Raw genomic sequence first — 55,959 nt, 5'->3', positions numbered from 1 at the left:
ACCACATCTTTATGGACGGGTTCGCCCTGGCCCTGCGGCGTGAAGTCGTAAGACATGGTACTGGCCCTCAGGGTGCCTTTTTCCCCGTAAAGCGTAAATGCCCAGGGGTATTTGGGATCGGCCGGCGTGCCCCAGGAGCGGTGTTGCCAGGTGCAGTTGAGGCCGTCGTACTCGAAAATGGCGGATTGCGTGTCGGCGATATTCGATTTGCCTTCTTTCTGCACGTAAATGCCGCCGGTGGAACTGATGCGTTTGGGCCATCCGAGCTGCAGCATCCAGCGGACGGTATCGAACATATGGATGCACATATCGCCCATGATGCCGTTGCCGTATTCCATGAAGGTGCGCCACCAGCGGATGTGCGGCAGGCCGTCGAACGGCCGGAGGGGCGCGGGGCCGGTCCACATCTCATAATCGAAATGATCGGGAACGGCCTGTACGGGCGGGTTGCCGTTGGCGCGCATATGATAGTAGCAGCACATTTCGACGTGATGCACCTTGCCTAAAAGCCCTGCGTCCACGATATTCTTTTTCGCGTCGATGAGATGCGGTGTGCTTTTGCGCTGGGTGCCCACCTGCACCACTTTGCCGTATTTCCGCGCGGCGGCCACCATGGCTTCGCCTTCCAAAACGTCTACACTGATCGGCTTCTGGACATACACATTGGCGCCCGATTTGAGGGCGGCGATGGTTTGCAGCGCATGCCAATGGTCGGGCGTGCCTACGAGCACGATATCGAGCTGGTTTTCTGACAACAGTTTCCGGAAGTCGCGGTAAAGCTTTGGTGTTTTGCCGGATTGTTGGCGTTGCGATACCAGCACGGCGGCTTCCTTCAACTGGTTTTCATCCGCATCGCACAGGGCGATCACTTCAACCGGCGCCACCTGTATCAGCCGGAAAAGATCGCTTTTGCCGTACCAGCCGGTGCCGATGAGCCCAACACGGTATGGTTTGGATGGGTTGATGACATCGAGGCCGTATGCGCCGAGGGTGGAAAGCGCCAGCGCGGCGGTAGCCCCTTTCAGAAAATGACGGCGGTTGATATGGAATTGGGTCATGACGTGGAATTTGGATTGATGTCCTTAAAAATAAAGAATTGGCGGCAGGGTTGCAAGGGGGAAAAAATAAGCGGTCGCCGGAACCGGCGACCGCTGTTCATTGTGTTAAAAGGGGATGTATATGCAAATCATCAATCCGCTTTCATGTCTACCGCGTCTTTCGCCGGCTCGTTCCTTTCCGTTCCCACATATCCCTTGTTCTGGTTGATCACGCCGTGCACGTTCGCCTGGATAGACTTGGCAGGCACGGGCCAGAAAATGTGGTAGGGGCTGATCGTGAATTTATCACCGTGATTGGTCACGATCCCCAGGCGGTAGAAGTCGTTTTTGGCGATCACGCGGTCGTAAAAGAAGTTGTCGTCGGACAGGCGGTCCATCGTGTAGGTTTTGCCGTTAGGCGCGGCTTTGCCCGTTCTGGCGAAGATGATCGACATGCGGGTCAGCTCCGTTTTCCGCGGTTCTTCGAAAAACAGTTCGCGGGCCCGTTCGTCGAGGATGGTGCCGATATCCAGCGTTCCCGTGAACGGTGCGCAACCGGCGCGGGTGCGCACCTGGTCGAGATCGGCGATCGCGAGGCCGGACTGGCCTTTCCAGTAATAAGCCTCCGCACGCAGCAGGTACGTTTCGGCGAGCCGGAAAATATACCAGTCGGAATGGCCGCCCTGCATGGGGGAGTTTTCCGTATCGGGCACAAAAATCTTGTAATGCGGCCAGCCGAACCAGCAGCGGATCGTGTCCGTACACAAAATGCCTCCGGCGGCGTTACGGAGCTGGAGGGGCTTGAGGTAATTGGGGTCGTTGCTGTTCTTGAGGCCCATATCGTTATACACGAGATCTTCCATGTTCATCCAGTTGCCTTTGGCGTGGCGGAGATCGTTGGGATCGTTCCAGATCTCGTAGAGGCTGTAAGGCGTGGGGCGGCAACGTCCGATCCCGCGGCCGTACAAACTGCTTTGCACGAATTCGGGGTTCACGTTGTCGTTCGTGCCTTTTTTACCCGAAGGCGTGGAGATGTTGGAGCCCCAGAAAGGTACGGCCTGCCGCATGATGCGCATCCCGCCGTCGAACCCGCCGTCGCCGAACCGGTCTATCACATAAAAAATGCCTTCCCGGTTTTCGCCGAGCGCTTTATTTTCCGGGCGGTGCAGGTCCCAGATCACGTTTTTCTTCGTGGCGCCGAAGGGTTGCCGCATGAGGGAATACGAGCCTCCGTCGATCACGGCGCTCGCCGAAGCGATGGCATCGTCGAACTTGCCCAAGGCCAGGTTCACCTTGGTGAGCAGGTGGAGGATCGCGCCTTTGGTCACTTCTCCGCGGGAGACGTTATCGGAAACCCAGTCTTTGGCGGAATCCAGGTCTTTTTTGATGTATTCCAGGATCACGTCCCGCTTCGTCGTATAAAAATCGGTGCGCGCTTCCAGTACCTCCACCATCGGGGCCGGTACATCGCCGAACTGCATGCAGAGCCGGTAATAGCGGAGCGCGCGGTGGAAATAGGCGGAGCCCAGGATGGCGTTGCGTTCCGCCGCGTTGGCGTACTTCGCGTTGTCGATCCGGGAAATGATGGTATTGGCGTATTTGATGCCTTTGTAGCCTTCGCTCCAGTAATGGTAAATGCGGGCGCGGTCCGCACTGTTCTCATTGGCGCCATCGGGCGTGATGAGCAGGTTGAGGTCTTGCGGGGGACCGGATTTGTCCGTTACGCCTTCCACCGTCACTTCGGAAAACAGCATTTCGGTGAGGATAGGCGGATTGTCGCCGTAATACTCGATCCTTGCGTTCCTGGCGCAGGCTACGAGGCCTGCGCGCATGGCGGCGGCGTCAACGAAAGTTTCGTCGGGCTCGTAGAAGGAAAGCGGTTTGGGAACGAGCCAGTCTTTCCCGCAGCCGGTTGCTATGGTGAGCGCCCCCGCGATCAGGACGGCAGCGCCGGTATATGTGAAGTTCTTACGCATGATGGTTCTTTTTTTTCAACTCGTTAAAAAGTAGCATTGATCCCCAGCGACCAGTTCCTGGCCGGCGGCGTGTTGCCATATTCGGCGTCCCAGAACATCCAGTCGGGCTGGTAAATGGCGGCATTGCTCACGTTGCCGTATACTTTCAGCGAACCGATGCCGATCATTTTGCTGATTTCCTTCGGAACGGAATAGGCCAGTGCCACGGTGCTCAGGCGGATGAACGAAGCTTTCCGCCAATTGGTGAAACTGAGGCTGCCGTTGTTGGAGAACAGGCGCGCGTGATCGTCGATCTGGTTTTCCGGCGTCCAGTAGGGGATGATGTAGGAGTTCTGCCGGTCGATGAAGCCGGTGTTGTTCTTGGCCTGGTTGTATTCCTTGTAGTGCCCCCAATGGCTGTACAGCATGAAAGACAGTGAGATGCCTTTATACGAAAAATCGTTGCGGAGCGTCCACTGGTAGCGGGGGGAGCGGTAGCCGAGGAACTGGCGGTCGTCGTCGGAAAATTTGCCGTCGCCGTTGGTGTCTTCCAGCTTGAAATCGCCGGGCTTCACGCCGAATTTCTTCGCTTCGTCGGCTTCGGAAGTCTTCCATACACCGAGCACTTTCATGTCCCAGATCTCCTCAATATCCCGGCCGATGAACCATTTGTTGACCCGGTCGTCCGCTTCCTTCATCACGATCTTTCCGTCGGGCCCTTTCACCGGGGCCGGACCGTACAGGCTCACGATCTTGTTGCGGTTGGTGAAGAAGTTCAGGTTCGTGCCCCATTCGAAGTCAGGCGTTTTCACGTTCACGCTGCTCAGGTTCAGTTCTACGCCCTGGTTCTGCACTTCCCCGAGGTTGGAGATCACGTTGAAGTATCCCGTTACGTCGGAGATCGTGCGGTTGACGATGAGGTCGGTGGTGATTTTCTTATACACTTCGATGGTACCGGTGAGGCGGTTGTCGAGCACGCCGAAATCGAGGCCCAGGTTGTACGAACTGCTTTTTTCCCATTTCAGCATGGGGTTCTGCAGGCGGTTGCCGTAGAGTTGCGATACGAGCACGATGTTGCCGTTGGGCATGATGTACTGGTATTTTCCGGTGGAAAGGTCTCCCAGCGCCACGTACCGCCCGATATCGCGGTTGCCGTTCACGCCCCAGGAAGCACGCAGCTTACCGAAATCGAGCCAGGGCAGGTTCACGAATTTCTCCTTGCTGAATACCCATCCCAGGCCGACGGAGGGGAAGTTGGCCCTGGGGTTCGCCTGTCCGAAGGCGGAATAGCCGTCGCGGCGGATAGAGGCCGTCAGCATGTATTTCTGTTTCCAGGCATAGTTGAGGCGCCCCATGAGCGCGTCTCCCGTGGCCAGGGAGTCGAAGCTGCTGATCACGGGTTTGATGCCCGCGCCGATGTTGTGCCAGGAAAGGTTATCGTTCGGGTCGAAGCCTTCGTTTTCCATCTGGTTGCGCCAGCTCTGGTATTTTTCAGCGTTGTACAGGAACGTTACGTCGAAGTCATGATCGCCGTAAGTCTTGTTCCAGCGGAGGATGTTGTCGATCTGCCAGTTGAAGAAATCCTGCTGCCGGCGAACGGCGTACCCGCGCCGCGCCGCATACCGGAAATCCTTGGCCAGGTTGGCGTTGAAGTATTTTCCCCATTCGAAGTTCGGCGTGAAGTTCACCTGGTAGGAGAACCCGTAGCCCAGCTCGCCTTTGGCGTAGAGGCTGCCGAACAGCGTGTGGAACTTCTGCAGCCGGTCGGTATATGCATAATTGAGGAAGGGATTGGTGTTGTTGCCGATGTCGTCGTTCGGACTGTCGCGCAGCGTCACCCCGTCGTCTTTGTATTTTTCTCCCCATGGACTGGCGTTGATCATCTGTCCCCAATCCACCGTCACCTGGCTTTCATCCCTGTCGGCGAATTGCAGGTTAACACCGATGATGGCCCATTTGGCGGCTTTGGTCTCGATATTGATGCGGGTGCGGAAAGTCTTGAATTTATCGCCGAGGATCACGCCTTCGTTGTTCGTATATCCGGCGGAAATGTAATACGAAGTATTGTCCGTTCTGCCGCCTACGCTGATCGTATGATCGTTGCGGAGGCCTTTCTGGAACATCTGGTCGTACCAGTTGGTTTGCTTGCCGGCTTTGTAGTTTTTCACTTCGAGCGAGAGGATCTTCAGCCGGTTCAGCCAGATGTCGACGGGGTCGCCCTGCGAGTTGTCGTAGGCTTTCCACTGGTCGATGGTGATATCCGGGGGGAGCTGGCGGGGATCGTCGAACTGGTAAGGCTTTGCGTTGGCGTTCATGCTTTTGAGCACGTCTGTGCGCCAGTGCACGAAACCCGGCCCGTCGTACAGCGGCTGGTCCATGGCGAGGGTGGCGAGGCCGATGTTGCTGTTGAGGGTTACCTGCGGCTTGCCGGTCGAGCCTTTCTTGGTGGTGATCAAGACTACGCCTGCGGCGGATTTGGCACCGAAAACGGCCGCGGCGCTCGCGTCTTTGAGGACGTCTATCGTTTGAATATCGTTCGGGTTGATGTCAGACAATGCGCCGGGGTAGATGACACCGTCGAGCACCAGGAGGGGTGCGCTGTTGGCGTTGAGCGACGAGCGTCCGCGGATCTGGAGGTCGCCGCCGCCTTTGGCGGAGTTGGAAGACGTTACGGAAAGACCGGGCACATTGGCCCGGAGCGCGTCCTGGACGGTGGCTGGATTTTCGTTCTCCAGTTTGCTTACCTGTACCTGTGCCACGGCGCCGGTGAGGTCCGATTTTTTACGGGTGCCGTATCCCACTACTACGAGCTGGTCGAGCTGTGTGGCATTGTCTTGCAGGACAATGTTCCACGAGTTGGTGGAAGCGACCGGCACTTTGAGCGGCTGATAGCCGATGAAGGTGAAAATGAGCACGGCGTTGTCGGGCACGGCAGTCAGGGTGAATTTGCCCTGCGCGTCTGTGGTAGTGCCTTTGGTGGTGCCTTCGATGGAGATGGTAACGCCGGGGAGTGCGGCGCCGGATTTGTCGCGGACTACGCCGCTGATGTCTTTGACGACCCGGAGGGAAGTTTTGGAAACGTTTGCATACATGCCGCTGGCGGCGGGGATTCCGGCTGATAGCGCGAGTAGCAGGGCGCAGCAGGCCGGGGAGGTCCAATAAGGCCTCCTTCCGATACGCATTGTCATGGTGAATCAGATTAAGGATTTAGAAATGGTAATATCGACGTGTTAGTGTTAAATGTGCTGTGTGAAATGGTCAAACAGGCTTGTTTGGCCAATGTCAGTTTTAAACGTGAAAAAATAAATTACCGCAAACGTGATGTATTTTGATCCGAACGGACCAATAACAGTTTTCAATACGTGATCAAATAGCAATCGTCTGTGTGTCGTGTTTTACAATATGGTTCGAATGGCGGGTAACGGAAATGCTTGTTTTAACGTGAAAAAATAATATTACCGCAAACGTGATTTTTCAATGTTCTTTTACCAAATTAGTATTTGCAATCGATTTAACTTTACATAAGGGGTGAAAAAAGTCTACTACAACGTTTGAAATCGTTTATTGAAATATGAAAAGGGGAGTAACGATCAAAGATATTGCGCGGAAATTGAATATGTCTGTGTCAACGGTATCCAAAGCATTGAACAACGATGCCACGATCAGTTCGTTGACGAGCGAGCGGGTGAAGGCGCTGGCGCGGGAGTTGAACTACATTCCCAATGAGGCGGCGCGGCATTTCAAGCTGAACCGCACGTCTACGCTGGGCCTCATCGTCCCCGACATTCTCGACCAATATTATGCTTTCGCGGCCAACGGTGTGGAAGCGGCGGCGGAAGAAAAGGGGTACCATGTGATGCTGGCGCAGTCGCGGGAAGATGAGCAGAAGGAAGAAAGGATCATCGACCTGATGATACGCAACCGGGTAGACGGTGTGGTGGCGGCGATTTCGAAGACGCGTACGGATATGGCGCCTTATCAGAAGTTATTATCCATCGGGATCCCGGTGGTGTGCATCGGGCGGGAGCCGGCCACGCCGGAATTCGACTTCGTGTCGAGCGATAACATGGAAGGCGGCCGCCTGGCTACGGATTTCCTCATTCGCCAGGGCCACCGGCATATCGCGCATTTGCGGGGGCCGGAAGGGATGCGGACGGGGAATGCGCGGTACGAGGGGTATAAGCTGGCCTTGCAGCAGCATGGCATCCCCTTGCGGGAAGAATTGGTGGAAGTGGTGGATTTTTCGCGGGAGCATACCGAAGCGGCGCTGGCGCGGATGCTGGCGTTGGAAGTGCCGCCCACGGCTGTGTTCGCATTCAAGAATTACATGGCGCTGGACGGGATCGCATTTTTGAAGAAATACCATCCGCAACTGGTGGAGGCGATGCCGTTTACGGGGTTCGGTAACCTGCCGATCCTCGATTACCTGGACCATAAGCCGGCGGCGTCTATCGAAGAAAGCTCCCACGAAATGGGGCTGGAGGCCGCCAGGCAGCTGTTTTCCCGGATACGTGAAGGGGAAGGCGGGGAGCAATCGGCCCGGAGTATCCAATTACCCTGCAAGCTGGTGGTGCATGTTTGAGCAGGTTGGTTCTCGGAAGGAAACACAGGCGTTGGATGTGGCGGCGGATATTCCGGTGGATTTTTTAAGAAGCCGTCGCATGCAGCCCATGGCCGCGACGACACCCACAGATTTGCTCTGGCAATAATTTTGGCGGCTGCCGAAGCGGTCGTGCATTCAGAAAACCCGTCATCATTTACTAAAGATCCAACATGCTGTACGAATTACAGGCGCGTGCCGAAATGGAAACCTGGAAGCTCCGCATGCGGAAGGCGCCCGGCATGGTGCAGCGGCTGTCGCGCACCTTGCAGGCGCGGGTGAACCGGATCATCCCCGAAAAGGTGCATCGCGCCATCACGGCCACGATCCGGGAGATGGTGCGCGGAGTGCTGTTCGGGTCGAAGTATACGGTGCCGGGTAAGCAGGAATATGCGTCTTTTGCGGAAATGGAAGCCGCCGTGAGAAAGCGGACCGACTTTTACAAACATACGGCCGCGGCGGAAGGCGGGGTCACCGGCGCCGGGGGGATCCTGCTGGGATTGGCGGATTTCCCGATCCTGTTGTCCATGAAACTGAAATTGCTGTTCGATATCGCTACCATATACGGTTTCGATGTGAAGGATTACCGCGAGCGGTTGTACATCCTGTTGATTTTTCAGTTGGCTTTCAGCAGCCAGGAACATCGGCGGAAGGTGTTTGCACAGATGGAAGACTGGGCCCACCGGTCGGAAACGCTGCCGGAAAAGGAGGAATCCTTCGACTGGAGGACTTTTCAGCAAGAATACCGCGATTATCTCGACATCGCCAAGATGGCGCAGCTGATGCCGGTGATCGGTGCGGCGGTGGGCGTTGTCGTGAATTACCGGTTGGTGACGAAACTGGGCGAAACGGCGATCAACGCATACCGGATGCGGTTGCTGCGGTAATCACATCAGTTTACACCAGGCGAAAATTCCCAGGATAATCCACATATATGTAATGTACTACGGCTTCAGATCTATGGAAGCCTTTCCTGTTGCCGGATCGAAAGGTACGGAGCTATGCACGTGCCGGATCAGCCATTTTCCGGTATCCTTTACATAACACACCGTTTCCCGCCACCACATATCCAGCTTATCGCCCTGTAACGTTTCCGCTACAACATGGTTCTTTGTCGCACACCAGGCCAGGGCGCTTTCCTGTTCAAGGTGGATCAGCTGTATCTCGAAATCGATCACCCGGGCCAGGTTCCCCAGCCATTCCCGGAGCCTTAACCGCAGCGCGTCGGTTCCCTGGTACTGGAAATCCTTCACGACGTCGAACATCACCACCTGCGGATGGTAAAATGCTACCGCAGTTTCAACATCACTTTCTTTCACGGCTGTTTCACGCGCTTTAATTGATTGTCCGATATCCATGATTTTGATTTTTGATACACAGGTATGTATCAAAAACCTTTCCGGAGCCGGGTGAAATACGGCAGTTAAATAATCAACATCCCCCGAAATCCGCGCGCCGCATAATACGACTCTGCGCCATTATGGTACATGAACACCTTGTTGTACCGGCGGTCGCAGAAGATGGCGCCGCCCAGCTCACGGATATCGTCCGGGGTTTTGACCCAGCTCGAGGTTTTCAGGTCGAACTCCCCAAGTTCCTGCAATTCGCGGTATTGCGCTTCGGTGAGTATGGTGATGCCGATTTCGTTCGCCATGTCGATAGCGCTCGTTTTGGGCTTGTGCTCTTTCCTGGATTGGAGGGCTTCGTAATCGTAACAGGTACTCCGCCGGCCTTTGGGGCTTTCGGCAGCACAGTCGCAGAAAGTGATTTCGCCGGTTTTTTTATCGAAACCGATCACATCCGGCTCGCCGCCGGTTTCTTCCATCTCGTTCAGCGACCATAACTTCGCCGGGTGCGATTCGATCCTTTCCTGGACCGTATTCCAGTCGATCCCCTTGTGGCGCCGCATGTTTTTCTCGAAGCGGGCCTTCAGTGTTTTGAGCAGCGCGTCCCGCTGGTCTGCGGTCAACTTCTTTTTGCTGTTGGGTGTGGTGGGCATATCATCAGGATTTTATCAGTAGTTGATGGTATGTAAAACTGCATCAAATGTAATCAACCCCGCACGAAATTTCACGCGCAAGGATACATGAATTAACCCTCCTGCTTTTGGGGCTGGCCCGGGCGCCGCTGCAATTGGTTTGCTCCGGCGAACAACAATGAATAGGCCGCTCCGTTTCGAGTTCGCGGGCAACGATGGCCTTGCCGCCGATCGTTTCTTTCTGCGAACATCCAATCCGATCGCTGCCGCCCAGCCATATCCACAGCCGGAAAACTCGATTCTCGCGGCAGATGTTTCAGGTAAGCCCGCTTGCAGGAAAGACCGATTTCCATGATCGTTTTTGCAGTTTGAATGTCCGGCGAATGTACGTGTTGCATCCAAACAAAAATTATTCCCACCGGAAAATTGGCTTGCCATTTTTCAAATGGATATATAAACCACTGGCGGTACAAAATGGCAAGCCATGAACAGCGGTACTCTTGAAATATTCCCCCTTTTCCCCGAAATTCGCGGCTGATATGAAAGTCTGTATAGCGGAAAAACCGAGCGTTGCGCGCGACATTGCCGAAGTGTTGGGCGCCAAAACCCGGAAAGATGGATATTATGAAGGGAACGGGTTTCAGGTCACCTGGACCTTCGGGCACTTCTGTACCCTCAAGGAACCGCACGACTATTCCCCCCACTGGAAATACTGGTCGCTGTCCGACCTGCCCATCATCCCCGCCCAGTTCGGTATCAAACTGATCGAAAACAACGGGGTGGAAAAACAGTTCCGCGTCATCGAAACCCTCGTCCAGCAATGCGAAGAGGTCATCAACTGCGGTGACGCCGGCCAGGAAGGCGAGCTCATCCAGCGATGGGTGCTCCTCAAAGCCCGGTGCGCCGCGCCCGTGAAACGCCTGTGGATATCCTCGCTTACCGAAGAAGCCATCCGCAACGGGTTCCAGTCCCTCAAAGACGCCTCCCAATACGATAACCTCTACGCCGCCGGCAGTGCCCGTGCTATCGGCGACTGGCTCCTCGGCATGAACGCCACCCGCCTCTTCACCAAGAAGTTCGCGCAGGGAAAGGCCGTGCTCTCCATCGGCCGCGTCCAGACGCCCACGCTCGCCATGATCGTGGCCCGCCAGAAGGAAATCAACGCTTTCGTTTCGGCCGAATACTGGGAACTGAAAACCATCTATAAAAAAGTCGAATTCACGGCCGCCATCGACCGCATCGTGGTCGTGGAGCGCGCCGAAAAAGGGCTCGCCTATCTCAAGGAACATCCCTTCGAGATCACTTCCTTCGAGAAAAAAGAAGGAAAGGAAGGCAATCCCCGCCTGTTCGACCTCACCGCCCTCCAGGTGGAAGCCAATAAGAAATACGGCTACTCGGCAGACGATACCCTGCGGTACATCCAGAGCCTCTACGAAAAGAAACTGGTCACCTATCCGCGTGTAGACACCACGTACCTTTCTGAAGACCTACACCCCAAGATCGCCGGCATCCTGAAAGACCTGACGCCCTACGCAGCGCTCGTTGCACCGCTGCTGGAAAAGCCCATCCCGAAACTCAAATCCGTGTTCGATGATAAAAAGGTGACGGACCACCACGCCATCATCCCCACCGGCATGTACCCCGAAAACCTGCATCTCGACGAAAAACGCATCTACGACCTCGTAGCCCGCCGGTTCATCGCCGCGTTCTACCCGGAATGTAAAATATCCAACACCACCGTGCTCGGCAAAGTAGGCCAGGTCGAATTCAAAGCCACCGGTAAACAGATCCTGGAGCCCGGCTGGAAGGAAGTATACGCCAACGACGCGCCCACGCCCAAGGAAGGCGACGAGCCCGCCGAAGAAGGCGAAAAGATTCTGCCCGTTTTCGAAGTAGGGGAAAGCGGTCCGCACGAGCCCCGCATCCACAAAGGCAAAACCACACCGCCCAAGCCCTACACGGAAGCCACGCTGCTCCGCGCCATGGAAACGGCCGGCAAGCAGGTGGAAGACGAGGAAATGCGCGAAGCGTTGAAAGACAACGGCATCGGCCGCCCTTCTACCCGCGCCAATATCATCGAAACCCTCTTTCGCCGTAAATACATCGAGAAGAGGAAAAAGAACATCTTCGCCACGCAAACCGGCATCGACCTCATCGACACCATCGAGAACGAACTGCTCAAAAGCCCCGAGCTCACCGGCACCTGGGAACGCAAGCTGCGCCTCATGGAAAAAGGGGAATATGCCATGGACACCTTCCGGCAGGAGCTGACCGACATGGTGATCGCCCTCATCCGCGACGTGAAGAACAACACCGGCAAATCCATCACCATCGCGCCGGAACGGCCGCCCGAGCCCGAGAAAAAGGAAAAAGAAACGAAGCCCAAAGCGCCGAAGAAACCCGCCGATCCCACCGCCGCCACCTGCCCGAAATGCAAGGCCCACCCCGTCAAAAAAGGGAATACCGCGTACGGTTGCGCCAACTTCGCCGCCTGCGGGTTCAAAATCCCCTTCGAACTGTTCGGCAAAAAACTGACGGACAAACAGCTGGAAGACCTCCTCACCAAGGGAAAAACGGGGAAAATCAAAGGCCTCGCCACGCCGGAAGGCGAAAAAGAAGGCCGCCTGGCGCTTGACGAACATTTTAATGTTGTCGTCCAGACTTCCTGAAAATTTTTGCAACCATCTGCGAATCCGCTTGTTATAGTGTAGTATGTCGGCCTGGGGCCGGCTTAAACCGCTCTTTATGGCAAAACACTACCCTGTTTGTTTGTTACTTTTAGCCATGCTCCTATGTGAAAGCGCCCGGGCGCAGCAAGACGTGCAGTTCAGCCAGTATGTCTTTAATATGCTGAACGTAAACACGGCTTACGCCGGGTATCGCGGGGGCACCAGTTTCAACGCCATTTACCGGCGGCAATGGGAAGGCATTCCCGGATCGCCTAAAACGGCGGGCGCGTCTATCGACTGGCTCACGCCGGCGGCGGAAGACCGCATGGCCCTCAGCGCCAATTTCCTGCATGAAGAGCTCGGTCCGCAAAAGACCCTCAGCGTTGGTGCAGGTTACACCTACCGCATCCCGCTCGACGCTTCCGGCGCAAGGCGCCTCTGCTTCGGCATCGGCGGCGGGTTCACGCAGTACCGGCTCGACGGTACGCTGCTGACCTACGTAGACGAGCACGATAACAGCATCCCCGTGACGAACGCCTCGCACATCGAGCCGGACGCCAATTTCGGGGTGTATTACTATACGCCCAAATGGTACGCCACGGCCTCCATCCGCAACCTGCTGCAAACCACGGGGGTGAAGGGTTTCAACTGGAACGACGAATATTTCCGCACGCTGGAGCGCAATCCGCACCTGTACCTGGGCGCAGGAACCGTCATCAGCCTGGCGGAAAACTTCAAGCTGAAGCCTTCCTTCCTCTGGAAAGACGATTTCAAGGGCCCCAGCAACGTAGACCTTTCCTGCTTCCTGAATATCCACGAACTGGTATGGATCGGCGGATCGTACCGCACCGGCATCCGCATCTGGGAAGCGTCGGGCAAAAACATGGACCTTACGAACCGCGACGCAGCATCCGCCATGGTGGAGTTCATGGCCGCAAAATGGCTGCGGGTCGGGTACGCATACGATTTTACCACCAGCGGGCTGCGGAACTACCAATCCGGCTCGCACGAGATCTCCATCAGTCTTTTCATGCCGAAAAGAGGCATCCGGGAAGTCAGTCCAAGATATTTCTAATGGGTTAGCTGGTTACCATGCAACGTGATCCCGGTCTGTTCAGAACAAAGATGTTTGGACAGGCCGGTTTTCGTTTGCCTTCTTTTTGCCGTTGGCAGGCTGGGGGAGGATGGCCGGTTGCTGGGGGATGGAAAGATGGACCGGTGGCAGCGGCGCTTCCGTCGGGTTAATGTAGAACACCGGCGTTTCGGCGTACCGCCCGGCCACAACGATCTCCGTACCGTTGGCGTGCCGGCTGAAGAGGGAATGTACCAGGTCGGGATCGTTATTGTCTTGCGAGAGGTGAGACAGCAGTACGTGGCTCAGGTGTTTGGTGCGATGGCGCAGGAAAACTTCCAGGGCTTCGTTGTTCGACAGGTGGCCGTGCCCCCCTCTGATCCGGTTTTTCAGGAAAACCGGGTAGCGCCCCTTGTCGAGCATTTCGGTGTCGTAATTGGTTTCGAGGAACGCGGCGTGGCACATGGAAAAATGGCGCGCCAGCTCACCGCAGGGCCGCCCGATGTCCGTGAAAACGCCCACCCGCGCCTGGCCGCAGCTGATGAGGAAACTGTGCGGGTCGGCCGCGTCGTGGTATTTGACGAACGGCTGGATGTGCAGGTCGCCGATCCGGATGGCCTCTCCCGCACGGAAAGCCCGCCCTTCCAGCTGCATGCCGCTATGCCGGAGCGTGGCTTCGGTGATGAACACGGGGAGATCGTATTTTTTGCTTAGCACGGGTATCCCGCGGATGTGGTCCACATGCTCGTGAGACACGACGATCGCCTTTACCTTTCCCATATCGAGGCCCAAACGCGCCATCCGTCGCTCGGTTTCCCGGCACGAAATGCCCGCATCCACCAGCACGGCCTCGCGGTCGTTCCCGATGTAATAACAGTTCCCGTTGCTGCCCGAATTGAGCGATGTGAAATAAAGCGACATGCTTTGCAAAGAAAACGAATTCAGCGCAATTCCGACGGATTTGAATTAATAGCGGGTGAGCAATGCGATATCGCCCAACTGGCGGAGCGCCGGTTGATCGGTAAAGAACACACGGCCTTTCTTATCGACCACCTCCCAGGCGATGTCGTTCACGATATCGTCGTGGATACCGGGCACCCTGGCGTCTTTCGCGTAATCGAACCCCTGCGGGGTAATATCGATCGGCTGGCTGAAATTGCTTTTCACGAGGAGCAGCTCCCCGCGGCCTTCCCGGGCTGCGAGGTAGATTTCCTGCATGTCCGTCAACACCTTCCCGCTCGAAACACCGGCCATCAGCTCGTCGATCGCCGCAGCACGCCGCGCTTTCTGCAGGTCTTTCACCACCGGCCAGGCTTTGTCCGACAAATAATGAATATCCGCCCGGCCCGCGTCTATCGTGAAATGACCGGAGTAGATCCTGGGCTGGTCGGCCACTTCCAGCAGGTAGTCGAAATTCTCGCGTGTAGCCGCCACGATGATTTCCAGCGGATGCACGGCATGAACGGCGACCATCGATTTATCGACTTTATTCAAAAATTCCTTTATCTGATTATCGACCTTTTTGGGATCGCTTCTAGCCTGGCGGTCAGTAATGTAATGCGGATTGTCGCGGTAAGGGAACCCGTTGCCCGAAACTTCGTCGTAAATACGGTCGTTCAGCGACTCGTACAACTGCACGCCGGATTGGCTGAGGTGTAGGATGTAATAATCTTCGGAACGGTTGTAGGCCTTGATAATATCCCGCAGGGCGAATTCCTTGTCGACGTACACTTTATTTTCCGCCGGCGGCCACATGGTGCGCACGTATTCGGCGGTGCCGGCGGATGCGAAAACATACAGCCCGAAATCGTTGAGGCGGTTATCGATCCGGTTTTCGAGGGAATGGAGATTTTTCAGGAGGGCATCTACGCTGCGGCGGTCATAATCCTTCAGGAGCCGGTCTTCCGCTTCATTGACAAGGTTTTTGAGCAGGATGGCGTCCTGCAGGTTGTCCGGATGGGTGCGGTGGGTCGCCAGCGCGATCGTGACGCAGGGGCCTTCCTGGCTTTGGGCCAGCTGGTGCATTTGATCTTTCAGCATGGGGATTCTGGGTTGTTCTGATGGAGAACAACCTATCCATGCCTTTTGTTCGTGGCGGGAAGGATCAGCGGGTTTGCCCGTCGCCGGTCACGATCCATTTTTCCGTCACCAGTTTTTCCAGTGCAAAGGGGCCGCGGGCGTGGAGTTTCTGTGTAGAGATGCCGATTTCCGCACCCAATCCGAAAACGCCGCCGTCGGTAAACCGGGTGGAAGCGTTGACGTACACCGCCGCTGCATCTACTTCCTGCTGGAAACGCTCGCCCAGCGCGGTATTCTGGGTGACGATGGCTTCGGAATGGCGGCTGGAGTACCGGCGGATATGCGCCAGAGCTTCCCCGGCGTTGCCCACGATCTTGACGGAGCATTTGAAATCGAGGAATTCCCGCCCGAAATCCGCCTCCGCGGCGTGTTGCAGGTGAGGATAGCCCGCTTGCTGCAGGATGGGAAAGGCCGATTCGTCCGCGAAAATCTCCACCTGGTACGCCGCCAGCCGGGGCGCGAGGATGGGGAGGAAACTGCCGGCGATGGAACGGTCGACGATCACCGTGTCCAGCGCGTTGCATACCGACGGACGGCTCACTTTCGCATTGGTGACGATATTGGCGGCTTTTTCGAGGTCGGCCGAAGCTTCCACGTAAGTATGGCAAACGCCGGCGCCCGTTTCGATCACGGGCACGCGGGAATGCTGCCGCACGAAATCGATGAGGGATTGGGAGCCGCGGGGGATGATGATATCCACGAACTGGGTAGCGGTAAGCAGTTCGTTCACCAGGGCACGGTCGGTAGGCAGGAGCACCACGGCATCGGGGTCCACGCTGTTTTCTTCCAGCGCCTGGCGGATGAGGGAAACGAGAACGGTATTGGTATGGAACGCGTCCGTTCCGCCGCGGAGCACGGCGGCGTTGCCGGAGCGGATGCAAAGGGCGGCCACGTCTACCGTCACGTTGGGCCGCGATTCGTAAATGACGCCCACCACGCCCAGGGGCGCCGTCACCTTGCGCACGAGCAGCCCGTTATCCAGCTTTTTTTCGGACAACAGCTGGCCGGAAGGGTCGGGGAGCAGGGCGATATCATCCAGGCTGGCGGCGAGGTCGCGGATGCGCGCTTCGTTGAGCAGCAGCCGGTCTTTCCGCGGATCGCCGTCGGGCATCTGGTCGAGGTCCTTTTTGTTGTCGTCCATGATGACGGCGGCATTGGACAGCAGCAGCGCGCCGATGCGGCGGAGGATGGCCTGTTTGGCCGCGTCTCCCGAGGATTTGACGGACCTGGAGGCGTTTTGTGCTTTTTCGAGCAGGGGTATGATGGTGGTCATAACGTTCGGTTTAAAGGATGACGATTTCGTCGGCATGGGCCACTTCGAGGTTTTTGGCGCGGCTGTCGCCGGCCAGGTCGTCGGAGCTCACTTTGGCGCGGGCCACGGCAAACACTTCGCCGGATTCTCCCGCAATTTCGATCACTTCGCCGCATTCGAACTTCTCCAGTACTTCTCTGACGCCCACGGCGAGAAGGGAGTGCCGTTTTTCCAGGGCTTTCTGTGCGCCGGCGTCTACCTGTATCCTGCCGGTCACCAGGCTGCCGCTGGCCAGCCATTTGCGGCGGGCGGGCATGCTGCAGGGCTGCGGCGGGCAGAGCGTCCCCGTTTTGCCTTCCGTGGCCAGGGAAACCCCTTCCGGCGTGCCGATCCCGAAGATCACCACCTGGATGCCCATCCGGGTGGCCAGCCGTGCGAACGTGAGCTTAGACACCATGCCGCCCAGGCCCAGGCTCGATTTGCTGGTATCTGCCAGCGAAAAGGCGGCTTCGTCGATTTCGGGGATGAGGGGAACGATCTTCCCCTGGCGGTCGAGCACACCGCCCACGCTGGTGGAGAACAGCAGCATGGAGGCGCCGAAACCCACGGCGATGAGGGTCGCCAGCTCGTCGTTGTCGGAAAACTTCAGCTCCAGGTCGCTCACCACGTCGTTTTCATTGGCGATGGGGATGATGCCGCTGGCCCAGAGCTCTTCGTACGTTTTATGCAATTGGAGGAACTGGTTGCGGTTCGAAAAGTGGCTGCGCTCGCAGAGGCTTTGCGCCACGGGGATGCCGTATTGGGAAAAATAATGCGTATACCGGTTGAGCAGCAAGGGGTTGCCAATGGCTGCGGCCGCTTTGCGCTCGCTGATGGAGCCGGAATAATCTTTCAGGAAACGCTTTCCCGCCGCCACGGCGCCGGAAGAAACGAGCACCACGTTGTAGCGGTCGTGCACCGCCGCCACCTGTTTGGCGATCTCGGAGATGACGGACTCGTTCAGTTCCCCGTTGCCGTGCGTAATGGAAGCGGTACCGAATTTTATGACAAGTATCGGTTTGTTCGTATTTTTCATTCGGGTATAAAAATATTCAAACGCGCCCGTTTCTGCAAGCCGCCTGCCTGTCCGGAAACGCCCGCGGCCGGACGGGCCCTGTCCGAAAGCGGACATTCTTACCGGTAGCCGTTCTCCGAAACCCGCGCCAGTGCTGCATACCGATTTATGGCAACCTGTTTGCAGCCTTCCCGCAAATCCTTTCCCGTATGTGGATGAATTATATCAAAATAGCCTGGCGCAACCTCAGCCGCAACCGGATGTTCTCCATCATCAACATCCTCGGCCTTGCAATCGGCATCGCCGCATCACTGCTGATCCTGCAATACGTTTCCAACGAGCTGAGCTACGATAGTTTCCATGAGAAGAAAGACCGCATCTACCGCGTGCAGCAGCAACGGATGGACGAGGGGAACAACCTCTCCACCAACTGGGCCGCCGGCACGTTCGGGATCGGTACGCACCTGAAAAATGAATTCACGGAAGTGGAGGATGTGGTAAAGCTGATCAAGGCGCAGCCGCTGCTGATGAACGTGGCGGGGAAAAGCGGGGAAGGATTGCGGATCGAACAGGCTTTCTGGGCCACGCCTTCGTTTTTGAAGGTTTTTTCCGTACCGCTGTTGAAAGGGGACGCCGCCACTGTGCTTTCGGAGCCCAACACCCTGCTGCTTTCCGAAACCGTGGCAAAAAAATTGTTCGGGGAGGAGGACCCCGTGGGCAAAAACGTCCTGCGCAACCAGGGAAAGGTGTTCCGCGTGGTGGGCGTGTATGCCGATCTTCCTGAAAACAGCCACATCCACCCCCAAACCCTTACGTCCTATTCCACATTCTTCAAAGACGCCGAAAGCCCCGGGCTGGAAACCACCTGGACCTGGGACGGCTGCCTGACCTACGTGCTGCTGCGCCCCGGCTCCGACCCGGCGGCGATGGAAGCCCGGTTCCCCGGAATGGTGCAGCGCCTGGCCAAAATGAAAGACGGCACGCCCGTGCACGTGGCCTATTCGCTGCAGGCGCTGTCAGACATCCACCTGTATTCCCACGGAAGGATGGAAGCGGAGCCTAACGGAGACGGGAACACGGTGTATTTATTGCTGGGCATCGCGCTGTTCATCATCGTCATCGCCTGGATCAATTATATCAACCTCGCTACCGCCCGCGCGCTCAACCGTGCCGTGGAAGTAGGCGTGCGCAAGGCCGTGGGCTCGCAGCGCAGTCAGCTGGTCTGGCAGTTCCTGCTGGAATCCGCGCTGCTCAACGCGCTGGCCGTGGGCCTGGCCGTGTTGCTCATGAGCGCGGTGATGCCGCTTTTCAATGATATTTCCGGGCAATCGCTCACCATGTCGCTGTTCGGCAGCCGTGTCTTCTGGACGGCGCTGACAGGGCTTTACCTGGCGGGATCGCTGCTGTCGGGGATGTATCCGGCGTTCGTACTGTCCCGCTTCAAACCGGTGGCGGTACTGAAGGGGAAAATGATCTCCTCGCGGCAGGGCGCGGGTTTGCGCAAGGCGCTGGTAGTGTTCCAGTTTGCCGCCTCGCTGTTCCTGCTGGTGGGCACGCTCATCGTTTTTAAACAGATCCGGTTCATGCGGTCGCAGGAGCTGGGCTTCCAGATGGAGCAGACCCTCGTCGTGAAAGCGCCCATGGCAGTGGATGACGCCATCTACGGGCAGAAACTGGCGACGCTGCGGAACAATCTGCGCAACGAAAGCCTCATCCGCGAGCTCACCGCTTCTTCCTACATTCCCGGCCAGCCGGTCGATTTCAACGCAGCAGGGATCCGCTTGCGGGGAGAGGATTTCAAGATGGGGAAAGAATACCGCGTGGTGACGACCGACGGGTTTTTCGTGCAGGCTTTCGGCTTGAAATTGCTCGCCGGGCGCGGCTTTTCCGACCAGTTCGGCGGGGAGGGGCAATCGGTGATGTGCAACCGGACGGGCCTTCGCAAACTGGGATTCGCCAAACCGGAGGATGCGATCGGCAAGCAGATCAATTTCTGGGAGCAATTCTATACGATCGTGGGCGTGGTGGACGATTTCCACCAGGAATCGCTCCGCGAGTCCATCGAACCGCTCATTTTCCGGTACGAGCCGGGCGTGAAGGGGGCGATCTCGATGCGGATCACGGCGGATAACGCGCAGCAGGCCATTACGAAAGTGCAGCAGCAATACGCGGCCCTTTTCCCCGGCAATCCGTTCGATTATTTCTTCCTCGACCAGTATTTCGACAATCAATACAAGGCCGATCAGCGTTTCGGGCAGGTGTTCGGCGTGTTTACGGGATTGGCCATTTTCGTGGCGTGCCTGGGGCTTTTCGGGCTAGCGTCTTTCACGGTGATGCAGCGTACCAAGGAGATCGGGGTGCGGAAGGTGCTGGGCGCCTCCGTTCCGCAAATCCTTGGGTTGCTGTACCGGGAATACGCGACGTTGGTCCTGTGGGCCTTCGGGATGGGGGCGCCGCTGGCATGGTGGTTTTCCGCGCGCTGGCTGGAAGGGTATGCTTTCCGGACGGGCGTGGGCTGGATGCCGTTCGTGCTGCCGTTGCTCATCGTGCTGGCCGTGGCTTTCCTGACCGTGGGGTTCCAGAGCTTCCGCGCCGCAACGGCCAACCCGGTGAAAAGCCTCCGGTCGGAATAGTTAATACCCGTACCGGACAGCCATCGGCCGTTCCGGCGTGTTGAATATTCCCTGCGGCCAACGGCGATTTCGGGCTTCCGGAATACCTAATGCCGGTAACAGCCATTGGATTCGGCAAAAAAGGTTCCACCCGCGCAGCCAAATACCTCATTACCACCGCTTTTTCAAGCCGGGCTTCGTGGCGGTCATCTGGGATTCCCGTTGGCGGGGATATGGTTATAATGTGGGAGCAGGACAGCAACTGTCCAGGAAAATCTCGATCAGCCTGCGGTCGAACCGCGGCAATAACAGCCGGTCGATACCGACGATCCCGTCTTTCATCATCCTCACCAGTCTGAATTCATACATCATTCGCGTAAACCGCGAAAAATCCATTGTATTCCTCAGCTTCTCCAGCACAGCTCTTCCTTCGGCAACGGTAAGGTAGTCGATGAAACAAAGCGGACCGCTTGGCGCGATGTAAAGAATGCGTGATTGCATGACGTTCGGTTTTTCAGTTCTGATGGTTTAACGGGTTTTCTGTATGATGGCGAATATTGAAGATAGCACTTTTGTGTGATAAACGGCTGTTCTTTAACATATCTTTAGTTGTTGGGTAGATACCCATCATTTCTGCTAATTTCTTTAGTTAATATTGCTAAAAATATTAGCAAGACATGTATGCAGTTAACCAGCGGAACGGCCTTTCCTTTTACGCCGTCCGAGCCACCGGAGAGATAAGCGTGCCCTATATCTGGACCCCGCTGAAAGCAGGATTCCCTTCGCCCGCGCAAGACTACATGGAAGAGGAGATCGACCTCGTCAACCTGCTGGGCATGAACAAACCGTCCGTTTTCATCGTGCGGGTAGACGGCCATTCCATGACCGACGCGCACGTGCCCGACAGGAGCTACCTGGTGGTGGACCGCGCCCTCAAACCTATGCCTAACGACATTGTAGTGGCCATCCTCAACGGCGAATTCACCGTCAAGACCCTCGTCAAATCCTCCACCGGCTGGATGCTCTATCCCGAAAACGCCATGTACGACCCCATCGTGGTCCGCGACACCGACGCCTTCCAGGTTTGGGGCGTGGTGGCGCAGGTAGTGATCGACCGGAAAGAAATGCGGCTGCGTAAAAGATAATGCCATGATAGAGCTGGAAGAAATAGCATTGGGTGGCCTGTTCTACCGTAACGGCAAGGTCATGCAGATCCGCGGCGAACACTTCGCCGCCATGCCGCAGCTGTTATCCGAGCTGTCGCCCATCCCCATCGATCCGCAGCGCCTCTGGAAGCTGGGGTTCTCCCGGTACGTAAATACCGGCGTCAGTTATAAAGACTGGCAGGGCGTGCGCGTGTACCTCAAGCCCGCCACCCTCCACCGCTGGCTCGTCCAGTTCGAAGGTGTGCCCAAAGCGGGTTTCCTGCATCACATCCACCAGGTGCAGCGCCTCTGGTTCGATCTGTTCCAGGAACACCTCTACCAGCCGCCCAAAGCCGGCACGGGCAAGCGCCACGTGGTGCCAGGCGATACCTACGACCGCAAACTGGTGAAAGACCATGCCGTCTCCCACTACAAAAAATACGAGGTGACCGTCACGCCGCCGGCCGATCAGCCGTACTATTTTACCTGGGACTGCCGCCTGCTGTTCCGTACCGGCCGGTATGCGGTATGGCGGGCCGATGAAAAAAATCCCCTGTTCCAGCTCTGCGGGCGCGCCTGGGGCCTCACGCTGATCTTCGGCGCGGCGGGGGAAGACGACCGCATACAGGCGGGCAAATGGTTAAAAGCCTATTTGCAGGAAAAATAAAAGACAACGGCCGGGGAAAATACGGTGCCGCGCCCGGGAAGCGCCGGACCCCGGCCCATTTCAACATGCAGAATGTGTAATGATTAATATGGAAGCAATCCGCCGGCCCCTGTTCACAGGGGCCTGGTTTTTTATGCGCCTTTCCGCTTCCCGCTTACGACCAGTACGATCCCCGCAATGGCTACGATGCCGCCCAGGTAAGTAGGCCAGCCGATCCAGCGGTTCTCTTTTTTCGATACTTCGATGGGGCCTGCGTCGATGATCTTTTTATCGGTCTGAACGTTGAAACCGCGGATGAGGACCATGGCAATACCCGCAATGATGAGAATGATACCCAGTGTTTTCATATCAGGATGTTTCCCATAGCCGGGCAAACGATATGCCACGCGGCTACAGCTGTTTCCCGGCCATGAGTAGGAAGTGGTCGGAACTGATGGTCTGGTAGGTTTTGGGCGTGATACCTTCTACTTTTTTGAACATGCGGATAAAGTAGTTGACATCCGCAAAACCACAGCGCTCGCTTACTTCGCTCACGCTCGTGTCGGGCTGGGAGAGGAGCCGCTTGGCGAGTGCGATGCGCTCGCGGTTGACGTATTCCAGCGGCGTGATGCCGAACTGTTCGCGGAACCAGCGGAAGAAAAGGTTGCGGCTCAGGTAGGCTTTTTTGCTGAGGGTGTCTACCGAAATGCGTTCGGTGAGGTGCTCGCGGATGTAATTGAGGACGAAGTGCTGGCGGCTCTGGTTGTTGCTCACGGCAGATTCCGTCATCACCTGCGTAAGGTGCTGGCTTTGCATGAGGCGGATCAGCAGCTCTTTCAGGTTGAGATCGGCATAGATGTTCTTACTGTTGTCTGCACTGCAGCATATGCGGATCAGTTTGTTGATGAGCGCGCTGATCTCATCGTCATTCTCGAAATGGTACTGATTGAACTGCAACCGCCAGGAACGCCGCTCGTCGGGCGACTGGTAGTAACTGTTGAGATAATCGATCGTACCGCGGACGTACTGCGCATCGATGGCCAGTGCGATGCATTGTGTGGGATTGTCGAACGATGCTTCGGGGAAATCGATCGCCATTTTTTCGTTCGCGGGGTAAATGACGGTCTCGCCGGGGAGATAATCGAAGCTGGGCTGGTTGGGAAGATGCATGACCTTCTTGCCGCGGACCATACTGGTGATGATGAATTCGTTGAACTGCATGGGCACCGCATAAGCGGTCTCGAAACATTCGAATACGTTCAGCTCACAGTTGTTCAGGTTGAAAACACGCCGGTTCTCTACCAGCGTTTTCAACATTCTGGTGGGCATTAACTCAATATGCTCTAACAGGTGTTTGCGGGCCATAGCGATACATAACTTCTTCAAAATAAGGAATAAATCCCGAATGTGGCATGAAGTCAGGTACGATCGTGCTATTAATCAGTACGAACGTTTCCCGGATTATATTTTTTTTCAATCAATTTAGCAGCATGATGTTCGAAAACATACAGCATACCCTATGAAGGACATCAGCACGGATTTTTTGAAAAACATGCCCATTATGACTGACTCCAGGATCGTAGCCGCCAAACCGGCTATGCAATTAATCCGGCAACTCGTATCGCAACATGGTCCACTCGAATTCCGGATCAGCGGCAGTTGTGCAGAAGGTTTCGTTCCCCGTTGCGTGCAAGGCAGTGAACGGGGGCCGAAGGAAGCGCATTTGCCGCTGGGCCTGGTGGAGGGCTGCCCCGCGTACATTCAACCCGCGACCTGCGTGGTGGAAGATAACGCGCATTTCGTGCTGCACGTGGAATGGGGGAAAACCAACCCCGGTTCCCTGGAAGCACCGGGCAACGTCCGCTTCCTGCTGTCCCGCAAAGCGGCGCGCCGCGAAAGGTCTGTCGATCCCCACATGTTCAGTTACCTGTTCGGTTATAGCGGCAACTGGGGCTGATTTTCGTACCTTCGCGCGAAAATCTCCAAACCAGCATGAGGGAAGACGCGCAATACAGAAAAAATATCACACCCGGCCTCGAGGTCGGCATTGTCCTGAAGAAAGACCAGCGCAGCGGAAAAGTGACCTATGGTATCGTTCAAGACCTGCTCACTTCCGCTGCGTACCACTCCAGAGGTATCAAGGTGCGGCTGGAAGACGGACAGGTAGGCCGGGTCGTGGAAATCGTATACTGACCGTTGTTTGTCCGCAACGGAATCCATGCTTCTGGCATACACCGGATCCGGCCCGTCACTTACCTGGCGGGTTTTCCGTTTTAAACATCCTTTCCCGAATCACTGTTAATTTATTATGACCCACATCACATCAACATCGCTCCTGAGAAGCCTCGCGGCCGTCTCCGCCTTCGCGTTCCTGCAGGCGTGCATCAAGGCCGAGCCGCCCAACCCGGAGGCAGACATCGAAACCTTCACCCTTCCGGATTCCCTGCTGACGGGCGACGTGTTCATCGACCAGTCGAGCCGCAAAATCCTCCTGTACCTGGAGCCCGAAGCCTTCGAAAGCGGCATTGCGCCCAAAATCACCCTTTCGGCCGGCGCCCGTGTTTCCCCCGCCAGCGGCGATTCCATTCATTTCGACAAGGAAGTCGTGTACACGGTAACCTCCGCCAGCGGCCAAAACCAAAAGCGGTACACGGTGGAAGTGGTTTCCATCGGAGAATGGAACTGGTCGTTCGAGAAATGGCTCGTTCATGATAAAGACAAATACCAGTACCCGGTAGAGGCGGACGACAAACAGGTTTGGTCTTCCGGCAATCCGGGCGTGGCCCTGAGCGGCGTTCCCAAGCAGCCCGACGGTTACCCGCTGCGGGCTACCAGCGATGCGAAAGACGGTACGCAGGCTGCGGAGCTCGTTACGCTGAAAGGCACCGTGCTTTCCGGAATGGTGGGCATCAAGTTGTTTGCGGGGTCCCTGTTCCTGGGGAATTTCGACATCAACAACGCCTTCCTCGAGCCGCTGAAAGCCACGCAATTCGGACAGCCATTCACGGGAAAGGCTACACGCTTCACCGGATATTACAAATACACGCCCGGCGCCACTTACCAGGATAAGGCGGGCAACGCAGTGCCCGGCGTTACGGATTCCTGCGCGATCTATGCCGTGCTCTACACGGGCCGCACCCGGCTGGATGCCACCAACATTCACACGTCAGACCGCATCGTGGCCGTAGCCCAACTGCCCGACGGCTCCGGCCGCGGCAACTGGACGCATTTCGATATTCCATTCAGTTATATCCCCGGCCGCAAAACGGAAAGGGATATGATGATGGCCATCGTGGCTTCGTCGAGCAAAGACGGGGACCAGTACCGCGGCGCCATCGGAAGCCGGCTTGTGATCGACAGTCTTGCCATCATCCAGTAAATCAGCAACATGAACATTCGCAATATATTTCTCCTTTCAATACTAGCCTTCGGCACGCGCGCGCAGGCGCAGATTCACCTGGAACACCGCATACAGGCGGGTTTCAACATCGGAGGCACGGCGCCGGTGGGTTTTCCCAATACCATCCGCAAAGTGGAATCCTACCGCCCGGAATTCAGTCCATCGCTGGGCTACGAGCTTTCGTGGCGCCCTTCCGCTACCCGCAAATGGGGCGCAGCGGTGGGCGTGAAGCTCGATTATAAAGGCATGACGGTCAAAGATGAAGTCATGTATTTCCATACGATGATCACGATGGACGACGGTACCGGCAAAAGCGAGTTCGAAGGCGCGTTCACGGGTAAAAACAAGACCACGGTGCGCAATGCGTACGTGTCGTTCCCCGTCAGCGCTACCTTTACCCCTAACGATAAATGGCGGTTTAACCTGGGCACTTACATGGCCTGGCTGTTCAGCGCCAATTTCCACGGCAACGTTAGCGACGGTTATATCCGGAATGGCGGACCGCTGGGCGAAAAAGTGGCAGTTAATACCGCAGAATTCGACTTCGGGACAGATATGCGCCGTTTTGACATTGGCGTACAAGGCGGGGCGGAACGCCGCATCGGAAAAAAATTACGGGTGATGGGAAACCTGAATTGGGGATTGAGACCGGTTTTTCCGTCGGATTTCAGGGGGATGGATTTCCCGATGTACAATATTTATTTCACGCTCGGTGTGGCATACCGCATCTAGGCACAAGGATTGCAGGATGAATTTTATGAACACATTTCACATCCGCTACAGGAGCCACGACATCCCGGTCTCGCTGGAAGAAGAAAATCTCTTCCTCGTTTCGCTGCCGTGGAAAAGTCTCTACCTTGTGAGGAAAGAAGACAATGAAGGTGCTACGCACTGGTTTGAAGAAGGTGCAGACAATGAAACGCAGGAAACGAAGGAAATTGGTACAGCCATAGAAATGACCGGCAGGACTACCGGCAGTTAACGATATTTCGTTGTTTGCTGACGTCCGGAACAGCGCATACACTCACATGTATGCGCTGTTTTTTTTTGCCATGGTCGAAAATAAATTTTTGCGTAACCGAATGGTTACCTATATTTGTAACCGATTGGTTACATAAAGAGCTTAAAATGATGAGAAGAGACGTATTTCAGGCGATATCCGACCCTACGCGCAGGGAGATCATCCAGTTGCTGGCGGGCGCTCCGCGGCATTTGAACGCAGTGGCGGAACATTTCCCCATCAGCCGGCCGGCGGTGTCCAAACACATCCGCATCCTCACCGAATGCGGGCTCATCGTCATAAAGCAGCAGGGCAGGGAACGGTATTGCCACGCAGACCTGCGGCCGTTGCGCGAAGTGCGCGACTGGACTTCCCAATACGAGGTTTTCTGGAACGAAAAACTGGACGCCCTGGGCGATTTCCTGGCGGGCGAGCCGGGTTGATAAACAGCACCTTTCTAAAATCTAAAAACATAAGCATATGAAAACGGAATCTCTCATTAAAACGGAGCCACTGATCGTGGAGCGCACATATCCGGCAACACCGCAAAAAGTCTGGGAAGCGATCACAGACCCGGACAAGATGCGGGTCTGGTATTTCGACACCAAGGGCTTCAAGGTGGAAAAAGGCACGGAGTTTTCCTTCGATTGCTTCTGCGATGAAACCCTGTTCCGGCACCTTTGTGTGGTCACCGAAGTGGTACCGCAGCGAAAGATCGCCTACACCTGGCGCTACGATGGCTTTCCGGGCAATTCGGAAGTGACCTGGGAGCTGTTCCCCGAAAACGGCGGAACGCGGCTGAAACTGACGCATACGGGGCTGGAAAGCTTTCCGCAGGACCATCCGTCGTTCGTGCGCAGCATCTTCATGGGCGGCTGGGGCGATTTCCTCGATCGCGCGTTGCCGGAATTCCTCCTGCAGGCAGCGTAAAACGCATCATCCGGAAAAAAGAATAGCCGGCCCATGGGCCGGCTTTCTCATTTGGGCCGGACACTTGGCCGGCTATCAACATGGTACCTTATTGCAGGGTTTCTTCCACACTTCCGCAAGTCAGCATGGCATCGCCGAAATACGGGTTGCGGATTTCCTTCGAACGGCTGAGCCAGCGGGCGCCGGCGTTGTCGAGCGCCATGGGGCAGAATTCCACGTGCAGTTCTCCGCTGCTCATGCCGGTAGATTTTACCAGTCCGATAAAAGTATTGTTTAACACTGAATAGGCACCGCGCTGGGCTTCGATATCGGTGGCTGCGCCGATTTTCTGCGCGGCTTCCGCGAGCTTGCCGGAAGGGTCTGCCGCGGGGGCGCCGGTTTCGATGGCGGCTGCGGATACCTTCGCGGCGGCGGCATCGCCTTTCACCAGGGCGTCAGTGAGTTTTTCGTAATGTTCGAATACGGCATTCAGCGCGTCGTTCTTCAGCGCCACGGTAGTAGCGGCCGGCGCGGCGGTCTGCGCGGCTTTTTCAGCGGTGTTTTCCTTTTCCTGCTGGGGATTGTTGTTGCCGCCACAGGCCGCGAGGAAAGTCACTGCGGCAGGAATGAGCCATTGTTTCATGTTGTTCAGGTGTTTTTATGTGATGAATATGATGAATTTTTTCTAAACGGGCTGTTTGCCTCTTTTGAGCACGAATTCGCTGTACAGTAAATACGCGCCCGTTACTACCACTTTTTCGCCATCCTGCAGGCCTTCCGTGATCTCGATGGAACGGTTGGTTTCCAGGCCGGTCTTCACTTTGCGCGGTGTGAAGGTGTTCTTCGGCTTTTCGATCCAGATGTGCGCAGAAGCGCCGTCGCGGATCACGGCGTCGATGGGCAGTTGCATCGTTTCGCTGCGCGACGCTACCGGCAGCAGTACCGTGGCGGCCATTCCCGGTTGCCAGCGCGCGTCCGGGTTGGCAATGGAGCCGCGGAGCTGGAGGGTTTGCCGGCCGGTTTGCAGCGCGGGATAAACGAACTCGGCCTGCATGTTCCGGGGCTCGTTTTCCCACCCGGGAACGATCACCTGCAACGTTTGCCCGGTTTTCAACAGTGCGGCTTCCGACGGATAAATATCCGCTTCCACCCACAAACGACTGTAATCTTCTACCTGCAAAACCGTGCCGCCTTCGGCGATGTACTGTCCTTCCGTAACGGAAAGTTCGGTAACGAGCCCGTCCTGTTCGGCATAAAAAGTGACCAGCGGTTGGGGCTTACCTTCCTGCAGGAGTTTTCCGATGGCGTTTTTACTTTGTCCATACCGCTCGAGTTTCAGTTCCGCACCTTCGGCGATCTGTTTGAAACGCGCGTCTTCAGGGAATTTGCGGGTTTGCGCCGCCGCCAGCAGATATTCGGATTGCAGCGTCGCCAGTTCTTCGGAATACACGGCGTACAACGCCTGTCCCTTTTTGATGCGCACGCCCGTTTCGCGGACATGCAGCTTGTCTATCCGCCCGGCGATGCGTGCGGAAATGATGCCGGTCCGTTGCGGATCGGGCATGAGCCGCGCGTTCAGGCTCCGGGTTTGCGTGAGCATGCCTGCGCCGGCGGCCGCTGTGGTGATGTTGGCGAGCCTGACCTGGCTGTCCATCAGCTGGAGCGACGTGCTGGTACTGTTTTTATCGAACGGTACGAGGTCCATCGCGCAAATGGGGCAGGTGCCCGGCGCGTTCTGCACAACTTGCGGGTGCATGGGGCAGGTGTATGTCTGCTGCGCGGCAGCGCTTTTTTCTTCCGCGGTGCCGCATGCTGCGAGCAATACGGCAGGGGCGGTGGCGGCTACGGCGAGCGATCTGAGAAAATGTCTTCTTTCCATATATTTTCGGTTATGGATGTGATGATGTAACGGCGTCCGGTTTGATGAAACCTTCGCTATCGGCGATGTACGCTGCGTTTGCGGCGATGGCCTGCATCTCGTCGAACAGCTGCACCAGTCCGCCGGCCCTGGCGCCGGTGCGAACGGGAACGGCGCGGTAATCGGCCCCTTCTTTCCGGAATACCACGTTTTCCTGCCCCAGCTTCACGATCGCCGAAACCGGCACCCACGATCCTTCGCGGAACAGCACGGGAATGTAAGCGGTGAGCAGTTGCCCGGCGGGATAGTTGCCGTTCAGGTACACCCTGGCGCGACTGAACTTCTCGCCATTGGCGTACAGCGGTTCCAGCAGATCGATGGCGGCGCTTTTCAGTTCGCCCTGCATCCCGTTCCCTGCAACCAGTACCCGGCTGCCCGGCCCCACAGCCGAGGCCACTTCGGCCGGCAGTGCGAATTCCGCGATCATGCGGCCGGTTTTGTAAATGGAAAACAGGTTCTGTCCGGCGGAAACGTATTGCCCTTCGCGCAGCATCACGGGCGATTGTGTGGGTGCGGGCGCTGCGGATGCGGCCATCGGTGCGGCGGCGCCCATGTTGCCCATGGCATCCCCGCCCGGCGATGGGGCGGGAGCGGCGGTGGAAGGTGCGGCAGCCGCTGCGGCCAGCGATTCTTCCAGGATATAGCCGTCTGCGTTACTGTACAGCGGAATGGTGACGCGCACCTGTCGGGTGCGGAGCACTTCGGCGGCCAGCGTTTCAGGCATTCCCATGAGCGCAAGTTTGCGCAATGCCAGTTCCTTCATCGCGGGATCGTTGCTGACAGACAGTAATTCCCGCTGCGCGGCTACGAGCTCGGGCGCGTAAATTTCAAGGATGAGCTGTCCTTTGCGGACGGGCTGGTAATTATAGCGGACGTGCAGTTTTTCGATGCGGCCGGCCACGCGGGAGGGGAGGACGGCGCGGTTGCGGCTGTCGTAGCGCACGGTGCCGGGCGCCTCCATCACCACGATCCTCGATTGCTGTTTGGGGAACAGCAGCGGGAGGGAATCGCGCGTTTTGGCGGAAGGCTCCTTCTTTTCCACCGGCGTGGCGCCACAGGCTGCGAAGAGCCCGGCGGTGAGCACGGTGAGTATATTAACGGTAAAGCGCTTTTTCATATTCCACGATCATTTCGTAACGTTTCAATTTTTCGTCGAGCACGCCGGTTTCGGTCATCGTCAATGCTTCCCAGGCGTCTATCACGGTGGGCAGCTGCAGGCGGTTTTCCTGGTAGGCGGCGAAGTTGGCGTCGAGGGCTTTGCGGAGCGAGGGAACGATCACGCGCTCCATGGATTCGATGCGGCGGTCCATCTGCCGGATTTCCGCCAGCATGCCGTACAGCATGCCCTGCGTTTCCTGCAGCATCGCGCTGCGCTCGTTTTCCATCGCTGCGATGTTCTGCTCCATGGATTTGATCTCGGAGCGGTACATCCCCCGCGACCAGGGCGCTATCGGAATGCTCAGCATCCCCATCACGCTGTAGGCTTTCGGCATTCCGCTCGCCAGCGGCAGCATATGATCGAACCGGATCCTGAAATCGGGCTTTTTTTCCGCCTGCATCGAGCGGATGCCGAGTTGCATGGTGCGAATGCCTTCTTCCATTTTCCGGATGTCCTGCCGCGCGGCGGCGATGGAGGCAGTGTCGTGCATCGCGGGGGCGAACCCCGGTTCCCAGGTGGTATCCACGCTGAATGCTGTCATGCCGGGCCGGTTCATCAGGCTGTTCAGCCAGGTCATGGATTTCATCACGGTGCCTTCCTCCATGCGGAGCATGTTGGCGTTTTCTTCGAGCTTCGCTTCCGCACGGTAGCTGTTGCCGAGCTGCGACTGGTTATACGGATACCTTAGTTTTTCGATCTCCAGCATCATCTGCATGATCTTTTCATTCCGTTTCAGCAATTGCTGCTTCCTTTCGGAGATCACCCAGCCGTAATACAGCTTCCGGGCCGTGGCGCGCAGTTCGTTGAGCGTAACGCCGCGGGCGGCCGTTTCGGCGTTGCCCTGCGAAGCGATGAACCGCTTTTTCGCCTGTTGCTTGGCGGGGTTGGGAATGTCCTGTTCCAGCTGGATCATGAGGCTGCCTTTGTCGCGGCCGTCCATTATCATTTGCCCGGGATACGGGGTCATGAAAGTGCCCGCACCGGCCATGGGCGCCATCCAGGCCATGGCGGCATCTGCACTGTGGCGGAAGCCTTCGGCCTTTTGCGCGTAGCTTTTCAGCAGCAGGTTATGGCCGTCGATGCGCGCCAGGATACTGTCCAGCGGCAACACCTGCGCCGCCGCCGCAAAGGGCAGCAGCAGTATATTAATGGCCAGTAGGATGGATTTCCAGCTTGCCGTATTTACGTAATTCATATTCTTTCGTCATTAGGAAGATGAGCGGCGTTACCAGCAAAATGTGGGTAGAACTGGTCAGCACGCCGCCGATCATCGGTAATACAATTGGCTTCATCACATCGGTGCCTACGCCGCCGGCCCAGAGCACGGGCACGAGGCCGAAGAGCGATACGCACACGGTCATGAGCTTGGGCCGTAAACGCTTGGCGGCGCCGTGGATGACGTATTCGCGGAGGTCCTGCTTCGTGATGGTGGCGGAACTGTTGCCTTTGAGGGCAACGAGTTGCTGCATGGCGTCGTTCAGGTAGATGACCATAACGATCCCTGTTTCCACGGCGATCCCGAACAGGGCGATAAACCCAACCGCCACCGCTACGGAGAGGTTGGCGCCCCAGATCCAGATCATGTACGCGCCGCCGATGAGGGCGAAAGGCACGGTGATGAGGCTGAGAAACGCTTCGCGGACCGATTTGAAAGCGAAATACAGCGAAGCGAAGATGATCACCAGCACGATGGGGGCGATCCAGAGCAGGGTGCGCTGTCCGCGCACGAGGTTCTCGTATTGCCCGCTCCATTCCAGGTAATACCCCTGCGGCAGCAAGCCTTCCTGCGAACGGAGCTGCTTCATGGCGTCTTCCACGGTGCTTCCCAGGTCGCGGCCCCGCACGTTGAACAGCACGGCGCCGCGCAGCATGGCGTTGTCTGACGTGATCATGGGCGGCCCGTCTTCCAGCACCACATCCGCCACCGCGCTCAGGGGCACTTCCCCGAAAGCGGGAGAGCTCAGCGGGATGCGGCGGATCTGTTCGAGACTGTTGCGGTAATCCTGCGCCAGCCGTAAACTGATGGAGAACCGCCGCCGGCCTTCGATGGTGGTACCGATGGGAGCGCCGCCCAGCGCCGTTTCCACGGTCTGGTTCACCGCATCGGCTCTGAGCCCGTAGCGCGCCAGATCGGCCCGGCGGATGTTCACACCGAGGTATTTGCCCCCGGTCACCGGTTCCACGTACAGGTCAGACACGCCCGGCGTGCCTTCCAGCGCCTTGCGCACCCGTTCGGACACACTGGCGATCGTGTCCAGCTGCTGGCCGTACACCTTGATGCCCACGTCTGTCCGGATACCGGTGGAAAGCATGTTGATGCGGTTGATGATGGGCTGCGTCCAGCCGTTGACAACGCCGGGGATTTGTAACAGACTGTCCAGTTCGCGGATGATGTCCTCCTTCTTTTTCCCTTCCCGCCATTCCGTTCTCGGTTTGAGCATGATGATGGTTTCGATCATGCTGATGGGGGAATTGTCGGTAGCGGTAGACGCCCGTCCCGCCTTGCCCAGCACCTTGTCGACCTCCGGTACCGATTTGATGAGCCGGTCCTGCACCTGGAGGATGCGTTTGGCCTCGGTGTTGGAGATATCGGGTAAAGTAACGGGCATAAAGAGGATGCTCTGCTCGTCGAGCGGCGGCATGAATTCCGTGCCGAGGCTTTTGAGGAGCGGGATGGCGATCACGAGCGCGGCGATGTTGATGGCCAGCGTCGTTTTCCGCCATTTGAGCACCACGCGGATGATGGGCTCGTATATCCGCTCGAGCGTACGGGTGACGGGATGCTGGCTGTCGGGCCGGAATTTGCCTTTCATGAAGATGGAAATGAGCGCCGGCGCCAGGGTGATCACCAGCAGCGCGTCCACGATCATGATGAAGGTTTTGGTGAACGCCAGCGGGTGGAACAGCTTGCCTTCCTGCCCCGTGAGCAAAAACACGGGCAGGAAAGAGGTGATGATGATCACGGTGGCGAAGAACACCCCGCGAGACACCTGCTTGCCCGACTTGGCGATGATATCCAGCCGCTCTTCCTCGCTGATCCAGGAAGGCTGGCGGCGGAATAAGCGTTTTATGAAGTTCATGTTGACTCAGTTTTTTGTCCGGCCTGCCATTGCGCATACCGTTCGGATAAATGTTTATAGGCGTTCTCGCTCATGATGATCCCGTTGTCTACGATCACCCCGATGGCCAGGGCGATGCCCGTCAAAGACATGATGTTCGACGAAATCCCGAACGCGTTGAGCAGAATGAAGCTGGCCGCGAGCGTGATAGGGATCTGGATGAGAATGCTGAGCGCGCTGCGCCAGTGGAACAGGAAGATGAGCACTACGAGCGACACTACGATCATTTCTTCGATCAGCGTGTGCTTGATGGAGCTGATGGATTCCCGGATGAGCTCGCCGCGGTCGTACACGATATCGAACTTCACATTGGCGGGCAATCCGCGGGATACTTCCTTCATCTGTTCCTTCACCCGGTCTATGACCTCGGCGGCGTTTTCGCCGTACCGCATCACCACGATGCCGCCTACACGCTCGCCTTCGCCGTCCTGGTCGAATATGCCGAGCCTGGGCTCGCCGGTCATCTGTACGGTGGCCACGTCTGCCACTCTTACCGGTACGCCGTTCACGGTTTTAACCGCGATCTGTTCGATTTCGGCGATGGAGGAAAGGTAGCCGGTGGTTTTGATAATGTACCCGATATCGCTCATCTCGAATTTGCGCCCGCCGGATTCGTTGTTGTTGGCGCGTACTGCGGTGATGACGTCTGCCGGTGTAAGGCCGTAATAGAGCAGTTTATTGGGATCGGCCGTAACCTGGTATTGCGGCTGGAACCCGCCGAAAGAGGCGATCTCGCTCACGCCCTTCACGTTTTGCAGCGCAAATTTGATGTACCAGTCCTGCAGCGCCCGTTGCTCGCCAAGGTCCATCCCCGGCGCTTCGAGCGTATACCAGAGGATGTGCCCCACGCCGGTGCCGTCTGGCCCCAGTTGGGGGCTTACGCCTTCGGGAAGGGTGCGGGTGGCGGTGCCGAGGCGCTCGAGCACGCGCTCGCGGGCCCAGTAGATATCGGTGTCGTCTTCAAAAATGACGTAGATAAAGCTCATGCCGAACATGGAGGAGCCGCGCACATATTTGATCTTGGGCAGGCCCTGGAGGTTGGTGACGAGCGGGTAGGTGACCTGGTCTTCCACGAGCTGGGGGCCCCGGCCCATCCATTCGGTGAAAACGATCACCTGGTTTTCCGAAAGGTCAGGGATGGCGTCTACCGGGTTCGTTTTCACGGCGTACCAGCCCCACCCGAACAGTACGGCCGCCAGTATCAACACGGTGATACGGTTACGGACGGACCATTCGATGATCCTGTGTATCATAAGTAAGCGTTATGGGTTAGTGACGCTCGTACCGGCAGCAGCCGGGCAGTGCCTGGTAAATGGAATCGTTGGCTTTGAAGGGACCGGAGTCGTGCCCGGATTGCGCGATCTTTTTGCGGATATCTTCCGGTTTCACGCTGGCGGAGTCGAATTTCACGGTCATCGTTTTGGACTTTACGTCCCACACGGCGCTGTTCACACCGGGCATTTGCGCGGCTTTTTCGATACGCTTCTTACACATGTTACAATTCCCAGAAACGGTGAACGAGTCGGTCTTGAGGGATTGGCCGGCAGCGTTTTGCGCGGCGAATAAGGACAAGGGAAGGGCTATGAAAGAGAGGATCTTTTTCATGTTGAACAGTTTTGAAAAGTTGTTGGAATAGTAGGTTGGTCTTGATACGAAACGGTTGGGGATACCGGTATCAGATCCTGAAATGACAGTGGAGAATATGCGCCGGAACATGCGGCAGGGGCGGCGGCGCGGGATCCGCAGGAGGTGCCGGCGCGGGGATTTCATATACCGGCAACGTCGTTACCGGGAACAGGGCCGCCTGCGAGAGGGGCAGCATATCGACGGCCACCTTCGGCGACATTTGCTGGTCTTTTTCCAGCTTTACCGTGAGGTGAACGTCTTTACAGCACTTTTTAGTGCAGGAAACCCCGCATTCATGCGTGTCCTCATCATGCCACAGGCTCACGTCCACCAGCTTTTCCGCGCAGTAGTGCATGTGGAAAGTGGCGCCGGTGGAAGTGCTCACGTAGAGCAGGGCCAATATGAGTGTGAGGAATTGCTTCATGCACCACAAAAATAGGCGGCCTGTCCGGGAGAATCGTTACATAATTTTGCAAAGTTTTATATTTCTGGTGACGGGATAGCTGCGGAAGGATGAACGATATTGGAAAGAAATGATGCGAAAGCCAAATGTACTATATTTGAAATCCTTTAATATGCTTCGCTAAAAGGCTAATAAAACATCAACACGACGTATTAGACAATGACCACAATACAACCCGCCCACACCGCGATCATCGACGCAACCGTACGCTACGTTAAACAGGAACTGGCCGAAGCCGAAGGCGGGCACGACTGGTGGCACATCCACCGCGTGTGGCAATCCGCGCGCCAGATCGCCAGGCACGAAGCCGTAAACCCGCTCGTCGTGGAGCTGGGCGCACTGCTGCACGACATCGCGGATTCGAAGTTCCACGATGGCGACGAAGAGATCGGGCCGGCGAAGGCGGCGGCATTTTTGCGGAGCTTGCAGGTAGATGAGGAAATTATCCTTCCCGTCACCCAGATCATCCGCTACATCTCTTTCAAAGGCGGCAACGAAGCGCGGACGTACTGGTCTGCCGAGCTGGCCGTAGTGCAGGATGCCGACCGGCTCGATGCCCTGGGGGCAGTCGGCATCGCACGGGCTTTCAATTACGGTGGTTTCCGCAACCGCGCGCTGTACGATCCGGCCATTGCGCCGGATATGCATATGACGAAGGAAGCGTACAAAACGTCCGCTTCCCCCACCATCAATCATTTCTACGAAAAACTGCTGTTGCTGAAAGACCGGATGAATACCGCCACAGGCAAAGCCCTCGCCGAAGAGCGCCATGTTTTCATGGAACGTTTCCTCGAACAGTTCTACCGGGAATGGAACGGCCAGCAGGATTAACTACGCTACCGCCGTCCGGCAATACTTTTTACGGTACTCCTGGGGCGTGAGGCCCGTTACTTTCTTGAATACCGACCGGAAGGTCTTCAGATCGTTGTAACCCACGTCGTACATGAGCGTGCTGATATTCTGCGCATTGCTTTCGAGGGCTTTTTTGGCGGACTCGATTTTCACGCGCTGGAGGTATTCGAGGGGAGTGTTATTGGTGGCATTTTTGAACCGGCGGATGAAGTTCCGCTTGCTCATGCTGGTTTGCTCCGCGATCTGCTCCACCGAAATGGGGAGATGGTAGTTTTCTTCGATGAAGACCTGGGCCCGGAGGATCTGGTCGTCTTCATGGCGGCGCTGGCCCTGGAACACCATGAAATGCGCCTGGTTGACGCGGTCGATGTCGATGGAAAACATCTTGCTGAGCATCACCCCGATGTCTTTGCTGCAGAATTTCTCTACCAGGTACAACACGAGGTTGAGGCTGGAAAACGCCCCTCCGCTCGTATACACCCCGTCTTCGTCGGTGATGACCTTGTCAGACAGCACCTTGGCGCCGGGGTACCGCTGCTGCATGTCGGGGATCGCCTGCCAGTGGCTGGTGCAGGTGCGGCCGTTCAGCAGTCCCGCTTCCGCGAGGAAATAACTGCCCAGGCAAAGACTGGCCACTTCGGCCCCGAGGTCCCGCATTTCCGACAGCCAGGGAGCGATGCCCGCGTTCTTTTGCAGCACCTGGTCTGGCCGGCCGTGGAACGCCGGAACGATCACCAGGTCCGTTTCCTTCACGTCGGCCATGGATTTGTAACAGAAAAACAATGCAGGTACGTTCAGCTGGATATGCTTCACTTTCTCACTCACCAACTCCACTTTGAAGGGAGGCTCCTTGCCAGCCTGGACCGATAGCGCATTCGCGCCTTCAAACACATCCAGCACGCCAGCGATGGCCGAGAGGATGGCTTCTTCGTAAATGACCAGTGATACAGTTTTCATGGTGTTTCGTGCATTAACGACGGTAAAGGTAAAGGATTACCCTGTCACAAAACACCCCTCTTTTTGGCGCGGATAGGCCCCCGTGCACCAATATGTTTGCGGGTCACGAATGGTTGTTTTTCAATAAGATATTGATAGATAATTGTATGAATTAAAGCTGTGTCACAAATGCCCCTGCAACTTGTCACACCGGCGCGTTTGCGTCCCGTTGGAGATAAAACGACGGGGCGCCCCTTCCGCAGGAACGCCCCGTACCGTTGGCGCAAAAGCACCCTTATTTAGCGAAAAAATTGTAGAAGTTGTAATCCGTCATGGGCGCATCCTTGTAACCCAATCCACGGCCGATGGTCACGATCTGCCCGCGGTGGTAAGTGCTGTGGTTGAAAACATGGAGCCCGTATTGCACGAGGGGCCGGAATCCCTTCACCCAGGGCGAATCATAATACAGCTCGCCCGTTGCCGCCTCATCTTCCAGCGTATCCGTAAAGGCGACCAGCCTTTCCGAAGTTTCCAGCAGCCCTTCGACGATCGAATCGAAGTCACCGTCGTAATGCTCCGCATCGATGGGTGTATATTCCCGCTGGCAGATCATCGACAGCCAGTAATTTTCGGTAGCCCAGATATGCAGCAAGGTGGCGCGGATGCTGCTGAAGCTGGAAGGTACCGTTATGGCCATATTGTCGTCCGGTTTGGTGCGGAGCCAGTTGGTAAGCGTGGTATTGGCCCACAGGTTATATTGGGCGAAATCCTGCAGGAGGGTGGATACGGAAAGAGCGGCGGTAGCGAAGGAGGTTTGCATGATATTTGGTTTTTTGTGTTTGTTGATACAAATGTCCGACCCGGTTTTGACAACAGTGTGTCAGCAGGATGGAAGAAAAAAAAGATTTTTTTCTGCTGACATAGGGTTGTCACCACCCCGGATTTCCTTTGTACCACAAACAAAAAATCACTTCTATATGAGCACCGCTATCCAGGCTACGGCCAACACGTTGACGCCCGAACAGATCCGCAAACATTGGCAGGGCCACCGCGCGCTGACCCGCCGCGTGATCGACGCATTCCCTGAAAAGGAATTATATGAATACAGCATCGGCGGCATGCGCCCTTTCGCCACGATGGCCATGGAGCTGGCCCTGATCGCCGCAAAAGGCACCAATGGCTTTTTGACGAACGACTGGAACGAGGCTACCTCCGAAAGCGTTTCCGCCCGTGTGAAAGATTATACGCCCCCGGCTACCAAAGCGGAGCTGCTGCAGCTCTGGGACGATATCACCGCGGAGATCGACCGCGTATTGCCGCAGATCGCGCCGGAACGCTGGCAGGAAACGGTGAACGCATTCGGATATGGCGAGCAGCCGATGGTGGGCTCCTGGTTTTATTTCCTCGATAATGAGAACCATCACCGTGGACAAGGGTATGTATACCTGCGGTCCCTCGGCATCGAGCCTCCTCCGTTCTGGGAACGTGCCATGATGTAAGGGCTTGCACCATGTAACTGAACTTCTTGCTGAAACAGGAGAAGCCCCCGCGCGGGGGCTTCTTTCATTATATCTATCGGCTATCAGGGCTGAAAATTGGGCAGTTTGGGCTGGGCCAGGATATCGTCTATCGTAAACGCCGTATCCCGAACTGCTTCCGTCCACGGCGCCACGCGGACCAGGACGGACAGGCCATGGTAGTTTTCCTGCTGCTGGTCGAGCGCGGCAATCCAGAGCGGAGTGCTGCTGCCGGGTACCGTCCATATGGTCAACGCCGTGTCTGCCACTCCGGGCCGGAGCAACGCGCGTGTGGGGTAATTGTTACCATAGCGAAGCCGCAGCAGGCGGCCTTCGTTTTTGTTCACCTTCACCCGTACATTCACTTTGCGGGCTTTGAAACCGTGTATGGTAACGACATTGTTCTTCTCCAAAGTCAGCAGTGTACCATATCCAACGTCCGCGATCTGGGCGCTGTCAGTATAGGCCGCCCTCAGGTAAAAGGTATTGGAATATCCATCGCCGTTCCAGGTGATGCGGTACTTGCCTTCCGCGTCGGAAATGGCGGTCGCCAGCTGGTTGCAGTCTCCCGTGCCGCCGAGGAGCCCGGATCTGCAACCAGAAACATACAATTTGGCGCCGGGGATAGGGTTGCCGGTATGCTGGTCGATCACCTGGCCTTCCACATGGCCGGTCGCTTTCAGGTCTGCTGCTTTTTTACATCCTGCTCCTCCCAACAAAACGAACGAAGCCAGGATCGGTATAATGATTTTCATGTCAGTAAGTTTTGGAATTTTACGGGAGTTTGGGCAATTGGAGCATGTCTTCGATGATGATCAGCGTGGTTTCCGGATTGCCGGGGACGATGGGGATGATTTTCCTTACGCCGCGGACATACCCGGCCGTTCTATCCTGCGCCCCGAGATGCAGGATGAAATCCGTGTTTTTAGGGCCCCACACGATGAATGTCGTATCCAACGGCCCGGGGCGCAAGATGCTGTTTATGAAATACAGCTGCGGGGCTTCGTTTTTCCGGATCACGAGCCGGACCTTCGCGGAAAATGCGCGCCTGGCTTCCAGCCGTATCCGCGTTTTCTGGCCGGGCTGGATGTTGTAGGAAGTGTAGGGAAGGATGCTGTCGTTCGACACCAATTCCAGCCGGAAATTCTTCGAGCGCCGGCCCTGGAAATTGAGGCTGTATTTTCCATCGGCGCCTGTTTTCATTTCATTGGCGGTTTGGCAATGGAAAGCATCCCCGCCCACGAGTTGACAGGCATTGAGGCGGACTGTGACGCCGGCTACGGGCAAACCCGTGTCCATGTCCACAACTTCGCCTTCCACAACACCGGGCCGGTCTCTGTCCGATTTCTTGCAGGCGGCGAAAGTCATCGCGGCTGCTATCAGCGCCCAGGTCATGGATCGGGCATTGGTTTTTGCGTAAAATTCAAGCATGGTTGCAGAGGTATGTTTTATAGGTTCGGATTTTTATTATACGATGGCCAATGCGAAACATCTTCGATTTCGATGCGCGTGAACCATCGCATGCTGCTTTGCGTAAAGGTCCTTTTCATGGTTTCGAACGATTAATAGAGCTCGGGTAATTGCATCATATCCGGGATATCCACTTCGACGGGTTGATCGTTTCCGGGAATGAATTTAAGTTGGATGGAACGTCCGCGAAGGATGCGCTTCGCTTCGTCGTTGACCGCCACGCGATACAGCATCGCCGGTTCCCGGAAGCCCCAGATCCGGATCGTGGTATCGATCGGGCCGCCGGGCGCGGGCTTGAAATTGAGCAGCAGCATATCGCTCCGGTTCTGGCGGATGACGAGGTGCAGCCGCGCGGGGATGCCCTGCCAGGCCGTGAGGGAGACGTGCTCGCTGGCGCCGATGCTTACCCGGCGTGGGGTTTCGTACCGGATGCTGTCGTTCCGCCCGGCCCGCACATACCAGCTGGTGAGGCCGCTGCCTTCGAACGCAATACGGAATTGGCCGTTGGCGTCGGTTTGGGTGACGAGTTGCACGGCGCCCGTGTCCAGGAACGGGTTCTTTACGTATCGGACCAGCTGGATGCTGGCGTTGGGGATGAGCGTTCCGGAGGATGCGTCCCTCAACTCGCCGGTCACCACGGTGGTTTGCACGGCCGCGCTTTTTCTGCATCCGGCCAATAGCTGGAGAATAATGCAGATAACGGGAACGGTGAAAACGACATACGGGATACGACGGCGATACATGAGAATCAGTTGCAGGGATGACGAAATAATGAATGACGCTCGTAATGCTTGAACGGGGCGGGAGGGAAGAATGTTACATTTTTTTTAGATATTGTCAGTGGAAAAACCCGTTCTACCATGCAGCACCGATCGATATTCCTCCTGTCTGTCCTCTTTATCCTGCTGATTTCGGAAACCCATGCCCAGGCGCCCCCGCTCCGCGTGGCGGTGGCCGGCATATCGCACGGCCATTCCGGCTGGATCCTCGGGAGAACGGGCAAGCCGGACATCGAAGTGGCCGGCATCTGGGAACCGGACACCGCCCTGGCCGCAAAAGCCGCACGCCAGTACAACATCCCCCGCAACCGGTTTTACACCCACCTCGCCACCATGCTCGAAGCCGTAAAGCCGGAAGCCGTACTTGCATTCGGATCTGTCTACGCGCACCTGGAAGTCACGGAAGCCTGCGCGCCCCGGGGCATCCACGTCATGGTGGAAAAGCCGCTCGCCGCCAACCTGGACCATGCCCGGAAGATGGAGGCCCTGGCGCGGAAGTACCGCATCCACCTGCTCACCAATTACGAAACCAGCTGGTACCCCTCGGTGCATAAATCCCTCCAGCTGGCGCTCGACAGCAACTATACCGGCACCCTCCGCATGGCGCGCTTCAACCACGGCCACCAGGGCCCCAAAGAAATCGGCTGCGGCCCCGAGTTCCTGGCCTGGCTCACCGACCCGGTGCTCAACGGTGCCGGCGCGCTCACCGATTTCGGGTGCTATGGGGCCAACATCATGACCGCCCTCATGCGCAACAAGGCGCCCGTGTCCGTGACCGCCGTCACCCGCCGGTTCAAGCCGGAAGTGTACCCGAAAGTGGACGACGACGCTACAATCGTCGTGGAGTATCCCGGCGCCCAGGCGGTGATCCAGGCATCGTGGAACTGGACGTTTAACCGCAAGGACATGGAGCTCTACGGCACCAGTGCCGCCCTGTCCGCCCCGGACGCAGCCACGCTCATCCGCCGCGGCACCAACGGCCGCCCGCAGGAAACCAAAGTGACGCCGGAAGAATTGAAAGTCTACACCGATCCGTTCGTGTACCTGGCGGCGGTAGTGAAAGGGAAGGAGACCGTGGCACCGTGGAGCCTTTATTCCCTGGAAAACAATGTGATGGTGGTCCGTATCCTGGAAGCGGCGAAAATCTCCGCAAAAACCGGGAAATCAGTCCCGTTATGAGTTTGGGCATGACATTTGCCTGCCAAATCCAAATGTTAACAATTCCTTACCGGAAATTGTAATAGTATTGAACTAAATGCAGCACATGGAACCCAACGATCAGCCGGAGAAGCCAGTCATTTCCAGTAAGGTAGATGCTTTCTTTTTAAGCGTCTATGATATTTTCCGATTTATCAGCCGCTTTTTCCGCGAAGTGCTGCGCCCGCCGCTGGAAGTACAGGAATTCATCCGCCAGTGCTTCATGGTCGGCTACAAATCGCTGGCGCTGATCAGCCTCACCGGTTTCATCACCGGCCTGGTGTTCACGAAGCAAAGCCGCCCTTCGCTGGCGGAATTCGGCGCCACGTCGTGGTTGCCTTCCCTCATTTCCATCGCCGTGATCCGCGCCCTGGCGCCCCTCGTGACCGCGCTCATCTGCGCCGGCAAGGTCGGCTCCAGCATCGGGGCGGAACTGGCGTCCATGAAAGTGACGGAACAGATAGACGCCATGGAGGTGTCGGCCATCAACCCGTTCAAATACCTCGTGGTGACGCGCATCCTGGCCTGCACCGTCTGCCTGCCGCTCCTCATGTCGTACACGGCGCTCGTGGGCATGATGGGCTCTTTCCTCGACATCCACCTCAACGAACAAACCAGTCTCACCGCCTTCTTCAACAAGGCTTTCGCCAATATTTCCTTTCTCGACCTGGCCTCGTCTTTGTTCAAGTCCATCTGTTTCGGATTTACCATCGGCGTCGTATCCTGCTACCAGGGCTTCAACGCCTCGCAGGGCACCACGGGCGTGGGAAAGGCGGCGAATGTGGCGGTGGTGATATCCATGTTCCTGATCTTTATCGAAGAGATCGTGATCGTGCAAATCGTTAACTCGATCCGGTAAACACAGCATATGAAACCATTTACGCCAGAAATTGATTGGAACGACACCGTCATCAGCATCCGGGGATTGTACAAATCTTTCGGGGCCAACCACGTACTGCGCGGCGTAGACCTCGACCTGTTCAAAGGCGAGAACATCGTAGTGCTGGGGCGCTCGGGGACCGGGAAATCCGTCCTGATCAAGATCATCGCCGGGCTGCTTAAACCGGATGCAGGAACGGTCAACGTTTTGGGGCAGGAAGTTCCCGAACTGGGAACCGTCGAACTGCGCGAGCTACGCCTCAAAATCGGGTTCTGCTTCCAGAACGGCGCGCTGTACGACAGCATGACCGTCGGCGAAAACCTCGAATTCCCCCTCAAACGGAACGATCCGAAAATGACGGCCGACCAGCGCCGCAGATTGGTCGACATCGTCCTCGAGGCGGTTGGATTGTCGCAAACGATCAACCAGATGCCCGCCGAACTGTCGGGCGGCCAGCGGAAGCGCATCGGCATCGCGCGGACGCTCATCCTGCGGCCTGAAATCATGCTGTACGACGAGCCCACGGCCGGTCTGGACCCCATCACCTGCACGGAGATCAATACGCTCATCAACGAAGTGCAAAAAAGGTTCAAGACCAGCTCCATCATCATCACGCACGACCTGACCTGCGCCCGCGCCACGGGCGATAAGATCGCCGTGATGAAAGAAGGGAAATTTATCCGGCAGGGAGATTTTGATACGGTATTTTCCGAAGGTGAAGGCGATGAGCTGATCCGGGAATTTTATGATTACAATTTTATTCAGTAAGCCATGAACGATAAAAGCACAAAAAGAGGCGTCATCGTAGGCATATTCGTATTTATCGGATTGCTCATTTTCGTTGCAGGGATCCTCATCCTGGGTGGACAGAAAAAAACTTTCATGTCCAGCCTCGGCGTAGTGGCCGTGTTCCACGACATCGGCGGCCTCGCCAAGGGCGACAACGTCTGGTATTCCGGTGTGAAGGTCGGCACCATCAAATCCATCAGCTTCCTGGGGCACGACCGCATCCAGGTGCGGATGGAGATCGACAAGCGCAGCCGCGATTTCATTCATAAGGATGTGGTGGCCAAAGTGAGCTCCGACGGGCTGGTAGGCAACAAGATCATCGCCCTGTCTGGCGGAACGGCCGGCGTACCGGCGGTGGAAGACGGGGATACCATTGCGGTGGTGACCGCCATCAGCAGCGACGAGCTCCTGGAAACCCTGCAGGTCAACAATAAAAGCCTCGTTGAAATTACCGGCAACCTGAAAACGATCACCAAAAAGATCGCGGAGGGAGAAGGTTCTTTGGGACGGTTGATTTCCAGCGACACGGTGTATAACGATCTGAAAGGCGCGATCGCCGGATTGCAGCGTACCACGGAAAACACCCGCCGCATCACGGCTAACCTGACCGACTACACGGGGAAATTACAGAGTAAGGGCTCCCTGGCCAACGATCTCGTCACGGATACCGTCGTGTTTTCGAACCTGCGCTCGTCGATGAGCCGGATCGAATCGGCGTCGAAGGGGATCGACAGCGTGATGAACAACCTCCAGGCCGCGAGCGCCAGCGTAAACGATAACCTGAAAAGCAATAAAACGCCTGCAGGCCTGCTGCTGAACGACGAAGCCACGGCGCAATCCCTCAAAACCACGATCAAAAACCTGCAATCGAGCACCTACAAGCTCGACGAGAACATGGAAGCGTTGCAGCACAACTTCCTGCTCCGCGGGTTCTTCCGCCGGCGCGATAAGGCGGAAGCCAAAGAACAGAAGCGCCTGGAGAAAGAAGCGGAACGCGCGCGGAAAGATTCTTTGTCCGCACAATAGCGCATATTTTCATAACGACCTTGTGGCCCGGCGGAACGATCTGATCAGACGTTCCCCCGGGCCACAAAGCGTTTGGCCGCATTACGCGCAGCGGCCGGTTTACACCGTTTGCCCCGGTTGTTGTATCGCCGCTTTACCGGCGGTTTTCGGCAACAGCGCCATGGCCGCGAGCATCAACACCACACCGCACCATTGGAGCGGATGTACGGCTTCGCGCAGTAACAGGCTGGAGCAAAGCACGGCCACGGGCAATTCGGCAGACATGACGAGCGCGCTCATGGAGGCGCCGATCTTCGGGATCCCTTTCGCAAAAAGCAACGGCGGCAGAACGGTGCCGAAAAACGCCAGGAAGGCCGTCCACGGCAGGATCCCCGCGCCGGGGAGCGGCGTGAGCGCCAGCGTTCTGCAATTGACGAGGAAGATCGCCAGGGAAGCGCCCGTCATCATCACGGCGCTTTTGCGCACAGGGGGCACGTCCTGCCCGGCCTTGCTATTGGCGACGATGAACACCGCGTAGAAAAAAGCGGACAACAGCGCCAGGCCCACGCCTTTCCGGTAACCGGCCGGAAATTGGCCACCGGCCGAAATGCCCGACGATAAGAACGTGCCCGCAAGAATGAGCACCACACACAGCCAATGCCGGCCGCCGGGCCGCTGGCCGAAAAGCAGCCAGTCGAACAATATCCCCATCCACACGAATTGCATCAGCAAAACGATGGCGAGCGACGCGGGGATGAACTGCACGGAAACATAGTACACGAAAGACGTGAGGCCGATGGCGGCGCCCGTCGCTAGCAAGGGAGCGTTGAAGCGGAATCGCGATTTTTCCTTCAAAAGAGAAATGCCCCACAGCACGCACATGCCCGTGAACGCCTGCAGGAAAGCAATATGAACAGGGCCGAAACCCTGCCGGTACGCGAGTTTGACGAAAGTAGACAACATGCCGTAGCTGCACGCGCCGGCAAATACCATGAACATATATCTGGTCATCGATGATCGGGTTGGGGGAACGGCCGTGCGTTCCCGGATACAGGAAATCGTCCGGCGGAAAGCCGGAACCGGAAATGAGCGTGCAATAACGATCACGCCCGTTAAGTAGCGGGGAAAGCTGTATCAGACAACCCTTCGGAGGAATGGCGAGTCCGGCCGCGACGGAAGGTGCGGCCTTTTAAGAACGTCCGTGAATCATCTGTGATTACAGCTGCACGGCAGGAGGAGGTGTGGAAGGATACTGAAATTGCATGTGTGTCTAAGGTTTCGGGTTACAATATAGTGAAAATCCGGGAATGCGTCAGTTGCGCGCGGGCAGCGGCACTTCGCGGTTGTATTTTTTGCGGTATTCCACGGGCGAGAGGCCGGTCGTGCGTTTGAACAGTGTCCGGAAAGCCTTGTTGTCGGTATATCCCACTTCGAACATCACCTCCGTGATATTTTTCCGGCTCGTTTCGAACCCTTTTTTTGCCGCTTCGATCTTCACCCGCTGGATGTATTCGGTAACGGTGTTGCGCGTGGCTTTCTTGAAACGCCGTTCCAGGCTGCGCCGGCTGATAGCGAAGTGCGATGTGAGCTGGTCTACGGTAATGCGTTCCGCGAAGTTGGACTCGATGTAAGACTGGATTTCACGAACGGAATCGTCCGGATGGTCTTTCTGGCCTTTGAACATGATGAATGCGCTCTGGCTGTCGCGGTCGATCTCGATGGCGAAATACTTGGAGCAGAGGATAGCTACATCGCGGTACGTGAACTTCTCCACCAGGTGCAGCAGCAGGTTGTAGAAAGAGTTGGCGCCGCCGCTGGAATAGGTGCCCTGTTCGTCGGTGATGATCCGGTCGGGAACGAGCTCTACGTTGGGGAACATGTCGCGGAAAAGGGGCTCCGACAGCCAGTGGGTCGAGCATTTCTTGCCGTCTACCAATCCGGTGGCCGCGAGCAGGAACGCCCCAACGCAAAGGCTCGCCACTTCCGCGCCGCGCGCGTGCTGCTGGCGGATCCAGGGAAGGAATGCTTCGTTGTCCGCGATCACTTCGTCCATATCGCCGTTCACGGCGGGGATGATGATGAGATCGGTTTTGCGGAGGTCGGCGATCCGGGTATCCGGCTGAACGGTGAAAAGGCGGTCGTACACCTGCGCCTGGTCCGTCATTCCTACGAACTGCACGTTGAACATGGGCTCTTCCCCGGCGGCGCGGAGAAACTCGTTGGCCTGTGTGAACACCCGGAACGATCCTTCGATACAGCCCAGCGCCACGGCGCCTTTGGGAATAAGAATGGAGATGTGCTTCATATGCCAAAAATAAGCAGAATAATTGGCGCAATCCACCCCGTATTTTGCCTTTTTTACACCCCTCTTTTGTGAACATCGCCTGCTATTTTTGCGTTATCAATTCCCCCGCATGATCGAAGTATTCAAAACAGACGTAGTTTCGGAAGCCATCGCCCGGCAGCTGGTGGCCGCCATTGCGGAAGTGCTGGAAGGATGCCGCGCCAACTTCGACCTGGAAGACTGCGACCGCATCCTCCGGGTATGCAGCGAAGGCGCCGTAGATGCGCAGGCGGTGATCGGCTTGCTGGAAAAATTTGGTTATCATGCGGAGGTATTGGAAGACGTTATCGCTCAATCTATCACATCATAAAAAACCTGCAACATGGCAACAATGAATCCTTATCTGAACTTCAACGGCAATTGTGCGGAAGCTTTCGAATACTACAAATCCGTGCTCGGCGGTGAATTTACCGGCCCGGGCATGATGCGGATGAAAGACGCGCCTCCTTCGCCCGATATGCCGATGGACCCGAAAGATGCTGACCTGGTGATGCACGTGGCTTTGCCCGTAGGCAACAACGTTTTGATGGGAAGCGATTGCCCGCCGGCTTACGGCCCGGTTAACCAGGGCAACGCCAGCTTCGTTTCACTGACTACAGCCGATGAAGCCGAAAGCAGGCGTATTTTCGACGGGCTCGCCGCAGGCGGGAAGGTGTCCATGCCGCTGGGGCCTACGTTCTGGAGCCCGCTTTTCGGGATGTGCACGGATAAATTCGGCATCCAGTGGATGGTGGGGATGGAGCACAAACCGCAATAATTCCGCTTTACGAGACGCAACAAGACATTTCGAAGCCTCCCGGGAACCGGGGGGCTTTTTTCATGGGTAAAGCGGCTGGTTTGGAAGATGTTGGATTGTAATTGATTGATTTTCAGTGTTTTGATGTGGTTGAGTTGATTTTTTCCGTAGCAGGACGCGCTTACCTGCAGGTCACCGGGGGACGGGGGCTGGCGGGTTTCACCTATTTTTGCATTTCAAACCGGAACTATGGAATTAGGAATCAGCTCATTCGGAGAAATCAGACCGGAAGGTGTAAGCGGCGGCGCCCGCGCATCTTTCCTCGCCATGCAGGAACTCATCGCGGAAGCGCGCATGGCCGACCAGACAGGACTCGACGTGTTCGCCCTCGGTGAGCACCATCGCCCGGACTTTATCATTTCCGCGCCCGAAGTGGCACTCGCCGGCATCGCTTCCGTAACGGAACATATCCGGCTCACCAGCTCAGTAACCGTGCTCAGTTCCGCCGATCCCGTACGCACGTTCCAGAACTTCGCCACGCTGGACCTTATTTCCGGCGGCCGTGCGGAGATCATGGCGGGCCGGGGCTCGTTCACGGAATCGTTCCCGCTGTTCGGGTTTAGTCTGAGCGACTACGATCAGCTGTTCATCGAAAAACTCCAGATGCTGCTGGAGATCAACGAAAACGAAACCCTCACCTGGAAAGGGAAATACCGCGCGCCGGTCACCAATCGCGGCGTCTATCCACGGCCATACCAATCATCCCTGCCCGTATGGATCGCAGCGGGTGGCACGCCCGCATCCGCCGTCAGGGCCGGAAAGCTGGGGCTGCCGCTCATCGTGGCCATTCTGGGCGGGCGCCCCGCACAGTTCGTCCCCTTTATGAACCTCTATAAAAAAGCGGCGGAAGAAGCCGGGCACGACCTGTCCAAACTGCAATTCGGTATCAACAGCCAGATGTATATCTCGGAAGATTCCGACCAGGCGGCCGATGAATTCTGGCCTTCGTACGAGGCGCTTATGAACCGCGTGGGGCTCGACCGCGGCTGGCAGCCCATCACCCGCGAACAATTCGAATACCTCCGTTTACCCGATGGCCCGCTCTTCGTGGGCAGCGTGCAGGAAGTGGTGGACAAGATCCTCTACCAGCACAAGCTTTTCGGCCATACCCGTTTCCTCGGCCAGCTCGTGAAAGGCTACATCGAGCCGGAAAAAGTACTGCGCTGCATCGAGCTGTTCGGAACGCGCGTGGCGCCCGCCGTGCGCGAAGCCCTCGGCAAAACGGAATCCTGAAAATATCAAAATGAATAATGCGCCGCCGTCGGCCGGTCCGCGGACGGCGGCGCTATGCTTGACAGGCAATGATTTATTGCTTACCTTGCAGCCATCAAAACAGGAAATGGTGTCTTCCTGACCCAAACCGCTGCTTCGCAGCTGATGGCGCCTGCAAATATTGACGGCTTTGGCCGGATGTTAAACTATTTGTAGGTATGAACAATTCAAATGCTCCGATCAACGTTTTCCGCTCCAGGTTTTATTTTGTCTATTTTGCGCTCATCGCCTTGCCCGTGTCGCTTTTCACCGGATCGGCCGTGGCCTTGTTCCTCATTTCATTGGATGTTGTAACGGAAACCCGCTGGGAAAATCCCTGGCTGCTGTACCTGTTGCCACTGTCTGGGATAGGCATCTGGTGGCTGTATCATCGGTTCGGGAAAAATTCCGCCAAGGGCAACAACCTTATCATCGACGAAATCCATGAGCCCGGCGGCGGTGTGCCGCTGCGGATGACGCCGCTCGTGCTGCTCACCACGCTCGTGACCCATTTGTTCGGCGGCTCCGCCGGCCGCGAGGGAACGGCCGTTCAAATGGGCGGCAGTCTGGCGGCGCGGATCGGCCGGTGGATGAAGCTGGACGAAGCGGATACGCGGGTCATCCTCATGATGGGGATCGCCGGCGGGTTCGGCGCGGTATTCGGAACGCCCATCGCAGGTGCGGTATTTGCCCTGGAAGTGCTGGCGATCGGGAATAACAAATTGCGCGATTTCAAAGCCCTCATACCTTGCCTCATTGCGGCCTACGGGTCGGACCAGGTTTGCCGGCTCTGGGGTGCCACCCATACGCATTACGCCATCCATTTCAGTGATGCGCTCAATGGATGGTGGCTCGGCATTACCATCGTTGCAGGCGCGGCATTCGGGTTTGCCGGCCGGTTGTTTTCCTGGGCCATGCACGGGTTGAAAGACTTTTCCGGCAAAATATTCGTGAAAACGCCCTGGCTGACGCCGTTCGTGGGCGGTTGTATCGTGATCGCGCTTGTTTTTATCGCGGGAACGGAAGATTATATCGGGTTGGGCGTTAACGCGCAAGATCCGGCAGGCATTTCCATCGTGAACGCATTTAAGGAAGGCGGCGTTGACCCCTTCAGCTGGCTGTGGAAACTCGTTTTTACCGTGGTGACGCTGGGGATGGGGTTCAAAGGGGGAGAAGTGACACCGCTTTTTTTCATCGGGGCCACGCTCGGCAACACCGTTGCGCTGTATACCGGGGCGCCGGTTGACCTGCTCGCCGGGCTGGGTTTCATCGCCGTGTTCGCCGGCGCAACGAATACGCCCATCGCCTGCACGCTTATGGGCGTCGAACTATTCGGCGCAGGCAATGTGGTGTACTTTGGCGCGGCTTGCCTCATGGCTTATTTTTGCAGCGGCCACGCCGGTATATATTCCTCGCAACGCATCCATCACCCGAAGTTCGGGCGGTGGAAGTAATCCATTTCAGCAAACGGCGCCGTAAACTTATTTTTGATGTCCAGAATGATCTCTGTCCGACTTATACCCGTTTCAAACGATGCATCCATGAAAACGACCAACTATATCAATACATTTATCGAAGTAGCGGAAGATTGTCCGGTAGCGGAAGGGGAAATCCCCCAGGCCAAAGACGGCAAAATCACCGTAGCGTCCTATCAGTTCGATATGATCATCGCCCATCCCTACAAATACACTTCCGACGATATTATTTTCAACCAGTACGCCGATAAGGAAGGTCTCGCCGGCCAGGCCCGCAAAGAGGCCCGCATCGAATATTTCCAGAAAGGCCGCGCCTGTCTCCGTGCTTCCCCGCTGGGAAAACGCTATGGCTGGGGCATCCATTACGATGAACAGGGCCGCATCGCCATCTACGCCAAAGGCACCCCGGAATACGAACGCTTCCGTAACGACCCGGCGCTCCAGCACACAAAAGCCATGCGCTCCAAAAAAGCCTGATCCTACGGCATCAGTTCCCGCAGCGACCGCAACGCTTCCCGCGCCTTTTCCGCACGGGCGAGCCGGTTTTTGCCCGCGAGCGACAATACATCGTCAATAAACTCGAACACGCCCGCATCCGCCTGTTTCATCACCGGGTGCGCCGGCTGCCGGACCGCCGACTGGTAAACGGTTTCCGCTTCCCGGAACGATTGGGGGGTGGGGTGCAGAAGATGCAGTCCCAGCAGCAAATGCCCTTCCGTAATAAGATGCCGGTAAGCCTGCCCGTCGAGCAGATCGATGGGATGCTGGCGATGCGCGTCCAGGGCCTGTTTCAGCTCCGATTCGGCAAGTTCTCTCGCGGGGCCCTGCGCGCCGGCGAGCGAAAGCGCGTTTTGCAGCAGGTAGTAACAGGAAAGGCTATACGTTTTTGTACCGTTTGCGTTCATATTGGCGGCGTCGCGGTAGCAATCGGCGGATGCGCGGTAAGCGGCTTTCTTCGCTTTGCCTTCGCTGAGGTAGGCTTTCCGTTTGTATGCGCCGCCGAGCAGGTGCAGCCTTTCCGAAGTGGCGCCCATGTTCCGCAGGAAGACGATATCGCTGATGATGCGGTCGGTTTGTGCAATGAAGGTTTCCCGCTGCGCGGGGTCGGTTTTGAGCGCGGCGTCCGACTGGTATTGCTGCATGAGATGGGCGAGCCGCACGGCGCAGTAACGTTCCACCGTAGCGCCCGAAAAGTTGGCCGCTTCGGCCTGCAGCAGTTGGGTGAATAGCTGGATGGCGGGGCCGTATTGCCGGAGGCTCGCGTAGAGCAAGGCTTCCAGCTCGGTAATGGCGGATGTGCGGATGTTGTTTTCATCCACCCGCCTGCAAATGTCTTCCACCTGCCGGAGCGTGTATTGCGGATCGCCGTCGCCCAGGTCGAGCGCGCTGAGGATGTTCGACAGCATGATCTCCGCATCGTCGGCCAGGAGGAACTGTCCGTACGTTTGGCGCGCGCTGCCGCGGGGCTCCATCACGTAGAAAGGATCGCCGTAGCACTGGTAGGCGCCCCAGGTGTTGGTGCGGTGCCCATGCAAATCGAAAATGTGCCGGCGCGCGGCTTTCACCGCATCCCCGAAATTATTCCCATCGAACAATTCACCATAGAGTTTCTCCGTAAAATCGAGCGCGGCTGCGTCGTCTACCGCCCATCCCGCTACGATCACGGCGCGGACGCCGTTGTTGATCAGTTGCGTCCCGAAATTGGCGGCGAGCTGATATCTTTGCTGGTAGCGGGCTTCGGCTCCGCTGTCCATTTCGCCGAGGAAGCAGCAGTTCACGAACACGAACTCGGGAACGGTAGGTATCTGGTGGAGATGCGTGGTGTTGAGACAGGCGTCCGGGCCGATGAGCATGCCGCTTTTGAGATAGTTTTCCGGGTCGAAGACGCCATGGCCGGCGAGATGGATGATCTTGTAGTCGCGGGCGAAGAGGGTGGAAAGGATGTCTGCGTCGGATGCGTTGAGCAATGGCCAGGTGTTGTAGTCCTGCGCTTCGAGGAGCTGCTGTACTTTCGCCCCCTCGTGCCGCGCGCCCGGCAGTTGGCTGAATGCTTCCCTGAGATCGGGATCGGCCACGATGAGCGCCGTACGCGCCACCACGGGATTGATGCGGATGCGGTAGTCGCGCGTGGCGAGCTGGCGCACCATGCCGGCGTTCACGCTGAGCGGCAACGCGTCGGAAAGCGCGTCCTGCAATAGCTCCCAGGGATAGGCGGCGGTTTCGGTGTCTACGATCCAGTTGATATTGCTCTGCCGTTTCACCTGCTCCTTAAAATCGTTGGGGATCAGCATTTCGAACATGGACTTGGCGAGCTGCGGGTTCCAGCGGTTTTGCCCGCTCATCGTATTGAGCAAAGATTGCAGCCCGCTTCGTGAAATATGCAGGATGCGCTCTTCTTCCCGCGCTGCGTCGGTAGACATGGTAAAACGCAACGCGCCCGACCCGTCGCCCGTGTCGCCGTCTTCCAGCTGCCGCACCTGGATGCGCGTCCACCAGTCGCTGTTATTGTCGATCAGCATGCGTTCCCTGCTGCCGGGGCGCTTCACGATCGTCCGGTTCTTCCACAGGATATGCAATTGCTGCTTTTCCTCTTCGGCGATGTGGTTGATGGCCATAAAGCAGCTCATCGCCCGGTCGCGGTACATCTCGATGAATTCTATTTCGCCGACGGTGATGGCATTGTCGTAATTATCGCGGATTTTGTCGTTCGCTGCCTGCACGCCGGCGATCACCGCGCGCACGGAACTTTCGATGCTTAATCCGCCATATCCGCAACCGATCGCCAGGGCGCTGATGCCTACGGTTCGTTTGTTCGTAGCCACGGATTCGGGAACGGCTATCGGACTATTGAAAATCGACAAATATTTCAGGATGGATTTTTCGACGGTTTGCGCCAGGAGCCAGGGCGTCAATTCCCCCTGTTTCCCCAAACCCGTAATGATGGCGCCTTTGAACGGAGCGGGTTTTTCCACGATGAAGGTTTCGCTCGTGCCCGTTTCGCCGGGGTACAGGCCCAGGCCGTGCCTCCGCGCCAGTTCGCCCTGCAGGTACCTGTTGATGGATTTTTCGGCGGAAAAGAGGCCATCGTTCAGGAAATGCCCCACCAGCACCGGGTGCGCCGCAAATTTGCAGTCGCCGTTGCTGAGCGTGATGGTGACGGGCACCGCGCCTTCGCGGTAAACGGTATCCTGCGGAAGCCCCAGCATGGAGCGCTCCAGGTTTTCGGGCGATAATCCGAATGACAGTGCGGCTTTCTGGGGTTGACTTTTCCCGATGCCCCTGCTCACGGGCGGTTCGGTGCGCAGCAGCGTGGTGGCGCCCGTGCCCAGGATTTCCCGGATGGCGGTAAAGAGCCGCTTGTCGCAGGGAAGGGCGCCGTAGGGAACGTCCGTGAAATATACCTGCCCGTTTTTTTGCAGGTAAGACGGGATGCTGTCGGCCCAGGGAGCGCTGCCGTCGCCGGCCGGGGTCCCGGTAAAGGTGAGCCGTCCGTCCGGCTCGATGCGGTGCCCGTCCGGCGTGAGGCGCCCGGCGGGCGATTGTCCGGCGATGAACGCGATACCGCTGGCATCGGCATGTTCCATCCCGGAACGTACATCATCCCGGTACTGCGCAAAAAGCCGCAGGTTTTCGTTCGATGGCACCGGCCAGCCGGGATGTTTCAGCGCGATGCGCAATGCTTCCCACGCCGCGGGATCGGCATAATCGGCGACGGCCGTGGAAAAGGGAAGGAGGCACATCAAACCTGGGAGCCCTGCAAACACTGCAGTGAGCTCGGCGGTGGAATGATGGAGATCGAGCCCCGCGAGCTGGCGGATCACCGCATCTTCCCCGAAAAGCATCTGCGGAATGCGGTAAGTGCCGCCCAGCGGACTTCCCAGCAGCAACGCACTGCATCCTCCCTGCGCGCGCAAGGCCTTCCAGGTTTCCGGATGGCGGTAGGTCAGTTCACGGACGAGCAGGCCGCCCGTGCCATGTGCGAGGAGCTGCACGCGCAGCCCGGCCCGCAGGAGCACGTTCACTTTTTCCGCGAGCAACGCGCCTGTTTCCACGGGCGAGCGGCGCCAGTCGTACGGGAAAGTTAGTACGTCGTGCGATGTGAGGAGCGCATCGGCCAGTTCGGTGTAGGCGGAAGCGGGGAGGGCCTCTGCCACGATGGTTTTATTTTCCATGGAAAGCTCCGTGAGCCCGCCTTTCAGCAATTCTCCGTAATCGGGCCAGAGCGTTTTTTGGCCGTTGCCCAGCCAACTGCCCAGGAGCCCCGGCACGAGGAGCACCACCGGCCTGCTGCCGGAAACCTGGTCGCGGACGAGCTTTCCGCCCGCCGCCACGCCGGTGCGCAGCGCGTCTCCGGCCATTTGCGCGCCGGTATTGAACCCGGCAACCGTTCCTTCACCGTCCGATTGGAGGGCCAGCAGGAGCGCGGAGGCGGAGCCGTTGTTGAAAAAGTAGTTGAAATGACTGGCGTTCGCGCCCTGGTCCAGGAAATACTGCACCCGCTGCGGCACCCGGCGCGCGCCGTTGTACATCGATGCGGTATCCACCACCAGGTCGTTCCCGGAACGGAAATACAGTTTCCCCAGAATGGCCGCCAGTCCGCGCCAGCCTGCACTGATGCGGCTGATCCCCGATATGACGAACAAGGGCGAATCGATCAGCGTTTCCGGCCCGGGATTGTTCAGTGCGCGGATGAAAGGCGAGGCGGGCTGCTGCGCTTCCAGGCCCGGCAAAGATTCCGGATCGCCTTTAGCCGCCACCAGCGCGCCCAGCAATGCTTTGAACGCCTGGAATACCGGATGGAAGCCGGTTGCGAGCCCGAGCAGGTTCAGGATCACGTTGAAGTAATGGTCCAGCCGCCGCGATGCCAGCAAAGTACCGCTGGCAGGGCATGCCACTCTAACTATTTTGGATATACGAATATTTTTGTGCCGGAAAATTTCATCGAGGGAAGCGATGGCGGCAAGGTCGCCCGTGC

The 55,959-nt window shown here is 57.1% G+C and carries 53 protein-coding genes, 1 pseudogene and 1 riboswitch (2 of these 55 only partly in view); of the genes and pseudogenes, 26 read left to right on the top strand and 28 right to left on the bottom strand.

Going from position 1 to position 55,959, the window contains the following annotated elements; genetic code table 11:
• The 3 genes from ACQKLP_RS15745 to ACQKLP_RS15735 all read right to left on the bottom strand — a co-directional run.
• Nucleotides 1-1,058 carry the 5' portion of a Gfo/Idh/MocA family oxidoreductase gene (locus ACQKLP_RS15745; protein WP_427323716.1) on the bottom strand. It extends 310 nt beyond the left edge of the window, so only the first 1,058 of its 1,368 coding nucleotides appear in the window; the start codon lies at nt 1,056-1,058; the stop codon falls past the left edge of the window.
• Nucleotides 1,059-1,189: 131 nt separating this feature from the next.
• Nucleotides 1,190-3,013 (bottom strand): RagB/SusD family nutrient uptake outer membrane protein, encoded by a 1,824-nt coding sequence (locus ACQKLP_RS15740; protein ID WP_427323714.1) that lies wholly within the window; start codon nt 3,011-3,013, stop codon nt 1,190-1,192.
• 23 nt (nt 3,014-3,036) lie between these two features.
• A complete protein-coding gene (locus tag ACQKLP_RS15735; protein WP_427323712.1) occupies nt 3,037-6,180 on the bottom strand; it encodes a SusC/RagA family TonB-linked outer membrane protein in 3,144 nt (1,047 codons plus the stop codon).
• A gap of 383 nt (nt 6,181-6,563) precedes the next feature.
• Between ACQKLP_RS15735 and ACQKLP_RS15730 the strand changes: the two are divergent.
• The 3 genes and pseudogenes from ACQKLP_RS15730 to ACQKLP_RS15720 form a co-directional block, all read left to right on the top strand.
• Nucleotides 6,564-6,704, top strand: a pseudogene (locus ACQKLP_RS15730) (LacI family DNA-binding transcriptional regulator); the annotation flags it as partial.
• Nucleotides 6,678-7,574, top strand: coding sequence for a LacI family DNA-binding transcriptional regulator (locus ACQKLP_RS15725; protein ID WP_427324366.1), 897 nt, complete (start codon nt 6,678-6,680; stop codon nt 7,572-7,574). The pseudogene ACQKLP_RS15730 and the gene ACQKLP_RS15725, both read left to right, overlap by 27 nt.
• Nucleotides 7,575-7,765: 191 nt before the next feature.
• A complete protein-coding gene (locus ACQKLP_RS15720; protein ID WP_427323711.1) occupies nt 7,766-8,479 on the top strand; it encodes an EcsC family protein in 714 nt (237 codons plus the stop codon).
• Nucleotides 8,480-8,536: 57 nt separating this feature from the next.
• On the opposite strand, the gene ACQKLP_RS15715 is transcribed toward ACQKLP_RS15720, so the two are convergent.
• Together ACQKLP_RS15715 and ACQKLP_RS15710 are read right to left on the bottom strand one after the other, a co-directional pair.
• Nucleotides 8,537-8,950 (bottom strand): YybH family protein, encoded by a 414-nt coding sequence (locus ACQKLP_RS15715; RefSeq protein ID WP_427323709.1) that lies wholly within the window; start codon nt 8,948-8,950, stop codon nt 8,537-8,539.
• Between the two features lie 65 nt (nt 8,951-9,015).
• Nucleotides 9,016-9,591, bottom strand: a complete 576-nt coding sequence (locus ACQKLP_RS15710) for a DUF4256 domain-containing protein (RefSeq protein WP_427323707.1) — start codon at nt 9,589-9,591, stop codon at nt 9,016-9,018.
• Nucleotides 9,592-10,109: 518 nt separating this feature from the next.
• Between ACQKLP_RS15710 and ACQKLP_RS15705 the strand changes: the two genes are divergently transcribed.
• Nucleotides 10,110-12,239 (top strand): DNA topoisomerase 3, encoded by a 2,130-nt coding sequence (locus tag ACQKLP_RS15705; protein ID WP_427323705.1) that lies wholly within the window; start codon nt 10,110-10,112, stop codon nt 12,237-12,239.
• Nucleotides 12,240-12,315: 76 nt separating this feature from the next.
• Nucleotides 12,316-13,314, top strand: coding sequence for a PorP/SprF family type IX secretion system membrane protein (locus ACQKLP_RS15700; protein ID WP_427323704.1), 999 nt, complete (start codon nt 12,316-12,318; stop codon nt 13,312-13,314).
• 39 nt (nt 13,315-13,353) lie between these two features.
• Here the strand turns inward: ACQKLP_RS15700 and ACQKLP_RS15695 are convergent, their stop codons facing one another.
• From ACQKLP_RS15695 to proB, 4 genes are all read right to left on the bottom strand, one after another.
• Nucleotides 13,354-14,232 carry an MBL fold metallo-hydrolase gene (locus ACQKLP_RS15695; protein ID WP_427323703.1) on the bottom strand — a complete coding sequence of 293 codons (879 nt, stop codon included), beginning with the start codon at nt 14,230-14,232 and terminating at the stop codon, nt 13,354-13,356.
• A 45-nt stretch (nt 14,233-14,277) separates the two neighbouring features.
• The gene (locus ACQKLP_RS15690) at nt 14,278-15,351 is read right to left on the bottom strand and encodes a hypothetical protein (protein ID WP_427323702.1); all 1,074 of its coding nucleotides are present in this window, start codon (nt 15,349-15,351) and stop codon (nt 14,278-14,280) included.
• Between the two features lie 64 nt (nt 15,352-15,415).
• A complete protein-coding gene (locus ACQKLP_RS15685; RefSeq protein ID WP_427323701.1) occupies nt 15,416-16,663 on the bottom strand; it encodes a glutamate-5-semialdehyde dehydrogenase in 1,248 nt (415 codons plus the stop codon).
• A gap of 10 nt (nt 16,664-16,673) precedes the next feature.
• Nucleotides 16,674-17,717, bottom strand: a complete 1,044-nt coding sequence (gene proB / locus ACQKLP_RS15680; RefSeq protein ID WP_427323700.1) for a glutamate 5-kinase — start codon at nt 17,715-17,717, stop codon at nt 16,674-16,676.
• A gap of 188 nt (nt 17,718-17,905) precedes the next feature.
• Here proB and ACQKLP_RS15675 point away from each other — a divergent pair, with 188 nt between their 5' ends.
• On the top strand, nt 17,906-20,329 hold the full coding sequence (locus ACQKLP_RS15675) for an ABC transporter permease (RefSeq protein ID WP_427323699.1): 2,424 nt from the start codon (nt 17,906-17,908) through the stop codon (nt 20,327-20,329).
• A gap of 216 nt (nt 20,330-20,545) precedes the next feature.
• Here the strand turns inward: ACQKLP_RS15675 and ACQKLP_RS15670 are convergent, their stop codons facing one another.
• Complete coding sequence (locus ACQKLP_RS15670; protein ID WP_427323698.1) at nt 20,546-20,809, bottom strand: hypothetical protein; 264 nt, start codon at nt 20,807-20,809, stop codon at nt 20,546-20,548.
• A gap of 176 nt (nt 20,810-20,985) precedes the next feature.
• Here ACQKLP_RS15670 and ACQKLP_RS15665 point away from each other — a divergent pair, with 176 nt between their 5' ends.
• Together ACQKLP_RS15665 and ACQKLP_RS15660 are read left to right on the top strand one after the other, a co-directional pair.
• The gene (locus tag ACQKLP_RS15665) at nt 20,986-21,453 is read left to right on the top strand and encodes a LexA family protein (RefSeq protein ID WP_427323697.1); all 468 of its coding nucleotides are present in this window, start codon (nt 20,986-20,988) and stop codon (nt 21,451-21,453) included.
• A 4-nt stretch (nt 21,454-21,457) separates the two neighbouring features.
• Nucleotides 21,458-22,120, top strand: coding sequence for a hypothetical protein (locus ACQKLP_RS15660; protein ID WP_427323695.1), 663 nt, complete (start codon nt 21,458-21,460; stop codon nt 22,118-22,120).
• 131 nt (nt 22,121-22,251) lie between these two features.
• Here ACQKLP_RS15660 and ACQKLP_RS15655 read toward each other — a convergent pair whose 3' ends face one another.
• Both ACQKLP_RS15655 and ACQKLP_RS15650 read right to left on the bottom strand, forming a co-directional pair.
• A complete protein-coding gene (locus ACQKLP_RS15655) occupies nt 22,252-22,467 on the bottom strand; it encodes a hypothetical protein (protein ID WP_427323694.1) in 216 nt (71 codons plus the stop codon).
• 43 nt (nt 22,468-22,510) lie between these two features.
• Entirely contained in the window at nt 22,511-23,428 is a 918-nt protein-coding gene (locus ACQKLP_RS15650) for an AraC family transcriptional regulator (protein ID WP_427323693.1), read from the bottom strand.
• A gap of 232 nt (nt 23,429-23,660) precedes the next feature.
• On the opposite strand from ACQKLP_RS15650, the gene ACQKLP_RS15645 reads away from it, so the two are divergent.
• The 7 genes from ACQKLP_RS15645 to ACQKLP_RS15615 all read left to right on the top strand — a co-directional run bounded on the left by ACQKLP_RS15645 (nt 23,661) and on the right by ACQKLP_RS15615 (nt 27,429).
• Nucleotides 23,661-24,056 carry a DUF779 domain-containing protein gene (locus ACQKLP_RS15645; RefSeq protein ID WP_427323692.1) on the top strand — a complete coding sequence of 132 codons (396 nt, stop codon included), beginning with the start codon at nt 23,661-23,663 and terminating at the stop codon, nt 24,054-24,056.
• Nucleotides 24,057-24,091: 35 nt separating this feature from the next.
• Nucleotides 24,092-24,292 (top strand): YwbE family protein, encoded by a 201-nt coding sequence (locus ACQKLP_RS15640; protein ID WP_126243897.1) that lies wholly within the window; start codon nt 24,092-24,094, stop codon nt 24,290-24,292.
• Between the two features lie 115 nt (nt 24,293-24,407).
• On the top strand, nt 24,408-25,478 hold the full coding sequence (locus ACQKLP_RS15635; RefSeq protein ID WP_427323691.1) for a PCMD domain-containing protein: 1,071 nt from the start codon (nt 24,408-24,410) through the stop codon (nt 25,476-25,478).
• Nucleotides 25,479-25,487: 9 nt separating this feature from the next.
• Nucleotides 25,488-26,231 (top strand): outer membrane beta-barrel protein, encoded by a 744-nt coding sequence (locus tag ACQKLP_RS15630; protein ID WP_427323690.1) that lies wholly within the window; start codon nt 25,488-25,490, stop codon nt 26,229-26,231.
• A 25-nt stretch (nt 26,232-26,256) separates the two neighbouring features.
• Nucleotides 26,257-26,481, top strand: coding sequence for a hypothetical protein (locus ACQKLP_RS15625; protein ID WP_341839927.1), 225 nt, complete (start codon nt 26,257-26,259; stop codon nt 26,479-26,481).
• A gap of 146 nt (nt 26,482-26,627) precedes the next feature.
• Entirely contained in the window at nt 26,628-26,942 is a 315-nt protein-coding gene (locus tag ACQKLP_RS15620) for an ArsR/SmtB family transcription factor (protein WP_427323689.1), read from the top strand.
• Nucleotides 26,943-26,979: 37 nt separating this feature from the next.
• Complete coding sequence (locus ACQKLP_RS15615) at nt 26,980-27,429, top strand: SRPBCC family protein (RefSeq protein ID WP_427323688.1); 450 nt, start codon at nt 26,980-26,982, stop codon at nt 27,427-27,429.
• 88 nt (nt 27,430-27,517) lie between these two features.
• On the opposite strand, the gene ACQKLP_RS15610 is transcribed toward ACQKLP_RS15615, so the two are convergent.
• From ACQKLP_RS15610 to ACQKLP_RS15575, 8 genes are all read right to left on the bottom strand, one after another.
• Nucleotides 27,518-28,051: a DUF3347 domain-containing protein gene (locus ACQKLP_RS15610; RefSeq protein ID WP_341839924.1), complete on the bottom strand. Its 534-nt coding sequence runs from the start codon at nt 28,049-28,051 to the stop codon at nt 27,518-27,520.
• A gap of 42 nt (nt 28,052-28,093) precedes the next feature.
• Nucleotides 28,094-29,287, bottom strand: a complete 1,194-nt coding sequence (locus ACQKLP_RS15605) for an efflux RND transporter periplasmic adaptor subunit (protein WP_427323687.1) — start codon at nt 29,285-29,287, stop codon at nt 28,094-28,096.
• A 10-nt stretch (nt 29,288-29,297) separates the two neighbouring features.
• The gene (locus ACQKLP_RS15600) at nt 29,298-30,443 is read right to left on the bottom strand and encodes an efflux RND transporter periplasmic adaptor subunit (RefSeq protein WP_427323686.1); all 1,146 of its coding nucleotides are present in this window, start codon (nt 30,441-30,443) and stop codon (nt 29,298-29,300) included.
• Entirely contained in the window at nt 30,421-31,680 is a 1,260-nt protein-coding gene (locus ACQKLP_RS15595; protein ID WP_427323685.1) for a TolC family protein, read from the bottom strand. The genes ACQKLP_RS15600 and ACQKLP_RS15595 overlap by 23 nt, the downstream gene beginning before the upstream one ends.
• Nucleotides 31,631-33,565: an efflux RND transporter permease subunit gene (locus ACQKLP_RS15590; RefSeq protein ID WP_427323684.1), complete on the bottom strand. Its 1,935-nt coding sequence runs from the start codon at nt 33,563-33,565 to the stop codon at nt 31,631-31,633. Before ACQKLP_RS15590 ends, ACQKLP_RS15595 begins: the two co-directional genes overlap by 50 nt.
• The gene (locus tag ACQKLP_RS15585; protein WP_427323683.1) at nt 33,562-34,857 is read right to left on the bottom strand and encodes an efflux RND transporter permease subunit; all 1,296 of its coding nucleotides are present in this window, start codon (nt 34,855-34,857) and stop codon (nt 33,562-33,564) included. Before ACQKLP_RS15585 ends, ACQKLP_RS15590 begins: the two co-directional genes overlap by 4 nt.
• Nucleotides 34,858-34,873: 16 nt before the next feature.
• Nucleotides 34,874-35,209: a heavy-metal-associated domain-containing protein gene (locus ACQKLP_RS15580; RefSeq protein WP_427323682.1), complete on the bottom strand. Its 336-nt coding sequence runs from the start codon at nt 35,207-35,209 to the stop codon at nt 34,874-34,876.
• 70 nt (nt 35,210-35,279) lie between these two features.
• Nucleotides 35,280-35,654 (bottom strand): HYC_CC_PP family protein, encoded by a 375-nt coding sequence (locus ACQKLP_RS15575; RefSeq protein WP_427323680.1) that lies wholly within the window; start codon nt 35,652-35,654, stop codon nt 35,280-35,282.
• 198 nt (nt 35,655-35,852) lie between these two features.
• Here ACQKLP_RS15575 and ACQKLP_RS15570 point away from each other — a divergent pair, with 198 nt between their 5' ends.
• Nucleotides 35,853-36,524, top strand: coding sequence for an HD domain-containing protein (locus ACQKLP_RS15570; RefSeq protein ID WP_427323679.1), 672 nt, complete (start codon nt 35,853-35,855; stop codon nt 36,522-36,524).
• Here ACQKLP_RS15570 and ACQKLP_RS15565 read toward each other — a convergent pair whose 3' ends face one another.
• Together ACQKLP_RS15565 and ACQKLP_RS15560 are read right to left on the bottom strand one after the other, a co-directional pair.
• Entirely contained in the window at nt 36,525-37,502 is a 978-nt protein-coding gene (locus tag ACQKLP_RS15565) for a GlxA family transcriptional regulator (protein ID WP_427323677.1), read from the bottom strand.
• A 274-nt stretch (nt 37,503-37,776) separates the two neighbouring features.
• On the bottom strand, nt 37,777-38,301 hold the full coding sequence (locus ACQKLP_RS15560) for a DinB family protein (protein ID WP_427323676.1): 525 nt from the start codon (nt 38,299-38,301) through the stop codon (nt 37,777-37,779).
• 157 nt (nt 38,302-38,458) lie between these two features.
• Here ACQKLP_RS15560 and ACQKLP_RS15555 point away from each other — a divergent pair, with 157 nt between their 5' ends.
• Nucleotides 38,459-38,980, top strand: coding sequence for a DinB family protein (locus ACQKLP_RS15555; protein ID WP_427323675.1), 522 nt, complete (start codon nt 38,459-38,461; stop codon nt 38,978-38,980).
• Nucleotides 38,981-39,063: 83 nt separating this feature from the next.
• Here ACQKLP_RS15555 and ACQKLP_RS15550 read toward each other — a convergent pair whose 3' ends face one another.
• From ACQKLP_RS15550 to ACQKLP_RS15540, 3 genes are all read right to left on the bottom strand, one after another.
• Complete coding sequence (locus ACQKLP_RS15550) at nt 39,064-39,753, bottom strand: hypothetical protein (protein WP_427323674.1); 690 nt, start codon at nt 39,751-39,753, stop codon at nt 39,064-39,066.
• A gap of 19 nt (nt 39,754-39,772) precedes the next feature.
• Nucleotides 39,773-40,429: a hypothetical protein gene (locus ACQKLP_RS15545; protein WP_427323673.1), complete on the bottom strand. Its 657-nt coding sequence runs from the start codon at nt 40,427-40,429 to the stop codon at nt 39,773-39,775.
• A 131-nt stretch (nt 40,430-40,560) separates the two neighbouring features.
• On the bottom strand, nt 40,561-41,211 hold the full coding sequence (locus ACQKLP_RS15540; RefSeq protein ID WP_427323672.1) for a carboxypeptidase-like regulatory domain-containing protein: 651 nt from the start codon (nt 41,209-41,211) through the stop codon (nt 40,561-40,563).
• A gap of 117 nt (nt 41,212-41,328) precedes the next feature.
• Here ACQKLP_RS15540 and ACQKLP_RS15535 point away from each other — a divergent pair, with 117 nt between their 5' ends.
• The 4 genes from ACQKLP_RS15535 to ACQKLP_RS15520 all read left to right on the top strand — a co-directional run bounded on the left by ACQKLP_RS15535 (nt 41,329) and on the right by ACQKLP_RS15520 (nt 45,139).
• Nucleotides 41,329-42,426, top strand: coding sequence for a Gfo/Idh/MocA family protein (locus ACQKLP_RS15535; RefSeq protein WP_427323671.1), 1,098 nt, complete (start codon nt 41,329-41,331; stop codon nt 42,424-42,426).
• An 85-nt stretch (nt 42,427-42,511) separates the two neighbouring features.
• On the top strand, nt 42,512-43,303 hold the full coding sequence (locus ACQKLP_RS15530; protein WP_341839907.1) for an ABC transporter permease: 792 nt from the start codon (nt 42,512-42,514) through the stop codon (nt 43,301-43,303).
• A 9-nt stretch (nt 43,304-43,312) separates the two neighbouring features.
• Nucleotides 43,313-44,092: an ABC transporter ATP-binding protein gene (locus tag ACQKLP_RS15525; protein WP_427323670.1), complete on the top strand. Its 780-nt coding sequence runs from the start codon at nt 43,313-43,315 to the stop codon at nt 44,090-44,092.
• Between the two features lie 3 nt (nt 44,093-44,095).
• Complete coding sequence (locus ACQKLP_RS15520; RefSeq protein ID WP_427323669.1) at nt 44,096-45,139, top strand: MlaD family protein; 1,044 nt, start codon at nt 44,096-44,098, stop codon at nt 45,137-45,139.
• 99 nt (nt 45,140-45,238) lie between these two features.
• Here the strand turns inward: ACQKLP_RS15520 and ACQKLP_RS15515 are convergent, their stop codons facing one another.
• Nucleotides 45,239-46,129 (bottom strand): EamA family transporter, encoded by an 891-nt coding sequence (locus tag ACQKLP_RS15515; protein ID WP_427323668.1) that lies wholly within the window; start codon nt 46,127-46,129, stop codon nt 45,239-45,241.
• A gap of 301 nt (nt 46,130-46,430) precedes the next feature.
• Nucleotides 46,431-47,423 carry a GlxA family transcriptional regulator gene (locus tag ACQKLP_RS15510; RefSeq protein WP_427323667.1) on the bottom strand — a complete coding sequence of 331 codons (993 nt, stop codon included), beginning with the start codon at nt 47,421-47,423 and terminating at the stop codon, nt 46,431-46,433.
• Between the two features lie 109 nt (nt 47,424-47,532).
• On the opposite strand from ACQKLP_RS15510, the gene ACQKLP_RS15505 reads away from it, so the two are divergent.
• The 5 genes from ACQKLP_RS15505 to ACQKLP_RS15485 all read left to right on the top strand — a co-directional run bounded on the left by ACQKLP_RS15505 (nt 47,533) and on the right by ACQKLP_RS15485 (nt 51,461).
• Nucleotides 47,533-47,772: a hypothetical protein gene (locus ACQKLP_RS15505; protein ID WP_427323666.1), complete on the top strand. Its 240-nt coding sequence runs from the start codon at nt 47,533-47,535 to the stop codon at nt 47,770-47,772.
• Nucleotides 47,773-47,784: 12 nt separating this feature from the next.
• A complete protein-coding gene (locus ACQKLP_RS15500; RefSeq protein ID WP_427323664.1) occupies nt 47,785-48,219 on the top strand; it encodes a VOC family protein in 435 nt (144 codons plus the stop codon).
• 228 nt (nt 48,220-48,447) lie between these two features.
• Nucleotides 48,448-49,491: an LLM class flavin-dependent oxidoreductase gene (locus ACQKLP_RS15495; RefSeq protein WP_427323663.1), complete on the top strand. Its 1,044-nt coding sequence runs from the start codon at nt 48,448-48,450 to the stop codon at nt 49,489-49,491.
• 93 nt (nt 49,492-49,584) lie between these two features.
• Nucleotides 49,585-49,652, top strand: a riboswitch (Fluoride riboswitch).
• A 36-nt stretch (nt 49,653-49,688) separates the two neighbouring features.
• Nucleotides 49,689-50,963: a voltage-gated chloride channel family protein gene (locus tag ACQKLP_RS15490; protein ID WP_427323662.1), complete on the top strand. Its 1,275-nt coding sequence runs from the start codon at nt 49,689-49,691 to the stop codon at nt 50,961-50,963.
• Nucleotides 50,964-51,050: 87 nt separating this feature from the next.
• Nucleotides 51,051-51,461, top strand: coding sequence for a DUF6157 family protein (locus ACQKLP_RS15485; RefSeq protein ID WP_427323661.1), 411 nt, complete (start codon nt 51,051-51,053; stop codon nt 51,459-51,461).
• 2 nt (nt 51,462-51,463) lie between these two features.
• Here the strand turns inward: ACQKLP_RS15485 and ACQKLP_RS15480 are convergent, their stop codons facing one another.
• Nucleotides 51,464-55,959, bottom strand: the 3' portion of a protein-coding gene (locus ACQKLP_RS15480; RefSeq protein WP_427323660.1) for a DUF7379 domain-containing protein. The gene runs 796 nt beyond the window's last position; only the last 4,496 of its 5,292 coding nucleotides appear in the window; the start codon falls outside the window, past its right edge; the stop codon is at nt 51,464-51,466.

Source organism: Chitinophaga sp. NPDC101104 (genome assembly GCF_050277495.1).
Classification (GTDB): Bacteria; Bacteroidota; Bacteroidia; order Chitinophagales; family Chitinophagaceae; genus Chitinophaga.
The sequence above is the reverse complement of the archived record's forward strand: the minus strand, read 5'-3'. Positions and strand labels throughout refer to the sequence as shown.

Bases quoted from the DNA above. Each gene is read 5' to 3' on its own strand.
- ACQKLP_RS15635 (WP_427323691.1), top strand. From the start codon at position 24,408: ATGACCCACATCACATCAACATCGCTCCTGAGAAGCCTCGCGGCCGTC.
- ACQKLP_RS15625 (WP_341839927.1), top strand. From the start codon at position 26,257: ATGAACACATTTCACATCCGCTACAGGAGCCACGACATCCCGGTCTCG.
- ACQKLP_RS15515 (WP_427323668.1), bottom strand. From the start codon at position 46,129: ATGACCAGATATATGTTCATGGTATTTGCCGGCGCGTGCAGCTACGGC.
- ACQKLP_RS15560 (WP_427323676.1), bottom strand. From the start codon at position 38,301: ATGCAAACCTCCTTCGCTACCGCCGCTCTTTCCGTATCCACCCTCCTG.
- ACQKLP_RS15545 (WP_427323673.1), bottom strand. From the start codon at position 40,429: ATGCTTGAATTTTACGCAAAAACCAATGCCCGATCCATGACCTGGGCG.
- ACQKLP_RS15685 (WP_427323701.1), bottom strand. From the start codon at position 16,663: ATGACCACCATCATACCCCTGCTCGAAAAAGCACAAAACGCCTCCAGG.
- ACQKLP_RS15660 (WP_427323695.1), top strand. From the start codon at position 21,458: ATGATAGAGCTGGAAGAAATAGCATTGGGTGGCCTGTTCTACCGTAAC.
- ACQKLP_RS15695 (WP_427323703.1), bottom strand. From the start codon at position 14,232: ATGTCGCTTTATTTCACATCGCTCAATTCGGGCAGCAACGGGAACTGT.
- ACQKLP_RS15610 (WP_341839924.1), bottom strand. From the start codon at position 28,051: ATGAAACAATGGCTCATTCCTGCCGCAGTGACTTTCCTCGCGGCCTGT.
- ACQKLP_RS15485 (WP_427323661.1), top strand. From the start codon at position 51,051: ATGAAAACGACCAACTATATCAATACATTTATCGAAGTAGCGGAAGAT.
- ACQKLP_RS15615 (WP_427323688.1), top strand. From the start codon at position 26,980: ATGAAAACGGAATCTCTCATTAAAACGGAGCCACTGATCGTGGAGCGC.
- ACQKLP_RS15580 (WP_427323682.1), bottom strand. From the start codon at position 35,209: ATGAAAAAGATCCTCTCTTTCATAGCCCTTCCCTTGTCCTTATTCGCC.
- ACQKLP_RS15500 (WP_427323664.1), top strand. From the start codon at position 47,785: ATGGCAACAATGAATCCTTATCTGAACTTCAACGGCAATTGTGCGGAA.
- ACQKLP_RS15715 (WP_427323709.1), bottom strand. From the start codon at position 8,950: ATGGATATCGGACAATCAATTAAAGCGCGTGAAACAGCCGTGAAAGAA.
- ACQKLP_RS15670 (WP_427323698.1), bottom strand. From the start codon at position 20,809: ATGCAATCACGCATTCTTTACATCGCGCCAAGCGGTCCGCTTTGTTTC.
- ACQKLP_RS15495 (WP_427323663.1), top strand. From the start codon at position 48,448: ATGGAATTAGGAATCAGCTCATTCGGAGAAATCAGACCGGAAGGTGTA.
- ACQKLP_RS15520 (WP_427323669.1), top strand. From the start codon at position 44,096: ATGAACGATAAAAGCACAAAAAGAGGCGTCATCGTAGGCATATTCGTA.
- ACQKLP_RS15510 (WP_427323667.1), bottom strand. From the start codon at position 47,423: ATGAAGCACATCTCCATTCTTATTCCCAAAGGCGCCGTGGCGCTGGGC.
- ACQKLP_RS15665 (WP_427323697.1), top strand. From the start codon at position 20,986: ATGTATGCAGTTAACCAGCGGAACGGCCTTTCCTTTTACGCCGTCCGA.
- ACQKLP_RS15585 (WP_427323683.1), bottom strand. From the start codon at position 34,857: ATGATACACAGGATCATCGAATGGTCCGTCCGTAACCGTATCACCGTG.
- ACQKLP_RS15605 (WP_427323687.1), bottom strand. From the start codon at position 29,287: ATGGAAAGAAGACATTTTCTCAGATCGCTCGCCGTAGCCGCCACCGCC.
- proB (WP_427323700.1), bottom strand. From the start codon at position 17,717: ATGAAAAATACGAACAAACCGATACTTGTCATAAAATTCGGTACCGCT.
- ACQKLP_RS15525 (WP_427323670.1), top strand. From the start codon at position 43,313: ATGAAACCATTTACGCCAGAAATTGATTGGAACGACACCGTCATCAGC.
- ACQKLP_RS15710 (WP_427323707.1), bottom strand. From the start codon at position 9,591: ATGCCCACCACACCCAACAGCAAAAAGAAGTTGACCGCAGACCAGCGG.
- ACQKLP_RS15590 (WP_427323684.1), bottom strand. From the start codon at position 33,565: ATGAACTTCATAAAACGCTTATTCCGCCGCCAGCCTTCCTGGATCAGC.
- ACQKLP_RS15630 (WP_427323690.1), top strand. From the start codon at position 25,488: ATGAACATTCGCAATATATTTCTCCTTTCAATACTAGCCTTCGGCACG.
- ACQKLP_RS15690 (WP_427323702.1), bottom strand. From the start codon at position 15,351: ATGCTGAAAGATCAAATGCACCAGCTGGCCCAAAGCCAGGAAGGCCCC.
- ACQKLP_RS15740 (WP_427323714.1), bottom strand. From the start codon at position 3,013: ATGCGTAAGAACTTCACATATACCGGCGCTGCCGTCCTGATCGCGGGG.
- ACQKLP_RS15530 (WP_341839907.1), top strand. From the start codon at position 42,512: ATGGAACCCAACGATCAGCCGGAGAAGCCAGTCATTTCCAGTAAGGTA.
- ACQKLP_RS15700 (WP_427323704.1), top strand. From the start codon at position 12,316: ATGGCAAAACACTACCCTGTTTGTTTGTTACTTTTAGCCATGCTCCTA.
- ACQKLP_RS15655 (WP_427323694.1), bottom strand. From the start codon at position 22,467: ATGAAAACACTGGGTATCATTCTCATCATTGCGGGTATTGCCATGGTC.
- ACQKLP_RS15535 (WP_427323671.1), top strand. From the start codon at position 41,329: ATGCAGCACCGATCGATATTCCTCCTGTCTGTCCTCTTTATCCTGCTG.
- ACQKLP_RS15565 (WP_427323677.1), bottom strand. From the start codon at position 37,502: ATGAAAACTGTATCACTGGTCATTTACGAAGAAGCCATCCTCTCGGCC.
- ACQKLP_RS15705 (WP_427323705.1), top strand. From the start codon at position 10,110: ATGAAAGTCTGTATAGCGGAAAAACCGAGCGTTGCGCGCGACATTGCC.
- ACQKLP_RS15490 (WP_427323662.1), top strand. From the start codon at position 49,689: ATGAACAATTCAAATGCTCCGATCAACGTTTTCCGCTCCAGGTTTTAT.
- ACQKLP_RS15575 (WP_427323680.1), bottom strand. From the start codon at position 35,654: ATGAAGCAATTCCTCACACTCATATTGGCCCTGCTCTACGTGAGCACT.
- ACQKLP_RS15550 (WP_427323674.1), bottom strand. From the start codon at position 39,753: ATGAAAATCATTATACCGATCCTGGCTTCGTTCGTTTTGTTGGGAGGA.
- ACQKLP_RS15600 (WP_427323686.1), bottom strand. From the start codon at position 30,443: ATGAAAAAGCGCTTTACCGTTAATATACTCACCGTGCTCACCGCCGGG.
- ACQKLP_RS15555 (WP_427323675.1), top strand. From the start codon at position 38,459: ATGAGCACCGCTATCCAGGCTACGGCCAACACGTTGACGCCCGAACAG.
- ACQKLP_RS15735 (WP_427323712.1), bottom strand. From the start codon at position 6,180: ATGACAATGCGTATCGGAAGGAGGCCTTATTGGACCTCCCCGGCCTGC.
- ACQKLP_RS15505 (WP_427323666.1), top strand. From the start codon at position 47,533: ATGATCGAAGTATTCAAAACAGACGTAGTTTCGGAAGCCATCGCCCGG.
- ACQKLP_RS15675 (WP_427323699.1), top strand. From the start codon at position 17,906: ATGTGGATGAATTATATCAAAATAGCCTGGCGCAACCTCAGCCGCAAC.
- ACQKLP_RS15595 (WP_427323685.1), bottom strand. From the start codon at position 31,680: ATGAATTACGTAAATACGGCAAGCTGGAAATCCATCCTACTGGCCATT.
- ACQKLP_RS15645 (WP_427323692.1), top strand. From the start codon at position 23,661: ATGACTGACTCCAGGATCGTAGCCGCCAAACCGGCTATGCAATTAATC.
- ACQKLP_RS15570 (WP_427323679.1), top strand. From the start codon at position 35,853: ATGACCACAATACAACCCGCCCACACCGCGATCATCGACGCAACCGTA.
- ACQKLP_RS15620 (WP_427323689.1), top strand. From the start codon at position 26,628: ATGATGAGAAGAGACGTATTTCAGGCGATATCCGACCCTACGCGCAGG.
- ACQKLP_RS15650 (WP_427323693.1), bottom strand. From the start codon at position 23,428: ATGCCCACCAGAATGTTGAAAACGCTGGTAGAGAACCGGCGTGTTTTC.
- ACQKLP_RS15720 (WP_427323711.1), top strand. From the start codon at position 7,766: ATGCTGTACGAATTACAGGCGCGTGCCGAAATGGAAACCTGGAAGCTC.
- ACQKLP_RS15540 (WP_427323672.1), bottom strand. From the start codon at position 41,211: ATGTATCGCCGTCGTATCCCGTATGTCGTTTTCACCGTTCCCGTTATC.
- ACQKLP_RS15640 (WP_126243897.1), top strand. From the start codon at position 24,092: ATGAGGGAAGACGCGCAATACAGAAAAAATATCACACCCGGCCTCGAG.